The 56,191-nt window shown below is 66.1% G+C and carries 52 protein-coding genes and 1 pseudogene (2 of these 53 running past the window's edge); 18 read left to right on the top strand and 35 right to left on the bottom strand.

Going from position 1 to position 56,191, the window contains the following annotated elements:
* The 8 genes from accD to IP92_RS30465 all read right to left on the bottom strand — a co-directional run.
* Positions 1 to 685 carry the 5' portion of an acetyl-CoA carboxylase, carboxyltransferase subunit beta gene (accD, locus tag IP92_RS13435; RefSeq protein WP_145875612.1) on the bottom strand. Its footprint begins 188 nt before the window's first position, so 685 of the gene's 873 nt are visible here — the first part of the coding sequence; its start codon is at positions 683 to 685; the stop codon falls past the left edge of the window.
* A 242-nt stretch (positions 686 to 927) separates the two neighbouring features.
* A complete protein-coding gene (gene trpA / locus IP92_RS13430) occupies positions 928 to 1,725 on the bottom strand; it encodes a tryptophan synthase subunit alpha (protein WP_145875610.1) in 798 nt (265 codons plus the stop codon).
* Positions 1,726 to 1,841: 116 nt separating this feature from the next.
* Entirely contained in the window at positions 1,842 to 3,083 is a 1,242-nt protein-coding gene (trpB, locus tag IP92_RS13425; RefSeq protein ID WP_145875607.1) for a tryptophan synthase subunit beta, read from the bottom strand.
* Between the two features lie 39 nt (positions 3,084 to 3,122).
* A complete protein-coding gene (locus tag IP92_RS13420) occupies positions 3,123 to 3,797 on the bottom strand; it encodes a phosphoribosylanthranilate isomerase (protein ID WP_145875605.1) in 675 nt (224 codons plus the stop codon).
* A 10-nt stretch (positions 3,798 to 3,807) separates the two neighbouring features.
* Complete coding sequence (gene truA / locus IP92_RS13415) at positions 3,808 to 4,632, bottom strand: tRNA pseudouridine(38-40) synthase TruA (protein WP_145875603.1); 825 nt, start codon at positions 4,630 to 4,632, stop codon at positions 3,808 to 3,810.
* Positions 4,633 to 4,711: 79 nt separating this feature from the next.
* Positions 4,712 to 7,537 carry a motility hub landmark protein FimV gene (locus IP92_RS13410; RefSeq protein WP_229418754.1) on the bottom strand — a complete coding sequence of 942 codons (2,826 nt, stop codon included), beginning with the start codon at positions 7,535 to 7,537 and terminating at the stop codon, positions 4,712 to 4,714.
* Positions 7,538 to 7,697: 160 nt separating this feature from the next.
* On the bottom strand, positions 7,698 to 8,459 hold the full coding sequence (locus tag IP92_RS13405; protein ID WP_158206704.1) for a PEP-CTERM sorting domain-containing protein: 762 nt from the start codon (positions 8,457 to 8,459) through the stop codon (positions 7,698 to 7,700).
* A gap of 127 nt (positions 8,460 to 8,586) precedes the next feature.
* Entirely contained in the window at positions 8,587 to 9,339 is a 753-nt protein-coding gene (locus IP92_RS30465) for a PEP-CTERM sorting domain-containing protein (RefSeq protein WP_229418753.1), read from the bottom strand.
* Positions 9,340 to 9,633: 294 nt separating this feature from the next.
* Between IP92_RS30465 and IP92_RS13395 the strand changes: the two genes are divergently transcribed.
* Positions 9,634 to 10,614 (top strand): IS1595 family transposase, encoded by a 981-nt coding sequence (locus IP92_RS13395; RefSeq protein ID WP_199271920.1) that lies wholly within the window; start codon positions 9,634 to 9,636, stop codon positions 10,612 to 10,614.
* A 139-nt stretch (positions 10,615 to 10,753) separates the two neighbouring features.
* The gene (locus tag IP92_RS29890) at positions 10,754 to 10,906 is read left to right on the top strand and encodes a hypothetical protein (protein WP_158206705.1); all 153 of its coding nucleotides are present in this window, start codon (positions 10,754 to 10,756) and stop codon (positions 10,904 to 10,906) included.
* 49 nt (positions 10,907 to 10,955) lie between these two features.
* Here the strand turns inward: IP92_RS29890 and asd are convergent, their stop codons facing one another.
* The 7 genes from asd to IP92_RS13360 form a co-directional block, all read right to left on the bottom strand.
* The gene (asd, locus tag IP92_RS13390) at positions 10,956 to 12,083 is read right to left on the bottom strand and encodes an aspartate-semialdehyde dehydrogenase (RefSeq protein WP_145875596.1); all 1,128 of its coding nucleotides are present in this window, start codon (positions 12,081 to 12,083) and stop codon (positions 10,956 to 10,958) included.
* A gap of 71 nt (positions 12,084 to 12,154) precedes the next feature.
* On the bottom strand, positions 12,155 to 13,228 hold the full coding sequence (leuB, locus tag IP92_RS13385; RefSeq protein ID WP_145875594.1) for a 3-isopropylmalate dehydrogenase: 1,074 nt from the start codon (positions 13,226 to 13,228) through the stop codon (positions 12,155 to 12,157).
* A gap of 10 nt (positions 13,229 to 13,238) precedes the next feature.
* Positions 13,239 to 13,886, bottom strand: a complete 648-nt coding sequence (leuD, locus tag IP92_RS13380) for a 3-isopropylmalate dehydratase small subunit (protein ID WP_145875592.1) — start codon at positions 13,884 to 13,886, stop codon at positions 13,239 to 13,241.
* A 43-nt stretch (positions 13,887 to 13,929) separates the two neighbouring features.
* Complete coding sequence (locus IP92_RS13375) at positions 13,930 to 14,052, bottom strand: entericidin A/B family lipoprotein (protein ID WP_145875590.1); 123 nt, start codon at positions 14,050 to 14,052, stop codon at positions 13,930 to 13,932.
* 139 nt (positions 14,053 to 14,191) lie between these two features.
* On the bottom strand, positions 14,192 to 15,595 hold the full coding sequence (gene leuC, locus IP92_RS13370; RefSeq protein ID WP_145875588.1) for a 3-isopropylmalate dehydratase large subunit: 1,404 nt from the start codon (positions 15,593 to 15,595) through the stop codon (positions 14,192 to 14,194).
* 278 nt (positions 15,596 to 15,873) lie between these two features.
* On the bottom strand, positions 15,874 to 17,775 hold the full coding sequence (locus tag IP92_RS13365; RefSeq protein ID WP_145875586.1) for a chemotaxis protein CheA: 1,902 nt from the start codon (positions 17,773 to 17,775) through the stop codon (positions 15,874 to 15,876).
* Entirely contained in the window at positions 17,775 to 18,611 is an 837-nt protein-coding gene (locus tag IP92_RS13360; RefSeq protein WP_145875584.1) for a protein phosphatase CheZ, read from the bottom strand. Before IP92_RS13360 ends, IP92_RS13365 begins: the two co-directional genes overlap by 1 nt.
* 449 nt (positions 18,612 to 19,060) lie before the next feature.
* Between IP92_RS13360 and IP92_RS13355 the strand changes: the two genes are divergently transcribed.
* From IP92_RS13355 to IP92_RS13330, 6 genes are all read left to right on the top strand, one after another.
* On the top strand, positions 19,061 to 19,528 hold the full coding sequence (locus IP92_RS13355; RefSeq protein ID WP_145875581.1) for a universal stress protein: 468 nt from the start codon (positions 19,061 to 19,063) through the stop codon (positions 19,526 to 19,528).
* Between the two features lie 94 nt (positions 19,529 to 19,622).
* Positions 19,623 to 20,267, top strand: coding sequence for a response regulator (locus IP92_RS13350; protein ID WP_145875579.1), 645 nt, complete (start codon positions 19,623 to 19,625; stop codon positions 20,265 to 20,267).
* 314 nt (positions 20,268 to 20,581) lie between these two features.
* Complete coding sequence (locus IP92_RS13345; RefSeq protein WP_145875576.1) at positions 20,582 to 21,445, top strand: Crp/Fnr family transcriptional regulator; 864 nt, start codon at positions 20,582 to 20,584, stop codon at positions 21,443 to 21,445.
* 278 nt (positions 21,446 to 21,723) lie between these two features.
* A complete protein-coding gene (gene hemP / locus IP92_RS13340; protein ID WP_229418752.1) occupies positions 21,724 to 21,915 on the top strand; it encodes a hemin uptake protein HemP in 192 nt (63 codons plus the stop codon).
* Positions 21,916 to 21,968: 53 nt separating this feature from the next.
* Entirely contained in the window at positions 21,969 to 22,295 is a 327-nt protein-coding gene (locus IP92_RS13335) for a hypothetical protein (protein WP_145875574.1), read from the top strand.
* A 1-nt stretch (position 22,296) separates the two neighbouring features.
* A complete protein-coding gene (locus IP92_RS13330; RefSeq protein ID WP_145875572.1) occupies positions 22,297 to 23,475 on the top strand; it encodes a DUF2325 domain-containing protein in 1,179 nt (392 codons plus the stop codon).
* A 361-nt stretch (positions 23,476 to 23,836) separates the two neighbouring features.
* On the opposite strand, the gene IP92_RS13325 is transcribed toward IP92_RS13330, so the two are convergent.
* From IP92_RS13325 to IP92_RS13305, 5 genes are read right to left on the bottom strand one after another with little or no spacing between them, the layout of a single operon-like run.
* Positions 23,837 to 25,189, bottom strand: a complete 1,353-nt coding sequence (locus tag IP92_RS13325; protein ID WP_145875570.1) for a sulfite reductase subunit alpha — start codon at positions 25,187 to 25,189, stop codon at positions 23,837 to 23,839.
* Positions 25,186 to 26,190 carry an FAD:protein FMN transferase gene (locus tag IP92_RS13320; protein ID WP_145875568.1) on the bottom strand — a complete coding sequence of 335 codons (1,005 nt, stop codon included), beginning with the start codon at positions 26,188 to 26,190 and terminating at the stop codon, positions 25,186 to 25,188. The genes IP92_RS13325 and IP92_RS13320 overlap by 4 nt, the downstream gene beginning before the upstream one ends.
* A 10-nt stretch (positions 26,191 to 26,200) precedes the next feature.
* Positions 26,201 to 27,022 (bottom strand): DUF4198 domain-containing protein, encoded by an 822-nt coding sequence (locus tag IP92_RS13315; protein ID WP_145875566.1) that lies wholly within the window; start codon positions 27,020 to 27,022, stop codon positions 26,201 to 26,203.
* A gap of 10 nt (positions 27,023 to 27,032) precedes the next feature.
* Entirely contained in the window at positions 27,033 to 27,548 is a 516-nt protein-coding gene (locus tag IP92_RS13310) for a DUF2271 domain-containing protein (RefSeq protein ID WP_145875564.1), read from the bottom strand.
* A 13-nt stretch (positions 27,549 to 27,561) separates the two neighbouring features.
* Entirely contained in the window at positions 27,562 to 28,212 is a 651-nt protein-coding gene (locus IP92_RS13305; protein ID WP_260071074.1) for a PepSY-associated TM helix domain-containing protein, read from the bottom strand.
* 196 nt (positions 28,213 to 28,408) lie between these two features.
* On the opposite strand from IP92_RS13305, the gene IP92_RS13300 reads away from it, so the two are divergent.
* A complete protein-coding gene (locus IP92_RS13300) occupies positions 28,409 to 28,906 on the top strand; it encodes a pyridoxamine 5'-phosphate oxidase family protein (protein WP_145875561.1) in 498 nt (165 codons plus the stop codon).
* A 94-nt stretch (positions 28,907 to 29,000) separates the two neighbouring features.
* Here the strand turns inward: IP92_RS13300 and IP92_RS13295 are convergent, their stop codons facing one another.
* The 10 genes from IP92_RS13295 to IP92_RS13250 form a co-directional block, all read right to left on the bottom strand.
* The gene (locus IP92_RS13295) at positions 29,001 to 29,255 is read right to left on the bottom strand and encodes a hypothetical protein (protein WP_145875559.1); all 255 of its coding nucleotides are present in this window, start codon (positions 29,253 to 29,255) and stop codon (positions 29,001 to 29,003) included.
* A gap of 33 nt (positions 29,256 to 29,288) precedes the next feature.
* Positions 29,289 to 29,603: a KGG domain-containing protein gene (locus IP92_RS13290; RefSeq protein WP_145875557.1), complete on the bottom strand. Its 315-nt coding sequence runs from the start codon at positions 29,601 to 29,603 to the stop codon at positions 29,289 to 29,291.
* 190 nt (positions 29,604 to 29,793) lie between these two features.
* Entirely contained in the window at positions 29,794 to 30,459 is a 666-nt protein-coding gene (gene pdeM / locus IP92_RS13285) for a ligase-associated DNA damage response endonuclease PdeM (protein WP_145875554.1), read from the bottom strand.
* Entirely contained in the window at positions 30,456 to 32,930 is a 2,475-nt protein-coding gene (locus IP92_RS13280) for a ligase-associated DNA damage response DEXH box helicase (protein WP_145875551.1), read from the bottom strand. The genes pdeM and IP92_RS13280 overlap by 4 nt, the downstream gene beginning before the upstream one ends.
* Positions 32,927 to 34,561 carry an ATP-dependent DNA ligase gene (locus tag IP92_RS13275; protein WP_145875549.1) on the bottom strand — a complete coding sequence of 545 codons (1,635 nt, stop codon included), beginning with the start codon at positions 34,559 to 34,561 and terminating at the stop codon, positions 32,927 to 32,929. Before IP92_RS13275 ends, IP92_RS13280 begins: the two co-directional genes overlap by 4 nt.
* Complete coding sequence (locus IP92_RS13270) at positions 34,554 to 35,717, bottom strand: ligase-associated DNA damage response exonuclease (RefSeq protein WP_199271921.1); 1,164 nt, start codon at positions 35,715 to 35,717, stop codon at positions 34,554 to 34,556. Before IP92_RS13270 ends, IP92_RS13275 begins: the two co-directional genes overlap by 8 nt.
* Positions 35,718 to 35,876: 159 nt before the next feature.
* Positions 35,877 to 37,622, bottom strand: a complete 1,746-nt coding sequence (locus IP92_RS13265) for a RecQ family ATP-dependent DNA helicase (protein WP_229418751.1) — start codon at positions 37,620 to 37,622, stop codon at positions 35,877 to 35,879.
* 170 nt (positions 37,623 to 37,792) lie between these two features.
* Positions 37,793 to 41,107, bottom strand: coding sequence for a hybrid sensor histidine kinase/response regulator (locus IP92_RS13260; protein ID WP_229418750.1), 3,315 nt, complete (start codon positions 41,105 to 41,107; stop codon positions 37,793 to 37,795).
* The gene (locus tag IP92_RS13255) at positions 41,104 to 42,222 is read right to left on the bottom strand and encodes a hybrid sensor histidine kinase/response regulator (protein WP_145875547.1); all 1,119 of its coding nucleotides are present in this window, start codon (positions 42,220 to 42,222) and stop codon (positions 41,104 to 41,106) included. Before IP92_RS13255 ends, IP92_RS13260 begins: the two co-directional genes overlap by 4 nt.
* Before the next feature lie 192 nt (positions 42,223 to 42,414).
* On the bottom strand, positions 42,415 to 43,392 hold the full coding sequence (locus IP92_RS13250; protein WP_145875545.1) for an aldo/keto reductase: 978 nt from the start codon (positions 43,390 to 43,392) through the stop codon (positions 42,415 to 42,417).
* Between the two features lie 85 nt (positions 43,393 to 43,477).
* On the opposite strand from IP92_RS13250, the gene IP92_RS13245 reads away from it, so the two are divergent.
* Complete coding sequence (locus tag IP92_RS13245) at positions 43,478 to 44,365, top strand: LysR family transcriptional regulator (RefSeq protein ID WP_145875543.1); 888 nt, start codon at positions 43,478 to 43,480, stop codon at positions 44,363 to 44,365.
* A 31-nt stretch (positions 44,366 to 44,396) separates the two neighbouring features.
* On the top strand, positions 44,397 to 44,903 hold the full coding sequence (msrC, locus tag IP92_RS13240; RefSeq protein ID WP_145875541.1) for a free L-methionine (R)-S-oxide reductase MsrC: 507 nt from the start codon (positions 44,397 to 44,399) through the stop codon (positions 44,901 to 44,903).
* Between the two features lie 9 nt (positions 44,904 to 44,912).
* Here msrC and IP92_RS13235 read toward each other — a convergent pair whose 3' ends face one another.
* Complete coding sequence (locus IP92_RS13235; protein ID WP_145875539.1) at positions 44,913 to 45,749, bottom strand: HDOD domain-containing protein; 837 nt, start codon at positions 45,747 to 45,749, stop codon at positions 44,913 to 44,915.
* A 274-nt stretch (positions 45,750 to 46,023) separates the two neighbouring features.
* Here IP92_RS13235 and IP92_RS13230 point away from each other — a divergent pair, with 274 nt between their 5' ends.
* Complete coding sequence (locus IP92_RS13230) at positions 46,024 to 46,212, top strand: hypothetical protein (RefSeq protein WP_145875537.1); 189 nt, start codon at positions 46,024 to 46,026, stop codon at positions 46,210 to 46,212.
* Positions 46,209 to 46,877 (top strand): hypothetical protein, encoded by a 669-nt coding sequence (locus tag IP92_RS13225; protein ID WP_145875535.1) that lies wholly within the window; start codon positions 46,209 to 46,211, stop codon positions 46,875 to 46,877. Before IP92_RS13230 ends, IP92_RS13225 begins: the two co-directional genes overlap by 4 nt.
* Before the next feature lie 101 nt (positions 46,878 to 46,978).
* Here IP92_RS13225 and IP92_RS13220 read toward each other — a convergent pair whose 3' ends face one another.
* The 3 genes and pseudogenes from IP92_RS13220 to IP92_RS30785 form a co-directional block, all read right to left on the bottom strand.
* Entirely contained in the window at positions 46,979 to 48,187 is a 1,209-nt protein-coding gene (locus IP92_RS13220) for a YecA family protein (RefSeq protein ID WP_158206706.1), read from the bottom strand.
* Positions 48,157 to 49,188 carry a hypothetical protein gene (locus IP92_RS29885; protein WP_158206707.1) on the bottom strand — a complete coding sequence of 344 codons (1,032 nt, stop codon included), beginning with the start codon at positions 49,186 to 49,188 and terminating at the stop codon, positions 48,157 to 48,159. The genes IP92_RS13220 and IP92_RS29885 overlap by 31 nt, the downstream gene beginning before the upstream one ends.
* Before the next feature lie 81 nt (positions 49,189 to 49,269).
* Positions 49,270 to 49,506 (bottom strand): annotated as a pseudogene (locus tag IP92_RS30785) (hypothetical protein); the annotation flags it as partial.
* Positions 49,507 to 49,807: 301 nt separating this feature from the next.
* Between IP92_RS30785 and mutS the strand changes: the two are divergent.
* Together mutS and IP92_RS13205 are read left to right on the top strand one after the other, a co-directional pair.
* Positions 49,808 to 52,495, top strand: a complete 2,688-nt coding sequence (gene mutS, locus IP92_RS13210) for a DNA mismatch repair protein MutS (RefSeq protein ID WP_229418749.1) — start codon at positions 49,808 to 49,810, stop codon at positions 52,493 to 52,495.
* Positions 52,492 to 53,538, top strand: a complete 1,047-nt coding sequence (locus IP92_RS13205) for a hypothetical protein (protein ID WP_199271922.1) — start codon at positions 52,492 to 52,494, stop codon at positions 53,536 to 53,538. The genes mutS and IP92_RS13205 overlap by 4 nt, the downstream gene beginning before the upstream one ends.
* Positions 53,539 to 53,565: 27 nt before the next feature.
* Here the strand turns inward: IP92_RS13205 and IP92_RS13200 are convergent, their stop codons facing one another.
* Positions 53,566 to 54,105 carry an FKBP-type peptidyl-prolyl cis-trans isomerase gene (locus IP92_RS13200; RefSeq protein WP_145875527.1) on the bottom strand — a complete coding sequence of 180 codons (540 nt, stop codon included), beginning with the start codon at positions 54,103 to 54,105 and terminating at the stop codon, positions 53,566 to 53,568.
* Between the two features lie 174 nt (positions 54,106 to 54,279).
* Between IP92_RS13200 and IP92_RS30460 the strand changes: the two genes are divergently transcribed.
* The 3 genes from IP92_RS30460 to IP92_RS13185 form a co-directional block, all read left to right on the top strand.
* Positions 54,280 to 54,936: a PEP-CTERM sorting domain-containing protein gene (locus IP92_RS30460; RefSeq protein ID WP_145875524.1), complete on the top strand. Its 657-nt coding sequence runs from the start codon at positions 54,280 to 54,282 to the stop codon at positions 54,934 to 54,936.
* A 70-nt stretch (positions 54,937 to 55,006) separates the two neighbouring features.
* Positions 55,007 to 56,140 carry a ribosomal protein uL16 3-hydroxylase gene (locus IP92_RS13190; RefSeq protein WP_145875522.1) on the top strand — a complete coding sequence of 378 codons (1,134 nt, stop codon included), beginning with the start codon at positions 55,007 to 55,009 and terminating at the stop codon, positions 56,138 to 56,140.
* 15 nt (positions 56,141 to 56,155) lie between these two features.
* A protein-coding gene (locus IP92_RS13185; protein ID WP_145875519.1) for a DUF7931 domain-containing protein crosses the window boundary here: on the top strand, positions 56,156 to 56,191 show its 5' end (the start). 435 nt of this gene lie beyond the right edge of the window; 36 of the gene's 471 nt are visible here — the first part of the coding sequence; its start codon is at positions 56,156 to 56,158; the stop codon falls past the right edge of the window.

The following is a 56,191-nucleotide window of genomic DNA, read 5'->3' as shown; positions in this document are numbered from 1 at the left end:
TCAGCGCTTTCGGCTCGGCCATCACGACGTCGCCCATGAACGCGAACGACGCGGACACGCCGCCCATCGTCGGGTCGGTCAGCACGCTGATGAACGGCAGCTTCTTCTCGGACAGCTTGGTCAGCATCGACGTCGTCTTCGCCATCTGCATCAGCGACAGCAGGCCTTCCTGCATCCGCGCACCGCCGGTGGCGGTGATGCAGATGAACGGCACCTTCTGCTCGAGCGCCACCTGGGCCGCGCGAGCGAAGCGTTCGCCGACGACGGAACCCATCGAGCCGCCCATGAATTCGAATTCGAAGCACGCGACGACAACGGGCAGGCTCATGATCGAACCACCCATGCAGATCATCGCATCGGTCTCGCCGGTGGCTTCCATCGCCTGCTTCAGGCGGTCGGGGTATTTCTTGCTGTCCTTGAACTTCAGCGAATCGACCGGCAGCGTTTCCTGGCCGATTTCATAGCGGCCGCCGGCGTCGAGCAGCGCATCGAGGCGCTCGCGGGCGCGGATGCGCATGTGGTGGTCGCACTTGGGGCAGACATGCAGGTTCGACTCGAGATCGGTACGGTACAGAACGGCCTCGCAGGACGGGCACTTGACCCACAGCCCTTCCGGCATCGTCTTGCGGGCGGCGGCTTCCGAGCGCTGGATACGCGGGGGAAGCAGTTTTTCCAACCAGCTCATAAATTCTCCTGTTGCTCTGACTTAGGGGCGCAGTGTAGCCGTTTATGCCAGCCGTGTCGAACATTCAGGAATGACAACTTTCCGCACGCACGTGAGATTTCATGCGGCTTCCAGCTATGGCTGAGTTCGTGTCCTGCTGGGGTCAGACCCCGACAGGACACAGGCTCGGCTGTCATACGGATCAGCTCGTGTCTCGTGTCCGGGTCTGACCCCAGGGTGGACACGAACTCATCCGTTAGCGCTTACTCGTCCAGCGCGCTGCGGATGCTTGCGACGAAGCGCTGCACGGCGGCGGGGGCTTCGGCCGGGTCGCTTGCTTCGATTTCCTGGATGATCCGGCTGCCGATGACGACGGCGTCGGCCACGCTGGCCACCGCCTTCGCCGTCGCGCCGTCGCGGATGCCGAAGCCGACGCCGATCGGCAGGCTGACGTGCTGGCGGATCGCGGCGATGCGAGCGGCCACTTCGGTCGTGTCGATGTGGCCCGCCCCCGTCACGCCTTTCAGCGACACGTAGTACGAGAAGCCGCTGCCGACGCGCGCGACCTGCTGCACGCGCTGCTCGGTGGACGTCGGTGCCAGCAGGAAGATCAGGTCGAGGCCCGCCGCACGCATCTTGACGGCGAATTCCTCGCACTCCTCGGGCGGGTAGTCGACGATGATGGCGCCGTCGGCGCCAGCGGCGCGCGACTGTTCGATGAAGGCATCCGCGCCGATCCGCTCGATCGGATTGGCGTAGCCCATCAGCACGACGGGCGTATGCTGGTTGGTCTCGCGGAACTCGCGCACGTACTCGAACACCTGATGGATGCCGACGCCGTTGGCCAGTGCGCGCTCACATGCGCGCTGGATCACGGGCCCTTCGGCCATCGGGTCGGAGAACGGCACGCCGAGCTCCAGCACGTCGGCGCCGCCCGCCACGAGGGCGTGCAGCAGCGGCACCGTCAGTGTGGGCGACGGATCGCCGGCGGTAATGAAGGTCACGAGACCGGTTTTGTTGTGCGCTTTCAGCGCGTCGAAAGTTTGGGCGATACGGGACATTTTGTTCTCTGCTTGAAGAACCCCAACGGCAGAGGCAGGGGTCAGACCCGGCGGGTCTGACCCCAGGTTTTGCATTGGGGTCAGGATTGACGACAACTGCGTTAAGAAAGCGGGCCTCAGCCGAACTTCAGCCCCATCCGCTCCGCAACCGTATGCATGTCCTTGTCGCCCCGCCCGGACAGGTTCGCCAGCACGATCTTGTCCTTCGGCAGCGTGGCCGCCAGCTTTGCGGCGTAGGCCAGCGCGTGCGACGATTCCAGTGCCGGAATGATGCCTTCGATGTGGCAGCAGTCGTGGAAGGCGCGCAGCGCTTCCTCGTCCGTGATCGACACGTACTGCGCGCGGCCGGAATCCTTCAGCCACGCGTGCTCCGGGCCCACGCCCGGGTAGTCCAGGCCGGCGGACACCGAGTGCGTCTCGATAATCTGGCCGTCGTCGCTTTGCAGCAGGTAGGTGCGGTTGCCGTGCAGGACGCCCGGGTAGCCCTTCGTCAGCGATGCCGCGTGCTTGCCCGTGTCGAGGCCCTCGCCGGCCGCCTCGACGCCGATCAGCTGCGTCTCCTTCTGATCGATGTACGGGTAGAAGATGCCCATCGCGTTCGAGCCGCCGCCGATGCAGGCCAGCACGTAGTCCGGCTGGCGCCCCGCCATCTCCGGCATCTGCACGAGACACTCCTCGCCGATCACGGACTGGAAGTCGCGCACCAGCATCGGGTAAGGGTGCGGGCCGGCCACCGTGCCGATGATGTAGAACGTGTTCTCGATGTTCGTGACCCAGTCGCGCATCGCTTCGTTCAGCGCGTCCTTCAACGTCTTCGAGCCGGATTCGACGGGCACGACGGTCGCGCCCAGCAGCTTCATCCGGTAGACGTTCTGCGCCTGGCGCTTGACGTCCTCGGAGCCCATGTAGACGACGCATTCGAGCCCGAAGCGGGCGCAGATCGTCGCCGTGGCGACGCCGTGCTGGCCGGCGCCCGTCTCGGCGATGATGCGCGGCTTGCCCATGCGCTTGGCCAGCAACGCCTGGCCGATCACGTTGTTGATCTTGTGCGCGCCCGTGTGGTTCAGGTCTTCGCGCTTGAAGTAGATCTGCGCGCCGCCGGCGATCTCGGACCAGCGCTTGGCGTGGTAGATCGGCGACGGGCGGCCGACGAAGTGCTTCAGCTCGTAGCGAAACTCTTCGAGGAATTCGGGGTCCTTGCTGTAGCGGGCATAGGCCTCGTTCAGCTCGGCCAATGCGTGCGTCAGCGTCTCGGCAACGAACGAGCCGCCGTATGGCCCGAAATGGCCCGTGCTGTCGGGGAGTTGGTAATCCTGGGCGTGAAACAGCGGAGTGTGGTGAGGCAAATTCTGGGTCATGATGGCGTTCCTTCGATACGGGAACGCCGCAGCGTGATATTACGCGTCGTTCCCGGAAATGGCGTCGCCGGCCCTGACCGCGGCGATGAATTGCGCGATCAGGCTGGCGTCCTTGATCCCTTTCGCGGCCTCGACGCCACTGCTGACGTCAACCGCGTAAGGGCGTACCTGCGCCACCGCGCCAGTCGCATTTTGCACGCTCAAGCCACCACTTAAAACGGCCCGAGGCGCGAGATCTTTTGGAATGAGAGACCAATCGAACACCTTTCCTGCACCGCCATAGGCATCGACAAACGTGTCGAGCAAGAGTCCCGCAAACAGGTGCGAGGACGCGCGGCATTGTGCCTCGTATTCTAGCAGCTCGCTGCCCGCCGTGTCCCCTTTTACCCGGAACACCCGCATGAACGGCCGGTTCGCCGCCGCGGCCGCGCCAGCGCACTGCGCGGCCGTCTCGTCGCCGTGGAACTGCAGCAGCGCGACAGGGGCGACGCGCGCCGTCTCGGCCACCTCGTCGGCCGACGCATTGACGAACAGCCCGACCGGCATCACGAACGGCGGCAGCGTGGCGATCAGTTCGGCCGCGCGCGCCGGCGTCACGTAGCGCGGGCTCTTCGGGTAGAACACGAAGCCGACGGCATCGGCGCCGTCGGCGACAGCGGCCGCGACATCCTCTTCGCGGGTCAGGCCGCAGATCTTGATGCGGGTACGGTGCATGATGATTCCTTCAGAACGCGGGCAGGATGCGCGGCGTTTCCACCGGCAGCGCCCACTTGGCGTCGTATTCGATCTGCGCCAGGTACAGGCCGTCCGGCATGAAGGTGGGCGCGGCGCGGGTGCGGTCGCGGCCATCGAGCAGCTCGCCCAGCCATTGCGTGCCCTCGCGGCCCTGACCCACGTAGATCAGCGCACCGACGATGTTGCGCACCATGTGGTGCAGGAACGCGCTGGCGCGCAGCGTGAACAGGATCATGTCGCCATGCCGTTCGATGTTGATCGCGTACATGTCCTTCACGGGCGTCTTCGCCTGGCAGCCGGCGGCGCGGAACGCGGAGAAATCGTGCTTGCCCAGCAGCGGCTGGACGGCCTTGCGCATCCGCTCGACGTCGAGCGGCCGATGCGTGAAGCCGGCGCGGCCCGCCAGCAGCGGCGCGCGCACGGCGTGGTTGTACAGCAGGTAGTGGTAAGTGCGCGAGCGTGCCGAGAAGCGGGCGTGAAAATCGTGGTCCGCATCGAACCGCGGCTCTCCGTATGGCACCACGTCGTGCAGCTCCTTGGCCCAGCGCACGCCGATCGAATCGGGCAGGAATGCGTTGATGCCACGGACCCACGCATGCATTTCGCGCTGCACATCGGTGTCGAAGTGGACGACCTGGCCCAGCGCATGCACGCCCGCGTCGGTGCGCCCGGCACACGTGGTGCCGATGTGCACGCACGCGAACTGCGCGATCGCCTGCTCCAGCTTGTCCTGCACGGTCAGGCCGTGCGGCTGCACCTGGTATCCCTGCCAGTCGGCGCCGTTGTACTGGACGCCCAATGCGATGCGTTTCAATTCCTGCCCGAGTGTGATTTTGCAAAGCGACGGATTATACGCGCAGCGGCCGTACCGGGCCGGTGCGCGGCCCGCCGCCTCAGCCCAGCAGCGCCAGCAGCGCCAGCATCTGGTTCGCGCGTGCGACCTGGTCGTCGCTGCCGCCGCGGATCACCTCGTCGAGCAGCTCGCGCGCACCTTCCTTGTCGCCGATTTCCTGGTAGGCGATCGCCAGGTCCAGCTTCGTGTCCATCTCCATCTGCTGCGGCGTCAACGCTGCCGGGGCAGCCGGTGTGGCAGCAGATGTGGCGGCAGTTTCGGCCGCAGCCGGTTCAGCCGCAGCAGCTTGCGAGGCTGTCGTTTCGTCCAGGTCCAGGTCGATGCCGGACAGGTCGAATTCCGGCGGCGGCGGTGCGGCCGCCGGCGGTTCGGAAGGCGGCAGGTCCGGCAGCGCGAAGTCCTGCTCGTCCACGGCCAGCGCCGGTTCGGCCGTGGGCTGCGCCGCCGTGCCGCCCGGCGGCACCGAGGCCGGCAGGTCGAAGTCCATCAGGTCCAGCTCGGCCAGCGGGTCGGCCGACGTTTCCTGGGCCGTCGTGCCGGCCTTGTCCACACTGGGCAGGTCGAGGTCGAAGTCCATCGCCGTGTCGGCGCCGGACGTGCTTTGCGCCTTCGTCGGTTCCGGCAGGTCGAAGTCCATGTCGTTCGCCGTGCCGGCCGGCGTGGCCGGCGGCGGCGGTGCGGACGGCTCGAAGCTGAGGCCACCCAGGTCGAAATCGAGGAAGTGATCCGCGTCGCCCGCATCGGCGACCTTAGGCGCGGCGGGCTGCGCCGGCGCTTGCGCTGCCGGCTCCGCAGCCGATTCCGCCACGGGATGCGCCGTCGCTTCCGATGTTTCGTCGCTGAAGTCGAAGTCCGCCAGCGCATCCGCGGGAGCCGGTGCGTGCGGCACGGCCGTCGTATCGCCGAAATCGAAGTCCACCGCGTTGACGGCGGCCGGTGCCGCCGCTTCGCGGTCCAGGTCCAGGTCGAGCCCGTCGTCCTGCGCGCGGGCACGCGACGCATCGTCCAGCGCGGCCGAGAAATCGGTCACGCGGGTCGCTTCTTCGGCGGCATAGGCCGCGGCGCCGGTCGCGGCAGCGGCGGCGGCAAACGTGCCGGCCCCGCCCTGCTCCGCATACAACGGGTTGTTCGGATCGATCGAGCGGCCCAGCGCGGCGGCCTGCGCCCATTCATCACCGTGCCCGCGCGATTGCGCGAACAGCTCGTTCGCCTGCCCTTCGAATGCGCGCAGGTCCTTGCGGTTCGCATAGATCTCGAGCAGCTTCAGGCGCACCGCATGGCGCTCCGGATGCGCGCGCAGCGCTTCCTTCAGGATCTCCTCGGCCTGGGCATCGCGGCCATAGGCGATGTAGACGTCCGCTTCGGCGATCGGGTCGACCTCGTTCGTGTCCAGCTGGCTTGCCGACGGCGCGAAGTTCGAATTGAAGACGCTGTTGCTGGTGTCGACGCTCTGGCCGCCCGCCTCCGCATACAGCGCCTGCGCGCCCGGCTCGGCCGCCGGTACGGTGTCCTCGCGCACGACCAGCGCTTCCTTCGCCTTGCGGCGGCGTGCCAGGATCAGCGCGGCACCGCCCAGCAGCGCGGCCAGCGCGACGCCGACGGCCTGGATGTTCTCCATCAGGAAGTCGCCAATGCCCGGCTCCGGCCGTGCCGGCGCCGCCGGTACTGCCGCGGGCTTGGCCGGCGTCGTAGTGGCGGCGGGTGCGGCGGGCTTCGGCTGCTCGGCCATCGGCTGCGGCGCGGCCGGCTGGCCCTTCGCGTCGAGCTCCGGCACGCGGCTCTGCGCCTCGGCGCCGGCCTGGCTCTTCACTGCCATCAGCTTTTCCAGGTCGCTGACGTTCTTCTCCAGCTCCTTCACGCGCTGGGCCGCATCGGCCACCTGCTGGTCCTTCGCGATCTTGTCCTCGGTGCCGCCCTGCCCCGCCTTGCCGGACGCTTCGCCGGCCTTCGACAGCTTCAGCTGGTCTTTCGCTTCGTTGACGGCGTTCGGGCGTTCCTCGACCTTCGCGGTGATCTTGCCGGCCGCGCTTTGCTGCGGCTCGGTGGCCTTGGCCGGCGTCGACGACTCGACCTGGCCGGCCAGCTTGGCGCGGTAGGCGTTGAAGTCGGCCGCATGGGCGACGACGATGCCGCGCGCCTCGGCGCGGTCGGTGGCGCGCACGGCGTCCGCAGCGGGCACCGACAGGATCCGGCCGGACTTCAGCCGGTTCATGTTCTTGCCGCTGAACGCTTCCGGATTGGCGCGGTACAGCGCGACCAGCATCATGTCCAGCGACACGTCGGCGGGCTTGATGTCGCTGGCGATGCCGGACAACGTATCGCCCCGTTTCACGCGCACCTTGCGGTCGCCCTCGTCGGCGGCCGGGGCCCCGGCGCGGCGCGGCGCTTCGGTCGCGGCCGGGCGCTGCGGCGCCGCGGCCGCCGGCGCTGCGGCACGGCCCACGTCGGCGGGCGCCGCCACCTGCGGTGCCTGCGTGCCGCGCATCTCGGCGGGATCGAGCAGGAAGGTGTACTCGCGCACCAGACGGCCGTTGGCCCAGGTGAGCTCGAGCAGCATGTCGACGAACGGCTCGTTGACAGGCTGTGTGGACGTGACGCGGATGAACTGGCGGCCCGCACGGTTCTCGACGTCGAAGCGCAGGTTCAACAGCGCCGGGTTGAATTCGATGTTCGCGGCGCGGAACGCTTCGGGCGGCGCCAGCTTGGCCGCCAGGTCCGCCGCTTCCTCGGGCGCCACGGCTGTCAGCTCGATCTCGGCGCGCAGCGGCTGCCCCAGGGCGGACAGCACGGTGAGCTTGCCGAGGCCGGCGGCATGGGCCGCCGGGAGAACAGCCGCGCCGATGACGGCGCTGGCCAATGCAGACAACGCGATTGATGCGACCCTGGAGCGTTTTTGTACGGGCATATTCTGTGGTGTTAAGTTGGCAACGGGAGCCCTGGTGGCACTCCCAGACGTCTCAACATAACATCATGCCCGTGAGCATGCAAGCTTTGCCCCGGAGCGGGGCGCCCCTCTATGGAAAGGCTCAGTTTGCCTGTTGCGCGCGGCGGCGGCGTGCCAGCGTGCCGGTCAGCGCGAGGCCGGCGCCCAGCATCAGCCACGTCGACGGTTCCGGCACGGCCGATACGAGGCCTTCGGCATGCGCCGACAGCGTCATGCGGGCGAGCAGCGCGTTGGCGGATGCGTTCGTGAACGTCAGCGTGAAGTCGTCGTTCGCGCCCACCGGCCCGGCCGTATAGGACGTCACTTCGTTCGAATACGTCTCCATCAGGCTGATGCCGCCACCGTCCTGGTCGTCGACAATCTCGATGTAGACCGAGGCACTGCCCACGTTGTTCGGGTTGCCCGCTGCGAAGTCGGTACCGAGGGAAGCGTGACCGGTCAGCACCAGCTGCGTGTTCGCGCCCAGCGTGAAGTTACTGTACAGCCAGCTCTGCGAGATGAAGTCACCGTAGTTGCCGACGCTGCCCATCGCCTGTACCTGGCCCTCGTACAGCGCGGCGACGGAGGCCGTGCCGCCGATGGCGTTATGCGCCGTCACATTGCCGGATCGGAGGAAGTCGGTGACGGTATCCATTCCGCCCGCCGTGCCGACGCCTGCCGAAACGAGGCCACCCGTGGACATGAACGTCAGCGACGGGGCCACGCCATCGTCGGGCGTCAGGTCGATGATGGCGACGTGCAGGCCGGACAGCGTTGCGACGGACGTCGCGGCATGGGCGGCGGGGCTGGCGAAAGCGGCGGTCAGCGCGGCGCCGAGGACGGCAATGGTGGCAAGGCGTTTCATGGGCATCCTTATAATTATCAGTAAGAAAACAGAGATGCCACAATAACATTAAAATTACCATTTTGAAAGCAAAGAAAATGCCGGGCAAACCCGGCATATCGAAGTCTTGTGCTTCAGCGACCCGTCCTCAAGCTGCCGCGGCTCCCCGGGATGCGCGGCGGCGGGCCAGCGTCCTCGTCAGCGCGAGGCCGGCGCCCAGCATCAGCCAGGTGGCCGGTTCCGGGACAGCCGTGACGCTGCCCTCGGTCTCGACCCACACGCTCAAGTGCGAGCTCAGCGCGAGGTCGGAGTCATTGACGAGCTCTACCATCAGCATCTCTTCGAAGCGGGTCGGATCGAGCGTCGAGACTGTGCGGGAATAGAACGGCAGCGCAGGTCCGACGTCCGGATTGGCGAACTGGACTGCCACGGTGGCCGCCGCGAAATAGTCGCCTGCCGGCGGGTTGGAGGCGTTCAACCACGCTTGCGCTTGCCCGGTAAAGACCAGCTTCGTGTTGGCGCTGAGCGTATAGTCCGCCTCCCACAGCCCCTTTGCCCTGACGTAGCCCGAGTTACCGACAAAGGTATCGGAATTCATGTAGTCCGGATGGGAAATCGAGCCCCCATTGGAGTCGCCCGCCCCGCCCGCTATCCCGACGCCTAGTCCGGGCTCGCCGAAATGTACGTACTCGACCGGTTCGGCCCCCAGATAGGGGGCGACCGCCAGCTCCACGCCCAGCCGCTCGTTGCCGAGGGTGATCGACGGCGTGATACCGTCGTTCGGATCGAGGTCGACCAGTTCGTACCGGTAAAAGGTCAGCATGGCGCTGGCGACAGTGTCGGCGCGAACGGGACTGTACAGCACGGCCATTGCCAGGCCTGCGGCGGCGATGAATTTCATGTTTTCCCCTATGTTATCAATAAGAAAACAAAGCCTATCATTCTTCGGCGACAGCACGGGAGCGGGGGCGCCAGGTGGGGCGCCCTGTCTCGTCGCCACGACAGTTGCATTCTGCACGCTGCCCTGTTATCAGCCGAGGTTTCGACGTTTCATATGTCATGAAAACGCGCTGTCACCCAAGCTCGACTGACAGCGCCAATAAAAAGGCGCTGTTCGCGTAAGGTTGGGGAACTTCCAAGCGTCAACGCTGTCTTACCTTCTGTTGAGATAACTCATCGATAACAGGAGGCAAGCATGGGGACCACCGGCTTTCAGCACCTGTTCCGTGCGCTGGCGCAGCTGCCGCTGTCGGCTGACGAGATCGCTTGCCTGCGTGATTGGTTGACCGCGCTGGAGGCGCCCGGGCGCTGCTTGGCACTGATCGAACAGGCGAAGGGGCGGTGTTCCTGCCCGCATTGCGGCAACGCGCGCTGCCACCGCAGCGGCCACGCGAACGGCTTGCAGCGGTATCGCTGCATCGCCTGCCGGCACAGCTTCAATGCGCTGACCGGCACGCCGCTGGCGCACCTACGGCATCGCGACAAATGGCTCCCGTATTTCCAGTGCTTGATCGAGTCGCGCACGGTACGCGCAGCTGCCGAACGCGTCGCGGTCGCGAAGTCGACGAGCTTTCGCTGGCGCCACCGGTTCGTCGCCGCGGTGCGGCGCGAGGAGCCGCCTACATTGAAGGGCATCGTCGAAGCCGACGAAACGTATGTGCTCGAATCGCAGAAGGGCTCGCGTCACCTCGACCGGCCGCCGCGCAAACGCGGTGGCAGGGCGACGTGCCGCGGCATAAGCAAGCAGCACGAGTGCGTGCTTGTCGCGCGCGATCGCGGCAAGACCACGCACGCTTTTCATGCCGGCCAAGGCGAGCCGGACGCCGAGCGCCTGCTGCGCTACTTGAAACCGGTGCTGGCGTGCGACGCCTTGCTGGTCAGCGACGGCGCTGCCGCTTATCCGCGATTTGCGAAGCTGGCCGGGATCAGCCATCGGGCAATCAACGTGCGCGGCGGCGAGCATGCACGCGGCGCCATCCACGTCAACGGCGTCAACGGCTGGCATAGCCGGTTCAAGACGTGGCTGCGCTGTTTTTGCGGTGTCGCGAGCCGCTACCTGGCCAATTACGCCGGCTGGCGAATGGTGCTCGACGCGGCGGCACTGACCATTCCCGAGGAATGGCTGCGGGCGGCGGTTGCACCCCGGCAGCAGGAGCGACCGTCATATCTGCGATAAGTTCCGTTCCGGGGTGAAAGCTCAGCTAACGCGAACAGCGCGAATAAAAAGGCGCTGTTCGCGTAAGGTAGGGGAACTTCCAGGCGCCAACGCTGTCTCACCTTCTGTTGAGATACCTCATCGATAACAGAAGGCATGCATGGGCACGAATGGCTTTCAGCACCTGTTCCGTGCGCTGGCGCAGTTGCCGCTGTCGGCTGACGAGATCGCTTGCTTGCGTGATTGGCTCGCCGCGCTGGCGGCGCCCGGGCGCTGCCTGGCCCTGATCGAACAACGCGAACAGCGCCAATAAAAAAAGCCGGGCACTCGGCCCGGCTTCGCTGCGGCGGTAACGACGCGGCTTACTTGTCCAGCACGATGCGCAGCATGCGGCGCAGCGGCTCGGCGGCGCCCCACAGCAGCTGGTCGCCGACCGTGAACGCGGAGATGTAGTCCGGGCCCATCGACAGCTTGCGCACGCGGCCGACCGGGATCGTCAGGCTGCCCGTGACGGCGGCCGGGGTCAGGTCGCGCACCGATGCTTCACGCGTGTTCGGCACGAACTTCACCCACTGGTTGTCGTTCGCGATGATGTCGTTGATCTCGTCCAGCGGCACGTCCTTCTTCAGCTTGATCGTCAGCGCCTGCGAGTGGCAGCGCATTGCGCCGATGCGCACGCACAGGCCGTCGACCGGAATGGCCTGCGAGCCGAACGCTTCGCCGCGGCCCAGGATCTTGTTGGTCTCGGCGCCGCCCTTCCACTCTTCCTTCGACTGGCCGTTGTTCAGGTCCTTGTCGATCCACGGGATCAGGTTGCCGGCCAGCGGCACGCCGAATTGCTTGGTCTCTTCCGCCGACAGGCCGTGCTGGGTCGCCAGCACCTGACGGTCGATCTCGAGGATCGCCGAGGCCGGGTTGTCCAGCAGCGACTTCACGGACGCGTTGATGGTGCCGAACTGCGTCAGCAGCTCGCGCATGTGCTGCGCGCCGCCGCCCGATGCGGCCTGGTACGTCATCGACGTCATCCACTCGACGAGGTCCTGCTTGAACAGGCCGCCCAGGCCCATCAGCATGCACGACACGGTGCAGTTACCGCCGATGAAGTTCTTGACGCCCTTGACCATCGCGTCCTTGATGACGTTCAGGTTGACGGGGTCCAGCACGATGACGGCATCCTTGTCCATGCGCAGCGTGGAAGCCGCGTCGATCCAGTAGCCGTTCCAGCCGGCCGCGCGCAGCTTCGGGAACACTTCGCTGGTGTAGTCGCCGCCCTGGCACGAGATGATGATCTCGCAGCGTTTCAGTTCGTCGATGTTGGTCGCGTCCTTCAGCGTGGTTTCGTTCTTCGCCATCGCCGGGGCCTTGCCGCCCGTGTTCGACGTCGAGAAGAACACCGGTTCGATGTGGTCGAAGTCGCCCTCTTCCTGCATGCGCTGCATCAGCACGGAGCCGACCATGCCGCGCCAACCTACCAGACCTACGAGTTTCATGTTGATTTACCCTTGAATTTTATGAATGTGTTGTCGTCTAACGCGCGTCTTGCGCATTCGGTGCACAGCCGTTATTTCGCCAGCGCCTTCACGACCGCGTCGCCCATCTGCTCGGTGCCTACCTTCGTGGTGCCCGCCTCGTGGATGTCGCCCGTGCGCAGACCCTGCGCCAGCACGGCCTTGACGGCGTTCTCGATGCGGTCGGCCTGTTCCGGCTTGCCCAGTGAGAAGCGCAGCATCATCGCGGCGGAAAGGATCGTCGCCAGCGGGTTGGCGATGCCCTTGCCGGCGATGTCAGGCGCCGAGCCGTGCGACGGTTCGTACAGGCCCTTGTTGTTGGCGTCCAGCGAAGCGGAAGGCAGCATGCCGATCGAACCGGTCAGCATCGCGGCCGCGTCGGACAGGATGTCGCCGAACATATTGCCGGTCACGATCACGTCGAATTTTTTCGGCGCGCGGACCAGCTGCATCGCGGCGTTGTCGACGTACATGTGATCGAGCGCGACGTCCGGATACTCCTTGTGCACATCGGTGACGATGTCCTTCCAGAACTGGAACGTCTCGAGCACATTGGCCTTGTCGACGGACGTCAGGCGCTTGTCGCGCTTTTGCGCCGCCTGGAACGCCACGTGGGCGATGCGGCGGATCTCGCCTTCCGCATAGCGCATCGTGTCGAAGCCTTCGCGCTGGCCCTTGAACGGACCGTCCGGGCATTCGCGCACGCCGCGCGGCTGGCCGAAATAAATGTCGCCGGTCAGTTCGCGGATGATCAGGATGTCCAGGCCCGACACGACTTCCGGTTTCAGCGTGGAGGCGCCGGCCAGTTCCGGATACAGGATCGCGGGACGCAGGTTGGCGAACAGGCCCAGGTTCTTGCGCAGGCCGAGGATCGCCTGTTCCGGGCGCAGCGGACGATCGAGGGTGTCGTACTTCCAGTCGCCGACGGCGCCGAACAGCACAGCGTCGGCCGCTTTCGCCAGCGCCAGCGTGGCTTCCGGCAGCGGGTGGCCCGACGCTTCGTAGCCGGCGCCGCCGACCGGCGCGGTTTCCAGCTCAAATTTTTCGTCCAGTGCGTTCAGCACCTTGACGGCCTGGGTGACGATTTCGGGGCCGATGCCGTCGCCCGGCAGGATTGCGATTTTCATAGTCTTGTTATCAGATCGAGTTGGCCAACCACGGCTGGCTTGCCAGATGACGCTCTTCGAACGCGCGGATCGTGTCGGCGTGGCGCAGGGTCAGGCCAATGTCGTCGAGGCCGTTCATCAGGCAGTATTTGCGGAAGGCGTCGACCTGGAAGGGGTAGGAGATCTTGCCGTCCTTGGACAGGATGCGCTGCTGTTCAAGGTCCACCACCAGGCGGTAGCCGGGGAAGGCCTTGATTTCGTCGAACAGATGATCGATCTGCGCTTCGGATAACACGACCGGCAGCAGGCCGTTCTTGAAGCAGTTGTTGAAGAAGATGTCGGCGAAGCTCGGCGCCAGGATCGCCCGGAAGCCGTACTGCTCCAGCGCCCACGGCGCATGCTCGCGCGACGAGCCGCAGCCGAAGTTCTTGCGCGTCAGGAGGATCGACGCGCCCTGGTAGCGCGGCTGGTTCAGCACGAAGTCCGGGTTCAGCGGACGACGCTCGTTGTCCATGCCGGGCTCGCCGTGGTCCAGGTAGCGCCATTCGTCGAACAGGTTCGGGCCGAAGCCCGTGCGGCGGATCGACTTCAGGAACTGCTTCGGAATGATGGCGTCGGTGTCGACGTTCGGGCGGTCGAGCGGAGCGACCAGGCCCTCGTAGATCGTAAATTTTTCCATGCTGCTCTCTTGGTGGAGCACGGCGGCGTGGCCATGCTCGGTGTTATTTCTTGCCGGCGCCTTCGACGACCTGGCCAACCTTCTGCACGTCCTTGCCGAAACCGGCGACGGTGTTGCAGCCCGTGAGGACGAGGGTGGCGATGGCGATAGCGAACAGGGTTTTCATGATTCGGACTTCTCTTGAAAGCTTCTTTTGAAAGCGTTGGGAACTCAAGCTTTTACCCCAAGTGCAAACCCTGGGGTCAGACCCGCCGGGTCTGACCCCGGCCTTTGCCGTTGGGGTCAAACACGTCAGCGGCGCGCGATCAGCGCAGCACGCGAACGTCGACAAAATGACCGGCGATACCGGCCGCGGCGGCCATTGCGGGCGAGACGAGGTGGGTACGCCCCCCCTGCCCCTGGCGGCCTTCGAAATTACGGTTCGACGTCGACGCGCAGCGCTCGCCCGGGTCCAGCCGGTCGGCGTTCATCGCCAGGCACATCGAGCAGCCCGGCTCGCGCCATTCGAAGCCGGCGGCCTTGAAGATCGTGTCGAGGCCTTCGCGCTCGGCCTGTTCCTTCACGAGGCCGGAACCCGGCACGACCATCGCCAGCTTCACGTTGGAGGCGCGCTGCTTGCCGCGCACGATGGCGGCGGCGGCGCGCAAGTCCTCGATGCGCGAGTTGGTGCACGAGCCGATGAAGACCTTGTCGATGCGGATGTCCTCGATCGCCGTGTTGGGTTTCAGGCCCATGTAGACGAGCGCCTTTTCCATCGCGTCGCGCTTGACGGCATCCTTTTCCTGGTCGGGATCGGGCACGCGGCCATCGACCGGCACGACCATCTCCGGCGACGTGCCCCAAGTGACCTGCGGGCGGATATCCTGCGCGTTGAGCGTGACGACCATGTCGAACTTCGCGCCCGGGTCGCTATGCAGCGTGCGCCAGTACTCGACGGCGCGGTCCCAGTGCGGACCCACCGGTGCGAACGGGCGGCCCTTGACGTAGTCGATCGTGGTGTCGTCGACGGCCACCATGCCGGCGCGCGCGCCCGCTTCGATCGCCATGTTACAGACCGTCATGCGGCCTTCCATCGACAGCGAACGGATCGTCGAACCGGCGAACTCGATCGCATAGCCGGTACCGCCCGCGGTACCGATCTTGCCGATCACGGCGAGCACGATGTCCTTGGCGGTGACGCCGGCCGGCAGTTCGCCGTCGACCTGCACCAGCATCGCTTTCGATTTCTTGGCCAGCAGCGTCTGCGTGGCCAGCACGTGCTCGACCTCGGACGTGCCGATGCCGTGCGCCAGCGCGCCGAACGCGCCGTGCGTGGACGTGTGCGAGTCGCCGCAGACGACCGTCATGCCCGGCAGGGTCGCGCCCTGCTCAGGGCCGATCACGTGGACGATGCCCTGACGCTTGTCGTTCATGCCGAAGTACGTGACGCCGTACTCCTTGGTGTTGTTGTCGAGCGTTTCGACCTGCAGGCGCGAGACCGGGTCGGCAATGCCGTGCGAGCGGTCGGTGGTGGGCACGTTGTGGTCCGCCACGGCCAGGTTGGCCGACAGGCGCCACGGCTTGCGGCCGGCGGCGCGCAGGCCGTCGAATGCCTGCGGGCTGGTGACTTCGTGGACGAGGTGGCGGTCGATGTACAGGATGGCGGTGCCGTCTTCCTCGGTACGCACCACATGGGATTCCCAGAGTTTGTCGTAAAGCGTCTTCATGATTGCTGCTTACTGCCTGTGTGAGAGGATTCCATTTTGATTATGCCACAGTTTGTGCGCTGCAAAACAAGCCGACTTTCCGCCTTGTGGGCCGCTGTCCCTTGCGTTTTACTGCTGCGCGCCTAGGGCGCCGATGCTGCAAAAATGTTCCCCAAAAACGGGGGCAGACCCCGAATTTGAGCAATATTTCCTGAAAACGGGGTCAGACCCCGAATTTGGGAAATAAAAAAAGCCTGCGATTTGCGTCGCAGGCTTTTGGGGTGACTTGCTTGGCAAACTACTTATGCTGCCATGCGCACGCTGCTCCTGCAACCATCCATCAGGAACGATAGGCCCACGACGAGCACCAGCTCGCCTTCGGCCGAGCGTGCGGTACCGGTCACGCCTTCCACGGTCAGCGCGGTCATCGGCTTGATCACCAGGTCGGCGGTGCCGTCGACGGCGCCCACGGCCAGGATGTACGGCTGCGGCGCGTTGATGACGATGCCGACGCGTTCCGTCGACAGCTCGTAGCCGAGCGCATTGGCCAGCGAACGGACCGGCAGCGGACGGCCCTGGTCCTTCATTACGGGCGCACCGCCCACTTCGTTGAAGGTTTCCGGCAGTTCCACGACGCGCTCGACGACGGCCATCGGCAGCGCCAGCAGCGCGCCCGACGTCGACACCAGCATCGTCGGCACGATCGACAGCTCGATCGGCAGGCGGATGGCGAACTTGGTGCCCTTGCCCAGCGCGGAATCGATGTGGATCGCGCCGCGGTTCTTCTCGACGGCCGTCTTCACCACGTCCATGCCCACGCCGCGGCCGGACACCGACGACGCCACTTCCTTCGTCGAGAAGCCCGGCAGGAACACCAGCTGGTACGATTCCTCGTCCGTCATGTTCGCGGTCGGCGAGATCAGGCCCTTTTCGCCCGCCTTGCGGCGCAGCGCGACCGGGTCCATGCCCTTGCCGTCGTCCTGCAGCACGATCATGACGCTGTTCGCTTCCTGCCATGCTTTCAACAGGATCGTCGCCTTCGGATTCTTGCCCGCGGCAACGCGCGCATCCGGGCCTTCGACGCCGTGGTCCAGCGCGTTGCGCAGCATGTGCACGAGCGGGTCGTACAGGCTGTCGACGACGACGCGGTCCACTTCCGTTTCCGCGCCCTCGATGACCAGTTCGACTTCCTTGCCCAGGTCCTTCGCCAGTTCGCGCACGAGGCGCGGGAACTTCTGGAACAGGCGGCCGACCGGCTGCATGCGGGTCGCCAGCGTGGCACGCTGCAGTTCCGTCGAGTAGCGCGACGCGCGTTCCAGCGTCTCGGTCAAGGCCGACATCAGCGTGGCGGCCTGGCCCTCGAACTTGAACTGCTGCAGGCGTTCCAGCAGCACGGCTGCCTGGTTGGCGGCCTGCACGGACTCGCCGGCCACTTCCAGCAGCGCGTCCAGCTTGACCGCGTCGATACGGATGCTTTCTTCCTTGGCCGGTGCGGCGTGCGCCTTGTTGTCCTCGCGACGCTCGACACCGTCCCACTTCTTGCCTGGCGCAGCTTCGGCTGCGGCAGGCGCGGCGGCGGCGGCGGCGGCAACGGGTGCGGCAGCGGCGACCGGGGCCGGGGCAGCCACGGCGGCGGGAGCGCCGGCCGGGCGGGTGTACGTGCCCGGCGGGACCACCGCTTCATACATCGATTCCCAGTCGAGGCCACCGGCGGACGGTGCGCTTGCAACCGGCGCGGCAGCGGCGGGCGCCGGTGCGGCGGCCACTGGTGCCGCTGCCGGTGCCGGAGCGGCCTTGGCGGCCGGCTTGCCCGACGTTTCCTTGCCGTTGATCGCATCCGTCAGGATCTGCTCGAGGTCGGCCGGCAGCGTCGGCAGGCTTTCCGGCGCAGCGCCGTTGCTCAGCTCGGCGAGCTGGTCGGCCACGAAGCCGGATGCCTGCAGCGCCGCCTCGATCGACAGCGGCGTCACCGGCGCGGCGCCCGTGCGCAGCGCGTCGAACAGGTTTTCCGTCAGGTGGCAGGCGGACACCAGCGCGCCCAGGTTCATAAAGCCCGCACCACCCTTGATGGTGTGGAACGAGCGGAACACGGCGTTCAGCGTTTCCTTGTTGGTCGGGTCACGTTCGAGCTGGAGCAGGTGCTCCTCGACGTTGACCGCCAGGTCCATCGCCTCAACGACGAACTCTTTCAGCATATCGTCCATCAGAACCCCAAGTCCGCAAGCAGATCATCGACACTGTCCTGGCTCAGCGCCACGGACGGAGCCGACGGGCCGGTCATCAGCGACACCTCTTTCTGCGCGATCTTCTCGCGCACCCCGGCCGGCGCGTTGTCCTTCAACAGCTGCGCCAGTTCCTGCTCGACCGTCTTCGTGATCGCCACGACCTTCTTGATCAGCTGGCCGGTGATGTCCTGGAAGTCCTGTGCCATCATGATTTCCAGCAGGCGGGCCTTCTCGGCCTCGGTCGCTTCGGACACTGCCTGCGCGAACGCGCGCGAATCACCCGCGAGCGCCTTGAATTCCTCGATGCTGAGCTTGCCTTCGAACAGCGCGGCCCAGCGATCTTCCATTTCCTTCGACTTTTTCGACAGCACGTCCTGCGCGGGCATGCCGTCGTCCAGCGTGTTCAGCACCTTGTTGGCAGCCTGCTCGGTCAGCGATGCCACGTATTCCAGGCGGTCCTGCGCATCGACGATGGCGCTCGACGCTTCCGTCAGCGCCTTGTCGTAACCCAGTTCGCGCAGCGAGTCGTGCAGCAGGCGAACGATGCCGCCCAGGCGCTCGAACATGCTGCCGTCATTCTGGCCTTCCTCGGCCGCGGGCGCGGCGGCCGGGGCTGCAGGCGCTGCGGGAGCGGGTGCAGCCGCGGCGGGCGCGGGCTCCGTACGCGAGGAGGAGATCTCGTCGAACAGACTTTCCAGGTCGTCTTCCGCGGCGGCGGCCGGCGCGGGAGCCGGTGCCGGAGCGGGGGCCGCAGCCCCGCGCTGAGCGGACACTTCCTCGAATAATGCGTCGAAATCATCAGCGGCGTCGGTCATATCCCTGCTTCTCCATAATCAATAAATTGCTTCCCGTCAACTGCCTGAAGCACTGTCGTGATGACGCTCGGCAATATTAACGCACTTCCGCGAGTGTAGCAGGGCGCCGCCCGTAAGTTCAATGTCGGTCCGTTTAAACTTTGGACCCCGGCTGGAAAAGGCGCTCTTTCTGTTGTATTTGGGTTGCGGTGCAGCGAAGGGTATTTGTCTTGTACAAACATGGCGTTGCCGGCAAGTTTTCCAGCAAGCTCATCCCTCCTTGAGGAAGATCAAGTCTTTACATCCAGACAAGAACTGCAATCGGGACTACAATGTGATCTGGAGCGCGTGCTGCATGGCAGAGCTCATGCCGCCGCTGTGGGCTATGGCTGGCTATGGCGCGCTTGCCGCGGTGCGCCGCGGTGGCGTCCTGCCGATGCTTCGTGCAATACCTCCTCCGAGGAGACCGCATGTACCGGAAAATTCTGATTACCACCGACGGATCGGCCGTCTCGCGGATGACCGCCTGCGCGGGCGTGCAATTCGCCCAGCAACTGGGCGCCGAGGTGCTCGCGCTGTTCGTCGCGCCGGAATATCAATATCCGATCTATGTCGAGATCATCCCGCCCAGTTATCCCAGCGAAGAAGAGTATCGGAGCGCGATGCAGCGTGCCGGCCGCGACCACGTTCAATCGATCGTCGATTCCTGTGCACGCAAGGGCGTGCAGTGCGAAAGCATGACGGCGTTTTCCGAAAGCGCCGCGCTGAAGATCGTCGAGATCGCCACGCAAAAAGGATGTGACCTGATCTTCATGGGATCGCATGGACGCAGCGGCTGGGGCCAGTTATTGCTTGGCAGCGTCACCAATAAAGTGCTGTCCCATTCCAAAATTCCGGTGCTGGTGCACCGCCTGCTGAAGGAACCCCTGCCGGAATAAGCTTGCCGCACCACGGCATGGCGCCGCGCAGTCCGCGTCGATCCGCGGCCACGGCACGCCGCGGTGAATACCGGAGACCTCACCGAACCCACCCATGATCAGAATAGTCATCGCAGACGACCACACCATCATGCGCGAAGGCCTGAAGCGCATCCTCGACGGCGCGCCGGACATCGACATCGTCGGCGAAGCCGTCGACGGCTTCGAAGTCCTGCGGCACGTGCGCCAGGGCGGTTTCGACCTGCTGCTGCTCGACCTGTCGATGCCCGGCCGCAGCGGCGTCGACCTGATACGCCAGATCCGCAGCGAGGCGCCGAAATTGAACGTGCTGATCCTGACCATGCACGAGGAGGAGCAATATGCGGTGCGGGCGATCCGCGCCGGCGCGCAGGGGTATCTGACGAAGGAAAGCGCCGGCACCCAGCTGGTCGGCGCGATCCGCAAGGTGGCATCGGGCCGGCCTTATATCAGCACCGAGGTGGCCGAGCAGCTCGCCCTGAATATCATGGCACCGAATGAAAGTCTGTTGCATAAACAGCTGTCGGATCGCGAATTCGAAGTATTCTCGCTGCTCGTATCGGGAAAATCGATCACAGAGATTGCAAATAGCCTGCACCTGTCGGTAAAAACCGTCAGTACCCACAAGACGCGGATCATGCAGAAAATGGGGATGAGTTCACTCTCCGAAATGGTTCAATACGCCGTCGCACACAAGCTTCTGTCCCCCTTCAAGACCTGACGCGCCGCAGCACGCGGCGCCCCCTTCCTCTCACTCTGATATCGACCCGTAGCCGGGCATTTGCCAGTAGGAGTATTCCTACACCCCTGAGGCAGCTCCTACGGGCATATTCAGCGCATGCCGATATCCTTCCTACCCCCTGGTTGGCATACTGAAACCATTCCAATCAAGTTGCCGCGAATCTACGCAGTATCCACCTGGATTCCTCCAAGAATCGACGACAACGACTTAATAACCGGTAGTCGCAAAACCCAATAAAAACGCTTTTAAATCCGAAGTCCCGAATCCAAATGACCTGAAACCAGGAGATAAGCATGCTCCCTACGCAAATGTCCGAAGCCCGAGCCGCAGCGCCGGCAGCCCAATCGCCCGCACTGGAGGCAGGCCGCCAGCGCCAGGGTCGCCTCTGGTCGAACCTGAAGGAAGTCTGCGACCTCCTGCACATCCCGGCCGCGTTCTCGATGAACGCCGACGAACTGCTGTTCCAGCACGTGCAGTTCAAGACGGGCCAGCGGGTCCACACGATCGGCCAGCCGTTCGACACGCTGTACATCGTCAACTCGGGCTTCCTGAAAACCGTGCTGATCGACGAATTCGGCAACGAGCAGGTGCTCTCCTTCCCCATGAAGGGCGACATGCTGGGCGTGGACGGCATCCACAGCCGCCACTACTCGTCGGAAGCGGTGGCGCTGTCGGACTGCGACCTGATCCTGCTGCCGTTCAAGAAGCTGACGGCGCTGGGCCGCGTGCACGTGGAGCTGGAGCACATGATGTACGGCGTGATGAGCCGCGAACTGGTGCGCGAACAGGCGATGATCGGCATGCTGGGCGCGCTGAGCGCCGAAGCCCGCGTGGCGCGCTTCCTCGTGTCGCTGGCCGACCGCTTCGCGCAGATGGGTTATTCGAGCAAGCTGTTCAACCTGCGCATGACGCGTCACGAGATCGGCAGCTACCTGGGGCTGACGCTCGAGACCGTGAGCCGCACGCTGTCCGCCTTCAACGAGATCGGCCTGATCACGGTGGATCAGCGCACGATCGGCATCAAGGACGCCGAAGCACTGAAGACGCTGCGCCGCCTGCCGCCGTCGCGCTCGCGCAGCAAGTCGCCCGCCAGCCGCAAGGCCGCGGCCGAGGCGCCCGCCGCCGCACCGCCGGTGCAACTGGTGGCCGCCGTCTGAACCCCGCAACGATTTACCTCACCCAGCTTTGGCCCGCCTCGGCGGGCCTTTTTTTGTGTCTTTTTTCCGCACTCTTTTTGCGTCCTCTTGCGCCGCTGCCCGCTCGCCTTCCCTCGCGCCGCGTCTCGTTTGCCGGCCTGCTGCCGCGCTCGCTCTTGCTGTCCTGCTTGCCGCGTCACCCTGCGCGCCCAATGCGTGTGCCTCGTCCGAAAAAACGCTTGCATTTCCGGCAGCACTGCCCAATAATGCAAATGCGAATCATTCTTATTTGAGGCCCAATGACCATGCAGACTCCAGCCAACCAAATCGCCAAGCCGGCTGCCGCCGCCCGCCAGCCACAGCCCACCGCCGTGCGTCGCCTGACGACCGCGGGCCTGATGCAGGATCAGCGTGAAGTCGAGATCGAGCACGCGGGCCGCATCTATCGCCTGCGCATCACGCAGCTGAACAAATTGATCCTCACCGCCTGATCCGTCCCATAGCCAGCCGTCGCCAGCTAATCAAGTTTTCCGAGGAGAGCCCGATGGCTATCGACCACACCGATCCGATCTACCTGGCGCCCGCGCAAGGCGGGCAGCAGCCCGAGCTGATGCTGTCCGCCGTGCTGCACCTGATGTCCCACTATACGGCCGACGGCAAGGGCTGCGTGAAGCTGGCTTCCGTCATCGAACGGCACCTGAAGGCGCTGGCCGCGCTGCCCGGCCTGTCGCCCGTGCTGACGGCCACGTGCCAGCAATTGTCCGAGCAATGGGCCGGCGTCGTGGAGCGCTCGCTGCCGCCGGTGAAGAAGGACGACGGCTTCCTGGCGCGCCTGATGGCGCGCGGCCGTCCCGCGGCGCAGGTGGCGTGAGATGTGCGACAAGCACGCGGCCGCCGTGCCGCAGGAAGCGCAAGCGTCGCGCCGGCGCCGCATCTGGGAACTGGGCCACACCTGTCACTGCCCGCTGGTCGGCGTCGCGCTGCCGCTGCCGGTGCTGCGCAAGCTCGTTGGCAAGATCACCGGCGGCAAGGTGATCGCCGACGATTACGAGATCCACGTGGGCGCCGTCAGCGAATGCGGCGCCCGCAACCGGCTCTCCGAAGCGCTGCAGAAAGAGCTGGAGCGCCGCTACGCAACGGTGGTGCAGCGCTTTCGTGGCGCCCGTACCACTGAACAGGTCGGCGAATTGTGGCGCGCGGCCGTTGCCAGCGGCGACGTCGCCGGCGCGTTCTGGGCCGGCCTGACCCATCCGCGCTGCGAGCCGGAGCTGGAGGAAAGGATGTGCCGCGACCTGCACATGATCCAGCACCAGGCCGGCGCCTGTGCCCGCGCCGACATCAACCGCTTCAACGCCGTCGTCGACGAAAACGCCCAGCTGACGCGGGAAGTGGCGAAGCTGCAACAGCGCAGCGCGGCGATGCAACTGGAGCGCACCGCCGAACAGGATCGCCACGCCAGTGCGCTGATGCAATTGCGCGCGCAGATGGTGGGGCGCGACAGCATGATCGATTCGCTGCGGCAGGAACTGGAGCAGTTGCGCAACACGATCCCCGGCTTGCCGTCACGCGAACGGCTGCTGCAGCGGCTGCACCAGACGGACGAGCGCGAACGTGCGTTGCGCGACCAGATTGCCGAGCTGCGCCGCCAACTGACGCAAACCCAGGCGCAGGCCCAGGCGCAGCTGGCGCCGCCACCCGCTCCCGAGCCGCCCGCGGTGGTGGAGCACGTGATCCGGATGCCGGTCCGGCTGTCGGAGCGCAGCATCCTGTGCGTCGGCGGCCGCAGCGGCAACGTGGCCACGTATCGCGCGCTGATCGAGCGGGCCGGCGGCCAGTTCGCCCACCACGACGGCGGGCTGGAAGACAATGCCGGCAAGCTGGAAGCAAGCCTCGCGGCGGCCGACCTCGTCATCTGCCAGACGGGCTGCATCAGCCACAGCGCCTACTGGCGCGTGAAGGACTTCTGCAAGCGCACCGGCAAGCGGTGCGTCTTCATCGACAACCCCAGCATCTCGAGCCTGCAACGGGGCCTCGAGGAACTGGCGCCCTGAGAACCTCTCTTTCCGCGTCACGCGGAAAACCTCCTTGCCCCGCCCCGTGCGGGGCTTTTTTTGTTTCCAAAAACGAGGGACTGTCCCTCGAAACAGGAAATATTTCCAGAATCGAGGGACAGTCCCTTGTGGTGAGAACGCATCGGTTTGAGCAGAAAAGGGGGGCGTGGACGTCACGGAGGCGCCTTCGTAATCCCCGTGGCCTCACGCCGTCCTGGGAGGCACCCACACCTCCGACGCTGTTCTTCCACGAGCCAACATTTCCGAAATCGAGGGACTGTCCCTCGAAACAGGAAATGTTTCCAGAAACGAGGGACAGTCCCCTGTGGTGAAAAAGCCTCGCGGTTGAGCGGTGCGGAGGTCAGTAGACGTCGCGGCGGTAGCGGCCGGCGGTGGCCAGTGCGGTGACGGTGGCGTCGCCCAGCGCTTGGCGCAGCGCGGTGTCGACGCCGGCGGCCATGCCTTCCAGGCTGCCGCAGACGTAGATGGCGGCGCCGTCGTCGATCCAGGCGCGCAGCGTGGCGGCGGCGCCGGGCAGCAGGTCCTGCACGTAGACGCGGCCGCCCGCGTCGCGCGAGAACGCCAGGTCGAGGCGTTCCAGCATGCCCTGCCGCTGCCATGCTTCGAGCTCGGCGCCGTAGTGCAGGTCGTGGGCGCGCTGGCGTTCGCCGAACAGCAGCCAGTTGCGCCCTACGCCGGCGGCGCTGCGCTCGCGCAGGTGGCCGCGCAGGCCGGCGATGCCCGTGCCGTTGCCGATCAGGATCAGCGGGCGCGTGGCGTTGTCTTCGAGACGGAAGCGGCGGTGCTGGCGCAGCCGCAGCGGCACCAGCGCGCCGATAGGCGCCTGTTCGCACAGCCAGCCGGAGGCGATGCCGCTGTTGCCGTCCGCATGGCGGTGCAGGCGCACCAGCAGGTGCACGCGGCCGTCGGCGGGAATCGACGCGATCGAGTATTCGCGCGGGCTGTCCGGCTGCGCGGGCGGCGCCACCTGCACCAGGTCGCCCGACCGCCATGCCGGCAATGCGCCGTCGACGGGCTCCAGTTCGAGATGCAGCACCGGCGCGCCGGCACTGCCGGGGTTCATCAGGCGCCGCTCGGCCAGGCGCCACGGCGCGAACGCGGGGGCTTCCCAATCCGGTGCGTCGCTGGTGCCGGCCAGGTGGGACAGGTGCTGGCGCCACGGCGCGATGTCTTTCGTGGCGCCACGGTCCACTTCGACGCGGGGGAACAGCGGTTGCGCGCCCTGGGCGCTCAGCCAGCCGTCCAACGCGCGGCCGAAGCCGCAGAAGTGCGCATAGCTGCTGTCGCCCAGCGCCAGCACGCCGTAGTGCAGCTGCGACAGCGGCAGCGCGCGCGTCATCAGCCGGCCGGCGAACGATGCGCCGCCATCCGGCGCGTCGCCTTCGCCATACGTGCTGGCGATGAACAGCGCGCGCCCGGCGCCTTGCAGCGCGGCCGCGTCGAGGTCGGACAGCTCGCACACCCTGACGCCGATGCCGGCCAGGCGCAATGTGGCGGCGGTCTGCTGCGCCAGTTCCTCGCCGTTGCCGGTCTGGCTCGCGTAGGCGACGATCCAGCCGCCCGCGTCAAGGGCACGGGTGGCGGCGCGCCGCTTGCCGCGCCAGCGTAGCCACGGCAGCAGGCAGGTGACGCCATATGCGGCGAAGCAGGCCGCGGTCAGCGCGAGCCGGGTCGTATCGTTCGTCAGGATCATGCGTGGTCGAGCATCGCCCGCATGTGGGAGCTCAGGTGTTCAGTGAGGCCGCCGGCCCGGCGCACCACGAAGCGCGCCGCGATGCCGCGCTGTTCCGCCAGCGCCATGCCGGCATCGACGCCCAGCACGGTCAGCGCGGTGGACCATGCGTCGCACGCCATGCAGCTTGCGTCGATCACGGTCACCGACGCGAGGCCGTTCTCGATCGGCGCGCCGGTGCGCGGATCGATCGTGTGCGGACGGCGCCGGCCGTCGTTGAAAAAATAGCGGCGGTAGTCGCCTGACGTGGCGACCGCCAGGCCGTGCAGCGCGAGGACGATGCTGTCGATGCTGTCGCCCTCCTCCGCTTCGGTCACCTGCTCCAGCGCCACCCACCACGGTTGGCCATCCGGCTTCACGCCGGCGCCGCGCAACTCGCCGCCCACCTCGACGAGGTAGTCGCGGATGCCCTGCTGTTCCAGCCAGCGCGCCAGGCAGTCCACGCTGTAGCCCTTGGCCACCGCGGACAGGTCCAGCTGCACGCCGCCCGGCTGCAGCGCCGTGCGGCTGACGGGATCGAGCCGCACGCGCGCGGCCGGCAGCGCGGCGCGGGCCTGCTCCGGCGTCGGTGCGATGAAGCCCGGTTCGTCGTAACGGTTGACGGGGCCGAAGCCCCACAGGTTCACGAGCGCGCCGGCGCACGGGTCGCACGCGCCGCCGGACTCGCGGCACACGTCCAGCGCATACGCCAGCACCTGGAAGAACGCCGGCGGCAGTACCAGCCACGTGCCGGCCGGCGCGCGGTTGAAGCGGCCCAGGTCCGAGTCCGCCTCCCAGTGGCTCATCTGGGCGACGACGTCGTCCAGATGGCGCTGCAGGCCCGCCAGCAGGTCCGCGGTGTCGTGCTGTACGACGCGTGCCGACCAGCTCGTGCCCATGGTGGTGCCGCCGTAGCCGCGCACGGGGGCATCGGCCGGCGGCGGCTCGGCCGAGATATGGTGCGGCAGCAGGACACGACGCATATCGGGCGGCTTACTCCGGCAGCACTTCGACGGTCGCCGAGTACATCACGCGGCGTGCCGGCATCTCCGGCTGCTTGCCCGGTTCCGGCTTCGCCTGCGCGGGCCAGCTGGCCGTTGCCATGTACATGCCGGCGGCGGGAATCGTGAACGTGATCTCGCCCTTCGCGTCGGTGACGTGGCGGATCTCGTTCAACGTGCCGCGATAGCGCACGCCGCCCGGGATCAGGCTGAACGGCAGGTTGGCCGCCGGCTTGCCGTCCAACAGGAAGCGCCACGTGGCCTTCTCGCCGGCGCGCAGCTCCGTCGGATTCGTCACCGGTACCAGTTCGAGGCCGCTGCCGGTTGGCTTCAATACGCCGTCGCTCGGCGTGTTCGCCGTCACGAACGTCTCGATGCGCGTGTTGGTGCGCGTCACCTTTACGTCCTCGGCATTGGCCGGCACTTCCTTCGCCAGCGCCGCCTCGCTGCCCCGCCAGCGCTTCATCTCGCCGTTCACCTTCCAGCTGGCGAACACGTTCTGGTTCACGAGGGCGATCTTGTACGTGCCGTTCTTCGCCATCTTCACGTCGAACGCGTTGCGCAGCTTGCCGTTCATGACGTTCTCCGGTTGCAGCGTGGCGCCATCCGGGCCGGTGATCGTCAGGCCGTCCAGTTTCAGCGGCACGAAGTCGATGTCGAACAGGCCTTCGGAGATGGCCGCGTCGACGGTTACCCAAGCTTCCTTGTCGTTCTCGACGAACGTCGACGACGGCAGGATCCACTGCTTGTGCGCTTGCGCGCCGAACGCGGCGCAGATTAGCGCCAGCGCGATCAGGGTTTTCTGGATACGCATGCGGTGCTCCTTAAGGTTTGACCTGAACGACGACATTGCCCAACTCTTCCTTGCCCTTCGCGGCGAAGTCCTTCGCGGCCTTCGGCGGCCAGGCGACGGGCACCTTGACGAGCTCACGGCCGCCCGCTTCGCGCGCCGCTTCGACCACCAGCGTGTACTGGCCGGCCGGCAGCTTGTTCAACGCGTCCTTCGCGACCGGGAAGGTCAGCGTGTGCTCGCCCGGCGCGCGGGTGGCGCCGCTGACGCCGTCCAGCGGCATCTCGACGTCGCGGCCCGCCTTGCGCCACCACTGGCGCATGTCCTTCAGCCACTTGGTGCCGGCATTGTCCTTCTTCTTCATGTCGTACAGCACCGCGAGGTTCGTCACCACCTTCTGGTCGGCGTTTTCCAGCCACGCGGCGATATACGGCTTGTGGTACTCGGCCACGTTCAGTTGCGGGATCTCGAGCTTCAGGGCCAGGTCGGCCGCCATCGCCTGCGCACTGACAAGCGGAATGCCGAGCGCGATGGAGTAGCGTAATTTCATGGTGTGCCTTTTTTTAGTGGATGAACAACAGAGCAATGACGATCGGGACCAGCATGCCCAGGCCGACCATCGGCCACGTGAAGGGCCGGTTGGCCGCGTGGAATTTCAGGATCAAGAGGCCCGTGATGCAGAACACGAGACAGGCGGCGGCAAACACGTCGATGAACCAGTTCCAGGCCGTGCCCGTGTTACGGCCCTTGTGCACGTCGTTGAGCCAGGAAATCCAGCCGCGGTCGGTGTTCTCGTATTCGGCCGCGCCGTCTTCCAGGCCGATGCGCACCCACGCGTCGCCGCCCGCCTTCGGCAGCGGCAGGTAGACTTCGTCGGCAGCCCATTCGGCGACCCGGCCGCCGGCCTTGATGGACCAAGTGTCTTCCAGCCAGCGCTCGGCCGCATCGGGCAGCGGCGCCTTGTCGCCATCGTGCTCGCCCGCGAAGGCGCGCAACTGAGCCAGCAACGGCGCCGGCGCGGTGGCTTCCTTGCGCACGACGGTGGGCTTCGCCTCGATCTGCGACGCGTGGTTCAAGGTGATGCCGGTAATGCTGAACAGGAACATGCCAAGCAGGCACAGCGCGGAACTGATCCAGTGCCACTGATGCAGTTGCTTCAGCCACATGGCCCGGCCCGCGTTCTTCGCCGTCGCATCGATGTTCTTGTCGTTCAATTTCGCCTTCTTGCGTGCCTTCAATAATCAACAGATGATAATGATTATCATTTGCGCCGTCAATTGACGCTTCCTCTGCTGTTACAAACGAAACAAATCTCCCCGCACCGGCGCGTGCTGTTCGCTGGCGTACAGAAGGCATACCGTTGCCGGGCTATCCTGAGCGCTTGTTCAGGACAAAGCAAAAGGAGCGATCATGACTATCTTCACCACCGACGAACTGGATGACCTGCGCGGCAAGATCAAGGATGTGAAATTCGGTATGTTCACGACGCAGGACGCGTCGAATATGCTGAGCAGCCGGCCGCTGACGAGCCAGCAGGTCGATGCCGACGGCAATATGTGGTTCTTCGTGTCGGACCAGGAAGCGTTCACGCGCGAGCTGCTGGACAACCCTTCCGTCAACGTGTCGTTCGCCGACGTCGACGATCACCTGTACGTGTCCGTGTCGGGCCGTGCCGAGCTGCTGCGCGACCGCGCCAAGGCGGAAGAACTGTGGAATCCGATGGTCAAGGCGTGGTTCCCGCAAGGGCTGGACGACCCGCACCTGGCGCTGCTGCGGGTGCATATCCAGGCCGCGGAATACTGGGATACGGCCAACAGCAAGATGGTGTCGCTGTTCGCGATGGCGAAGGCCGCGATCACGGGCAAGCCGCCGACCAATGTGGGCGAGCATCGCCAGCTGGGGCATTGATGCCCTCAAGGAGGAATGTCAGGTCGGACCGCGCGGCCCCTCCAACCGCCGCGCCCGCCTGACACAAAAACCCCGGCGTGTGCCGGGGTTTCGTTCACACACCCGAGCTGGCTTCAGGCCCTGGGGCACCGCCTTCGGTGCCCGGTGGTTCGCCACCCTGGCGGGAAGCGTGATCCCCGCTTTGGCGTGAACCCTGGTCCGCGCTCTGGCGGCTGCCGGGTATGGGCTTGTCCAGGCGGCGCACTTCCGTCTCCGGCAGATCAACGTTGCCGATGCCGGGATGTTCGGTGTCCACCAGGACGAAGGTGTCTTCGCTGTTGTTCTTGCGGGACTTGTCAGGTGGAGTCATGCCATCTCTCCTGTGCCTGTTCCTGCACTGAAATCAGCCCTGGCGATTGTCGTTGCGGCTGTTGTCCTGGCCGCCCTGGTTGCCCTGGTCGGCATCGTTGTTCGAGCGAGAGGCGCTCTGGCGGTTGCCGTTCTTGTGGCTCATGGCCCCGGCACGGCGTGCCTCTTCCGACGTGAACTCGTGCGCGGTGCCCTTCGCATGGGCGGCGCGGCCCCCTTCGGATGCGATCTCGCGCTGGCGCTGCGGATCCATCGATGCAAAGCCGCGATTGCGCGTGGTGCTTTGCTTGTTGCCTTGTGCCTCGCCTTGTCGATTACCTCGATTGTTACCCTGATTTGATGCAGCCATGGTGTTTTCTCCTGAAGTGACGCATGGGGATGGGGATGTGGGTGCAGTGAGGAGGGACTCCCGCGGCCCGATCGACTTACCGACCAGCGACGATCATTGTAATAACGATCGGGCAACAGGAGACCTCATGGTAGTGGAACGACTGAACAGCAAATATAGGACGCCTACATGTGTGCCTGTAGGAGTTCACCTACCAGTTTTGCACTGCGAAAACAGAATCCTCGACGGCCAGATACAGGCGTTCGTCCGGCGCCGGCATGACGGGGTGCCCGCCCGTGAAGGAGCCGAACGACGGCAGGATCGCGCGCCGCGCGCCGACGACGAAACAGGGAAGCCGCAGCGACTCGTGGCGCCCCGCCAGCCGGTACACGGGATGCACGTGCCCGGCCAGCACATAACCGTCCGCCGCCAGGTCGGGATGGTGGCAGAACGCGAACGGGCCGGCCGCATGGGGCTCGTCGACGACGTCGATGTCCAGCAGCGCGGACGGATCGCCGGCCCGCTCGTCGTGGTTGCCACGTACCAGCGTCAGCCGCAGTGCCGGCCGGCGCCGGCGCCACGCCAGCATCGTCTGCACCGTGGCGCTCGCATGCGCCGCCTTGGCATGCAGGAAGTCGCCGAGGAACACGATGCGCGCCACGTCGTGCGCGGCCAGCAGTCCATCGAGCGCGGCCAGGTTCTCGCTGGTGGTGCCACGCGGGACGGGCACGCCCAGCGCGCGGAACGACGCGGCCTTGCCGAAGTGGATGTCGGCGACGATCAGCGTTCGCTCGCGCGGCCAGTACAGCGCCTTCTGCGGCAGCAGCAGCACGCGCTCGCCGGCCAGGTCGATCGCCAGCCCTTCCCCGATGCTCATGGTCCGGCCGCCTTCTCCAGTTCGCGCAGCACGCGGGCCACGCGGTCCGACAGCTTTTCGGTGCTGAGCTTTTCGCGGAACCGTTCCACCATCAGCGCGAAGCCGAACGGCGTGGCGCGCCGCACTTCGTGGAAGCTGACCGCTCGTGCCTGCAACTCCTCCAGCGTGGCGCGCAGGCGCTTCAGTTCCAGCTCCTGTTCCAGCACTTCGCGCTGCGCCTGTGTCAGCAGCAGGTTGCCGGCATCGTGCTTGCGGAACACCTCGAAGAACAACGACGACGACGCCTGCAGTTGCCGGTTGCTTTTCGGCTGGCCCGGATAGCCCTGGAAGATCAGCCCGGCGATCCGGGCGATCTCGCGAAAGCGCCGCTGCGACAGCTCCGTGGCGTTCAGGCTCGCCAGCACGTCCTCCAGCAGCCGCTCCGTGGAAAACAACGCGACGTCGCGGCCGTGGCTCGGGGCGAACACGTCCAGCCACGGCACCGCCTCGGGCGCGAGCAGTTCAAAGCCGTAGTCGTTGACGGCGATCGAGAACGTAGCGGGCTGCATGCGGCCCACGCGCCACGACAGCAACGATGCGAGCCCGATGTGCACGGAGCGGCCGGCAAACGGGTACATGAACAGGTGGTACCCTTCGCGGCTGTGCAGGCTTTCGATGACGGTACGCTGCGGCGTCGGCAACGCCGACCAGCGCTCCTGGATCTCCAGCAGCGGGCGCACGGCCGCCATCTCGGGCCCGCGATATATGCCCTCGGTGGCCAGGCGCATCTGCTCCAGCGCGGCATGCGCCAATTCCGACGACAGCGGCATCTTGCCGCCCTGCCAGCGCGGCACGGCCCCCTTCGCGCCGGTGGCGCGGCGCACATAGGCCGTCATCTCGTGCACGCGGATGAATTCGAGGATGCGCCCGCCGAACAGGAAGTGATCGCCCTTGTTCAGCCGCGCGATGAAGCCCTCCTCGACGGTGCCGATGCGGCCGCCGCTCTGGTACTTCACCTGGATCATCGCTTCCGACACGATCGTGCCGATCCCCATCCGGTGGCGCCGCCCGATCGCCGCATCCGGCACGCGGTACACGCCCTCCTCGTCCGGCAGCACGCGCCGGTATTCGGGATACACGGTCAGGCTCTGGCCGCCGCGCGCGACAAAGTCCAGCGCCCACTGCCACTCGTCAGGCGTCAGGTCGCGATACGACCACGCGGTGCGCACTTCGTCGTACAGCGCCTCCGAGCGGAAGCCGCCACCCAGCGCCACCGTCACGAGGTGCTGCACAAGCACGTCGAGCGGCTTGTCCGGCACGGGGCGCGACTCGATGTCGCGGTCGTTCACGGCCTGGATCGCGGCGGCCGCTTCCAGCAGTTCCAGGCTTTGCGTGGGCACCAGGGTCACGCGCGACACGCGCCCCGGCGCGTGGCCGGAGCGCCCCGCCCGTTGCAGCAGCCTGGCGATGCCTTTCGCGCTGCCGATCTGCAGCACCCGTTCCACGGGCAGGAAGTCGACGCCGAGATCGAGGCTGGACGTGCAGACGACCGCCTTCAGCTGCCCCTTCTTCAGCCCCAGCTCCACCCAGTCGCGCACCTCCTTGTCCAGCGAGCCGTGGTGCAGCGCGATCAGGCCCGCCCAGTCGGGCCGCGCATCGAGCATGTTCTGGTACCACAGCTCCGCCTGCGAGCGCGTGTTGCAGAACACGAGCGTCGTCGCATGCCGGTCGATCTCGGCGATCACGGGTTGCAGCATCTGGATGCCCAGGTGGCCGGCCCACGGAAAGCGCGACGGATTTTCCGGGATCAGCGTGTCGACGACGAGCTCCTTGGCGAGCCGCCCCTCGACGATGGTGCCCGAGGGTGTGTCACCTTCGCCTGGCCCCAGCAGCACGTCGCGCGCCCGCTGCAGGTTGCCCAGCGTGGCCGACAGTCCCCACACGACGAGCTTGCCATTCCAGTGCCGCAGCCGGGCCAGCGCCAGCTGCGTCTGCACGCCGCGCTTGTTCCCCATCAGCTCGTGCCATTCGTCGACGATCACCATGTCCAGCTGGGCGAACTGCTCGTGCGCATCGGCCTTCGACAGCATCAGCGACAGCGATTCCGGCGTCGTCACGAGCGTCTCGGGCAGCCGTTTCGCCTGGCGTGCCCGCGCGCTGGACGACGTGTCGCCGGTGCGCGCATCGATGGTCCACTGCGGCAGCAGGTCGGCACCGGATTCCTGCAACGCCCGCAGCGTGTCCGCCGCCAATGCCCGCATCGGCGTGATCCACAGCACCGCGAGGCCGGCCTTGCGCTTCTTCGGCGCCGCCAGCGCGCGCTGCACGGCGGCGAACCACACGGCCAGGGTCTTGCCCGACCCCGTCGTCGCGTGCAGCAGGCCGGATTCACCGGCGCGTGCCGCATTCCACACGGCGCGCTGGAACGGGAAGACGCTCCAGCCGCGCCCTGCGAACCAGCGCTCGACCGCCTCATCGACGTCCACGCTCATGCGCGCGCGGCCTGCGCCAGCAAGCCTTTCAGGGTATCGAGCGTATCGGCTTCCTCCACCGTCTTGTCGTCGCGCCGGCGCAGGATGCGCGGGAAGCGCACGGCGATGCCGGACTTGTGGCGGGGCGATGCGGCGATGCCCTCGAAGCCGATCTCGAACACCATCGTCGGCCGTACGCTGCGCACCGGGCCGAAGCGCTCGATCGTTGTCTTGCGCACGGTGTTGTCGACCTGCGCGATCTCGGCATCCGTCAGCCCCGAATACGCCTTCGCGAACGGCACCAGGTGGCGCCCGCCATCGCCGTCGCTGTCCCACACGGCGAACGTGTAGTCGGTGTACAGCGACGCGCGCCGGCCATGGCCCGCCTGCGCATACACCAGCACCGCGTCGACGCTGTACGGATCGATCTTCCACTTCCACCACGTGCCGACGTCCTTGGTGCGGCCGACGCCATACTGCGCATCCTGCGCCTTCAGCATCATGCCCTCGACGCCGCGCAGGCGCGACTCTTCGCGGATGCGGGCCAGCTCATCCCAGCTGTCCGCGTGCACGACGGGCGAGATGCGCAGCTGCGGCGCGTTCACCTCGTGCACCAGCTGTTCGAGCAGCGTGCGGCGCTCGCATTGCGGCAGCTTGCGCAGGTCGACGCCGTCGCGTTCGAGCAGGTCGTACGCGACCAGCACGGCCGGGTACTCGGCCAGGAACTTCGGCGACAGCGACTTGCGGCCGATGCGCTTCTGCAGGTCGGCGAACGGCGCCGGCGCATTACCCTCCCGCCAGACCAGGATCTCGCCATCGACCACGGTTCCCTCGGGCAGGCGGAGCGCGGCCAGTTCCGGGAAGCGTTCCGTGATCAGGTCCTCGCCGCGCGACCACACGAAACTGCCGCCGCGGTTGACGATCTGCGCACGCATGCCGTCGTACTTCCATTCGACCTGCCAGTCATGCGGCTCGCCCAGCGTGGCGGGTTCGGCGTTCAGCTGATGCGCCAGGAAGAATGGATACGGCTGGCCGCCGCGCTGCGCGTGCTCCTCGTCCGACTGCTGGGCGATCAGTTGCAGGAAGCCTTTCGCGGTGGGCCGCACGCTGCCGTCCGTCCACCCCATCAGCCGCTGCGCGATCAGCTTCGAATCGACGGCGGCGATGCCGGACAGGGCCCGCGTCACCAGCAGCTTCGAGACGCCGACACGAAAGCCGCCGCCGATCAGCTTGATCAGCAGGAAGCGCTCGCGCGTCTCCAGCTCGTCCCAGTAATCGAACAGCGCGGCGCGGATGGTCTCCGGGTCGGCGCCGCGCAATGGCGCGATGCGCTCTTCGATCCACGTGGAGAGGCCAACGTCGCTGCGCCGCTTCGGTTCCGGCAGGATGTGGGCGATGGTCTCGGCCAGGTCGCCGACGGCGTTGTAGCACTCGTCGAACAGCCACTCGTCCAGGCCCGCGTATTCGGTCGCATACTGCCGCAGCAGCTTCACGGGCACGGCTTGGCGCGGCTTGCCGCCGGCGAGGAAGTAGACGGCCCATGCGGCGTTTTCCGGCGCCGCGCTGGCGAAGTACGATTTCAGCGCATCGAGCTTGCGGTTCGTCGCCGTCGTCTCGTCCAGCTCCGCGTACAGCTGCGCGAACTCACGCATCGCGATCCTCCTCCGGCTCCTCCTGCTCCGGCTCCTGGCGCTGGCGGTCCGCGGTGCCGGCGGCCCGCGCGGCCTCGGCGTCTTCCCGCACGGCCCAGCGCTGCGCCACCGGATCCGGCTCGGGCGGCGCGACGCCTTCGGCCGCCGCCCCCGCAGCGGCGGCATCTTCCGCCTCGTCGTCGCCATATTCGGTATCGAAGCCCTTCGCGTCATAGCCGTTCTGGCACAGCCAGCGCACCATGACGGGAATCGAGCCGTGCGTGACGACGACGCGCTCGGCGCCCGTGGCGCGGATCGCCGACATCAGGCCGGGCCAGTCCGCGTGGTCGGACAGCACGAAGCCCCGGTCGACGCCTCGCCGCCGGCGTGCACCGCGCAGCAGCATCCAGCCGCTGGCGAACGCGTCGGAGAAATCGCCGAAGCGCCGCGCCCAAGGCGAGCCGCCAGCCGACGGCGGTGCGATGACGATCGCCCGCTTCAGGTCCGCCTTGTCCACTTCGCTGACCATCCGCGTCGGCGGCAGCGGCACGCCGGCCGTGCGGTAGACGCGATTCAGCGGCTCGACGGCGCCATGGCAGACGATCGGCCCGATCGACGGGTCGAGGCCGGACAGAATGCGTTGCGCCTTGCCGAACGCATAGCACAGCATCAGGCTGGCGCGGCCCTGCTCCGCATTGCGGCGCCACCAGGCATTGATGTCGTCGAAGGTTTGCTGTTGCGGCTCCCACCGGTAGATCGGCAGGCCGAACGTGGATTCGGTGATGAACGTATGGCAGCGCACCGGCTCGAACGGCGCGCACGTGGCGTCGCCCTCCACCTTGTAGTCGCCGGACGCGACCCACACTTCGCCGCCGCATTCGAGCCGCACCTGGCTGGACCCGAGCACGTGCCCGGCCGGATGGAGCGAGATGCGCACGCCGTTGTGCTCGGTCGTCTCCCCGTAGGCAAGACCTTGCACGGAAATGTCGCCCAGGCGCTGGCGCAGGATGCCGATGCCCGGCTCGGCCGCCAGGTAATGGCCGTGGCCGACCCGGGCATGGTCGCCATGCCCGTGCGTGATGACGGCCCGCTCGACGGGCCGCCAGGGATCGATGTAGAACCCGCCGGGCACGCAGTACAGGCCTTCCCTGCGCACCACGACCATGTCGCCGGACATAGATGCTCCTTCACTGTTTGGCCCATTGTAGCCAAACGGGTTGGAGCGCTCTGTGCGGTGGCGGACACTGGGGCGGAGCGGGGAATTCAAGGAGCATCGCTCCTTGCCTGCGCAGCGGTGCTGGCCTGCAGGCCAGCACTCCTTCCAGACCCTCCATATCTACACCGGCTGAACGAACTCCGCCATGAACGTCTTCGTCGTGTTTTCCGGGAATTCGATCGTGATCTGGTCGCCGGCCACGGACAGCACCGTGCCGATGTCGAATTTCGGCACCTTGACCTGGCTGCCGACGGCGATGACGGGGCCGTGCGGTGCTGACGGTTCGGGCGGCGGTTCAAACACCGGCTCCTCGTCGTCGATCGGCTGCACGGCGGGCGGCGAGATGCAGTTGTCGCAGCAGCCGCATTGCCAGCTGGCGCCCGTGCCCCGGGCGCTGGCGCGCTCGGCCGCGCTGTCCACGGAATCGTCGCCGAAATAATCGAGCAGCAGCTTCCAGCGGCAGTAGCCGCTCTGCGCGTATGCCACCATCTGCTCCAGTGCCTGGTGGTCACGCTCCTGCTTCTGCTCGTAGATCGCGGCCAGCTGTTCGAAGTGGACTTGCTGGGCGTCGCGGTTCGTCAGCAGCCAGTCGAGCTTGCGGTTCTGGCGCAGCAGCTTGCCATCCTTCAGCAGCTTCAGGCAAACCTTCAGCTGGGTGTCCGGCATGTCCGGCACCGCGGTGCGGATCACGTCGGACTGGCATGGCACCAGCGCGGCCGCCGCCTCGTACACGGCGCGCAAATCCTGCGCGGACGGGTAGTGCTTGACGAGGAAGAACTGCTGCACCCGCTTGTCGTCCTGGAAGTACAGCAGCGTGCATTCGGCATCCTTGCCGTCGCGGCCGGCGCGGCCCGATTCCTGGTAATACGCTTCCAGGTTGGCCGGCACCTGCAGGTGGATCACGAAGCGCGTGTCGCTCTTGTCGATGCCCATGCCGAACGCGTTGGTGGCCACCATCACGCGCCGCTCGCCGTTCATGAACAGTTCCTGGTTGCGCTGGCGCTCCTTCGCGGGCAGGCGGCCGTGGTACAGCGCCACGCTTTCCCCGTCTTCTTCGAGCCGCTCGTACAGTTCGGTGGCCGCCTTCACGGTGGCCGCGTAGACGATGCCGACGCCTGCCGTCTCGCGCACCAGGCGCAGCGCCTGCGTCAGCTTTTCGGCGGGGTTGGTGACCTGGATCACGCGGTAGTGCAGGTTGGGCCGGTAGACGCCCGTGTTGATGACGTTCATGCGCCGCGCGCCCAGCTGGTGGGCGATGTCCTCGATCACTTCTTCCGTCGCCGTGGCCGTCAGCGCCAGCACGGGCGGCTGGCCCAGCGCGCGCAGCGCCGCGCCGATTTCCAGGTAGGCGGGACGGAAGTCATGGCCCCATTGCGAGATGCAGTGCGCCTCGTCGACGACGAGCAGCGTGATTTCCGTTTCCTTCAGCACCTCCAGGAAGTCCGGCGTGACCAGCCGCTCGGGCGTGCAGAAGATGATGTTGGACAGGTTGTTGCGAATGCTCGCCAGCGCTTCCAGTTCCTCCTCGCGCGACAGGCTGCTGTTCAGCTGGGCGGCACCGATGCCGATTTCCTCCAGCTTTTCCAGCTGGTCCTTCATCAGGGAGATCAGCGGCGATACGACCACCGTCTTGCCCTTGAAGATCGAGGCGGGAATCTGGTAACACAGCGACTTGCCGCTGCCGGTGGGCATGATGGCCAGGGTGTCGCGCCCTTCCAGGACGCTGTCGATGACTTTTTGCTGCCCGGTACGCAGCTTGTCGACGCCGAAGACGTTGTGCAGCAGGCTGCGGATGCGCCGGGTACGCGCCGTGCCGGCCCGCTGCGCGCCACGCAGTTCGCCGGCGCTCATGTTTCTGGTTACCATGGAGTTGGACTCGTGGACTATCGTAGCAACCAAGATAGGCGCCGCGCCCGGCTGGCGCCATAGGACGCAGCCTACTCTACACGTAGGAGTGTGGACAGAGGCGTCTCAGGAATTGCTGAGCAGCGTGCCCGGCACTGGCGGCAGCCCCGCCGACGCCGGCCTGCGCGGCGTCAGGCGCCGGCGCGGTCGGTGCTGCGCACGCTGTCCAGCGCCGCCTGCAGGTCGTCCAGGTCGTACGGTTTGCGCAGGCACGTGGCGGCGAATTCCAGGTGCTCCAGCGCTTCCTTGCCGTAGCCGGTCGAGAAGATCACGCGCACGCTTTTCTCGGCCAGCACGCGGCGAGCCAGCTCGATGCCGGACATACCGGGCAGGCTGACGTCCGTGAACAGCACGTCGAACTCCTGCGCGCGCATCAGCTGCCATGCCTGTTCGCCATCGCCGATGCCGGATACCGTGTGCCCCAGCATGCCCACCAGCTCGCACACCATCTGCAGCGAATCCTGGTTATCCTCCACGACCAGCACGCGCAGCGACGCGTGCTGCGCGATCGGCGGCGGCGGTTCGGCCAGCGTGTGCTGCGCGGCGCGCAAACGCGCGGCCACCTGCTGGCTGCGGTTGTTCAGCACGTGACGCAGCTTGCGCGCCAGCTCCTCGCGCCGGTACGGCTTGGACAGCAGTTCCAGCCCGGCGTCGAGCCGGCCGCCGTGCACGATCGCATCCTGCGGATAGCCGGACGTGAACAGCACGGCGAGATCCGGCAGCACCTGCTGCGCGATGCGCGCCAGTTCCGGGCTGCGCAGCGGACCGGGCATCACGACGTCCGTGAACAGCAGGTCCACGTGTTCGCCCGATTCGACGATGCGCAGCGCCTGCTCGCCGTTCTCCGCGGCCAGCACCCGGTAGCCCAGCGCCGCCAGCATGTCCAGCACGACGGCGCGCACGCCTTCGTCGTCCTCGACGACGAGGATGGTCTCGGTGCCACCCGTGACGGGGCCCTTGCCGGTGCCCGCGTCGATGCTCTCGGCCAGCATCGTGCGCGGCAGATAGATCTTCACGCTGGTGCCCTGCCCCGGTTCGCTGTGGATCTTGATGTGGCCGCGGCTCTGCTTGACGAAGCCATACGCCATCGACAATCCCAGGCCCGTGCCCTCGCCTTCCCGCTTGGTCGTGAAGAACGGCTCGAACGCGCGCTGCAGCACCTCCGGCGTCATGCCGCAACCCGTATCGGTCACGGACAGCATCACATACTGGCCGGCCGGCACGTCGATCAGGTTGTTGACGTAGTACTCGTCCAGGATCGCGTTGCCCAATTCGATCGTCAGCCGCCCCTCGCCCTGCATCGCGTCGCGCGCGTTGATGGCCAGGTTCAGGATCACGTTCTCGATCTGGCCCGGGTCGACCAGCGTGTTCCACAGGCCGCTGCCGACGACGACGACCAGCTCCACCGCCTCGCCCAGCGCGCGGCGCAGCAGCTCGTCCATCTCGGAGACGAGGCGCCCCAGGTCCGTCACGGCGGGCTGCAGCGGCTGGCGCCGCGCGAATGCCAGCAGTTGCGACGACAGCTTCGCGCCCCGTTCGACGGCGGCGATCGCCATATCGAGGCGGCGGCGCGCCGCGTCGTCGCCGGAGAGATGCTGGGCCAGCAGGTGCAGGTTGCCGGAGATGATCTGCAAGACGTTGTTGAAGTCGTGCGCGACACCGCCCGTCAACTGGCCCACCGCCTCCATCTTCTGCGCCTGGCGCAGCGCTTCTTCGGCCTTGTCGCGCTCGGCGATCTCGCGCGACACGCGCTGCTCCAGCGTGTCGTTCAGGTCGCGCAGCGCCACCTCGATGCGGCGCCGCTCCGTGATGTCCGTCTTCACGGCGATCAGCGCCACCGGCTGGCCGCTCTCGTCGTCCAGCCGGCTCATGCTGCTGGAGATCCACACCCATTCGCCGTCCGGCCGGTGATAGCGCTTCTCCAGCGTGAACGGCTGGCCCGTCGCCCGCAGCCGCGCGACCTGGACGCGGTTCTCGGCCATGTCCTCGGGATGGATCAGGTCTTCCACGTGCAGGCCGAGCAGCTGCTCCTCGCTGCGCCCCAGCATCTTGCACAGCGCGCCGTTGACGCGGGTGTAGCGCCCGTCCAGCGACAGCTCGGACAGGCCGACGGACGCCTGGCCGAAGATCGCCGCCAACCGGTCCTGGCTGGTGCGCAGCTCCTGCTCGATCTGCTTGCGCTGCGTGACGTCGAACGCGACGCCGACATAGCGGCGCTGCGCCGGCGTGGGGCCGGCGATCACTTCACCCTGGCGTGCCAGCCAGCGCACCTCGCCCGTATCGGGCCGGCGCACCCGGTACTCGGAATAGGACAGCGGATTGGCGTCGTGCAGCCGCTCGGTGCCGACCCGGTCGCGGTCGCGCGGATCGACCAGCGATACCAGCAGGTCCTGCGTGACCTCGACGTCGTCCGGCAGCCCCCACACGCGGCGGAACTGCTGCGACACGGCGAGCTTGCCGGTGCCGGGGAACCACTCGAAGCTGCCGACGCCGCCGGCCTGCTGCGCCATCCGCAGCCGTTCCTCGGTCAGGATGTGCTCCGTCACGTCGACGCCCTCGACGAACACGCCGGTGACGCCGCCGCCGGCGCCGCGCAGCGGCTGGTACACGAAGTCCAGGTAGCGCGGTTCCAGCGTGCCGGCATCGGTCAGCAGGTCCACCTTCAGCTGCCTGCCCACATACGGCTTGCCGGTGGCGTACACCTGGTCCAGCAGCTCGATGATGCCCTGGTCGCGCACCTCGGGCAGCGCGTCGGCGACGGGGCGGCCGATCACGTCGCGCCCGCCCACCAGGCGCAGGTAAGGATTGTTGGCCAGCTCGAACACGTGGTGCGGCCCGCGCAGCACGGCCATGAAGCTGGGCGCCTGCGCGAACAGTTCGCGCAGCAGCGCGGTTTCCTCGCGCAGGCGGCGGTTCTGGCGGTCCAGCGCCGCGCGATCGCGTTCCGCACGCTGCTCTTCGCGCATCCGCGCCGTCACTTCCGTCACCGTACACAGCACGCCGCCGACGGCGCCGCAGCTGTCGTACACGGGCGTATAGAACAGGTCGAACCACACGTCCTCCGGCACGCCGTTGCGCAGCACCGTGAAGCCGGTACCCAGGTGCTGCCGCGTTTCGCCGGCGAAGCCTGCCTCGAGGATCGCGCGGTTCCAGTCCCAGATCTCCGGCCACGTGTCCGGCACCGTGCCGCCCAGCGCCATCGGGTGGCGCGCACCGGCGATTTCCGCATACGCGTCGTTGTAGATCATCACGTGGTCGGGGCCCCACATCAGCACCATCGCGATCGGCGAATTGAGCACGATGTCGACGGTGGTGCGCAGCGCTGGCGTCCATGTGGCGGGCGCGCCCAGCTCCGTTGCCGACCAGTCGAACGCGCGCACCAGCTCGCCACAGGCGCCGCCGCCGCGCGGGCGGTAGCCCTCTCCCATCATGCCGCCGGCATTCATGCTGCGGCCCGGCCCGCGGCGCCGCGGCGCGGCAGTGTCACGGTGAAGACGGTCGTGCCCAGCGCCTCGTCGGAGCCGACGTCGATGTCGCCGCCGTGGGCGCGCACGAAGGTGTTCGCCGTGTACAGGCCGAGGCCGAGGCCCTGGCCGGACTTGCGCGCCTCGCTGCGGTGCTGGAACGGTTCGAAGATGCCGGCCAGCTGCGCGGCCGGGATCACGCCGCGGTTGCTGACGGCGATCAGCAGCCGGCCCGGATCACGCCCGTCGACGTGCACCATCACCGCGTGGTCCGGCGCGCCATGCTGCAGCGCGTTGCCCACCAGGTTCGAGATCACCTGCGCGAAGATGCCGGAATCGACCAGCGCGACCGGGTCGCCGCTCGCCTCGACCAGCACGCGCGACGGCTTGTCCGGCGCCTGGAATTCGTCGGCGATCGCGCGGCACAACTCGGCCACGTCGCGGGTTGCCGTCGCCAGCTGCATCTCGCCGGAGCGGATGCGCGCCAGGTCCAGCAACTGGTCCACCATCTGCGTCATCCGCTTCGCGCTGCTGCCGATGCGCTGCGCCGTGACGGCCACCTTCGGATGGTCCGTCATCATCGGCAGCAGCATCGCGCCGTTCATCACGACCGACAGCGGGGTACGCAGGTCGTGCCCCAGCACCGCCATGAACATCTCGTTCATGTGCAGCGCGCGGCGCAGTTCCTCGAGTTGCTGCGACAACTGTTTCTTCTGCTGGTACAGCTCGACGAACACGTTGACCTTGCTGACCAGGACCTGCGGGTCGAGCGGCTTGTACAGGAAGTCGACGGCGCCCGCTTCATAGCCGCGGAAGCTGTAGCTCGTCTCGCGCGCCGCGGCCGTCAGGAAGATCAGCGGGATCGCGCGGGTGCGCTCGCTGCCGCGCATCAGTTCCGCCAGCTCGAAGCCGTCCATCTCCGGCATCTGCACGTCGACCAGCGCCAGTGCCACCTCGTGCACCAGCAGCAGCTCGAGGGCCTGCGCGCCGGACGACGCCTTCAACAATGCAAGCCCGGGCCGCGCCAGCAATGCTTCGATGGCGGTCAGGTTCTGCGGTATGTCGTCGACGACGAGGATGTTGATCGGTGCACTCACGGGTTTCAAGCTCGATGGATACGGCAAACGGGTTAAACCAGGACGCAAAAAACCGGCGGCCGGTCCAGGCAACGGACAGGACGACGGTTTTCATTGCGGCGCCATGGTACAACGTTTGACAAAATGACAGCGCATCGTTGAAACCGGAAGGTACCCGCGTTCGGGGCATGTCGGGTGGGTATTGGGCGCCGATCAGGCCCGCAGCCCCTGCATGCCGGCCTGCGTATAGCGTTCCCCGGCCGCCAGCCCGGGCGGCAGCGCGGCGCCGATCGCGTCCAATTCGTCCTCTTTGAATACCACGTCCAGCGCGCCCAGGTTGTCCCGTAGGTTGCGGATGCGGCGCGTGCCGGGGATCGGCACCACGCGCTCGTCCTGCCGCAACAGCCACGCCAGCGCCAGCTGGGCCGGCGTGCAGCCCTTGTCCGCCGCCAGCGCCTTCACCGTGTCGGCGATGCGCTGGTTGGCCGCCAGGTTGTCGCCCGTGAAGCGGGGATTGAAGCCGCGGAAGTCGCCGGGGGCCAGGGCACGCGGGTCGAACGCGCCCGTCAGGAAGCCCCGCCCCAGCGGGCTGTAGGCGCAAAAGCCGGCGCCCGTGTCGCGACAGGCTTGCAACACGCCATCCTCCGGGTCGCGCGTCCACAGCGAATATTCGCTCTGCACGGCGGCCACCGGATGCAGCGCGGCGGCGCGGCGCAGCGTTTCAGGCGCCACCTCGCACAGGCCGATCGCGCGGATCTTTCCCGCCTCGACGAGCCGCGCCAATGCTCCGATCGTGTCGTCCAGGCTGGCCGACGCATCGATCCGGTGCACGTAATACAGGTCGATCGTGTCCACGCCCAGGCGCCGCAGCGATGCTTCGCAGGCTGCCCGGATGTAGGCCGGCGAGTTGTCGATGCGGCGCTCGTACTTGCCCGGTTCGCGCACGATGCCGACTTTAGTGGCGATCGTCACGCGCTCGCGCCGGCCGCGCAGGAAGCGGCCCAGCAGCTCCTCGTTGTGACCGGCGCCATAAGCGTCGGCCGTGTCGTACAACGTGATGCCGGCATCGAATGCCGCCGCCAGCGTCTCGATCGACTCGGCATCGTTTGCCGGCCCATAGAACTCGGACATGCCCATGCAGCCCAGGCCCAGCGCGGAGACTTCCAGCATACCCAGTGTGCGCGTTTTCATCGTGTGCTCCTTTGCTTGAATGAGCCCCCAGTGTGCGGCGCGCCGGCCGGCACGGGAATGACCGCTTTCGTGATACCTTTCGGGTATGAGGAAGCTCGATACCCGCGCGCTGGAACTGTTCGCCGCCGTCGCCACCTGCCTGAACTTTCGCCAGGCGGCGGAACAGCTGCACATGACGCAGCCGCCGCTGTCGCGGGCGATCCGGCTGCTGGAGGAGCGGCTCGGCACGCGGCTCTTCGAGCGGGATACGCAAGGCGTGGCGCTAACCGCGGCCGGTGCCCGGCTGCTGCCCCATGCGCAGCGCATCCTGGCGCAGCTGGACGCGGCCGAGGACGCGCTGGCCGGTCACACGAGCGGTGCCCCGGTGCGGCTCGGCCTGACGAACGCCGTCGAACCGGGCTCGCTGCGGCCGTTCACGGATGCGCTGGCGGCCGCCCTGCCGCAGGCGCCCACGCTGCACGTGGACGCTTCGCCACGGCTGGTGGCGGCCCTGCGCGCCGGGCGCCTGGATGCCGCCGTGATCGCGCTGCCCACCAACACCTATGAACTGGCCGTGCTGCCGCTGGGTTCCCAGCCGCTGCTGGCCGCGCTGCCGTCGTCGCACCCGCTGGCACGGCGCCGGCGCGTGCGCCTGGCGGACCTGCAGGGCGAGCCGCTGTTCTGGTTCGAGCGGGCCCGCCAGAACGCCTACTTCGACCACTGCCACGCCGTGTTCCGCCGCCACGGCTTCGCGCCGCGCTTCCTGCGCGAGCCGCGCGATCATCACGTGCTGCTCGGCGACATCGCGGCCGGCATCGGCATCGCGCTGCTGCCCGCGTCGTTCGCGGCGCTGCGCCGCCAGGGCGTGCGCTACCTGCCGCTGGCCGAGGGCGCGGAACTGGCGGTGGGCCTGGGATTGGCGACGGCGGGCGAGCATCTGGCGCTGAAGGCGCTGCGTGAAGTGGCACGGGCGCGGCTCGCCGAACAGCGGTAAAATGCGCATCCTTTGCATACCGGACCGCACCATGACTTTCCACCTTGCCGACACGGCCTACCGCTACGACACCCCTGAAGCCAAAGAAACGATGTATGCCGACCTGCGCTCGCAGCTCGAGGGCCTGGTCCATGGCGAAACGGACTGGATCGCCAACACGGCGAATTTCAGCTCGCTCGTCTTCAACACGATGCCGGACCTGAACTGGGCGGGCTTCTACTTCCTGCACACCCCGGAAGAGCTGGTACTGGGACCATTCCAGGGCAAGCCCGCGTGCATCCGCATCAAGCGCGGCCGCGGCGTGTGCGGCAGCACGGTGGACAAGGGTGAAGCGATCGTCGTGCCGGACGTGCACGCGTTCCCCGGCCACATCGCCTGCGACGTCAACTCGCGTTCGGAACTGGTGGTGCCGGTATTCGTGAACGGTGCGATCGCCGGCGTGTTCGACCTGGACAGCCCTCTGCCGAACCGCTTCGACGATGTCGACGCGCGCGGCATCGAATCGCTGGTGCGGATCCTGGAACGGACCCGCGCCTAAGCGTCGAACTTACACCAGCAGCGCGGCACTCATCGACTTGGCCTGCTCGAAGGCCTCGTCCAGCACCAGCGCCACATCGGGGTGCCGCTCCAGGTAGCCCGCCAGCGCGGCCGTGCGCGACAGCGCATGGTCGTGATCCTGCGGCAGCGGCGACTCGACCGGGCACAGGTAGCGCGCGACCAGCAACGTGTCGCGCAAGCCTTCCGGCGGAATGCCGACGGCGGCGCCGCGCAGCGACACGATCGCCAGCGCGACCGGCTCGGGCACCTGCAGCTTCTTCATGATTTCGCGCGCGATGATTTCCTGCGCCGCACCCATCCACTCTTCCGGATCGTCCAGCAGGCCAGGGATCGCATCGGCGCGGCCCAGCAGATAGAAGCCGCCCACCTCGTGCATGATGCCGGCGAACAGCGCCGTATCGGGCTCCACGTGCGTGATGCGGTCAGCGATCACATAGGACAACGCCGCGACATGGGCCGTGTACTTCCACAGCTGCTCGGCCTGCAGGCGCAGCTGCGGGTCGCGGATCTTCGCGCCGAACTGGCGCACGACCATCGCCGCGGCCAGCGTGTACAGGTTGCGGTAACCCAGGCGCATCACCGCGGTGCGCACGCTGGTCGCCAGCGCCGCGCCATTCGACCGGAACACGGCCGAATTGGCCAGCGCCACGGCGCGCGCGGCAAGGATCGGCTCGGCCAGCAGCTTGCGGATGACGTCTTCGTCATGGCAATCCGGATCGGCCAACGTCAGCTGCAACGTCAGCGCGGCATTGACGCTGGTGGGGAACACCAGCTCGCCCCGCTGGGCTTCCGTGACGATCTGGGCGAAGTCTTTGAGTTTCTCCATGGCTGAACTATACCCGTTCCGGCCTTGACAGGCGAGTTTCGCCGGCGCGGCGCGCTAAGGCTCACTCCGTGTCCACCCTAGGGTCAACCCTGCTTCCTGACGCGGGCTCAGCTATGAGCACGTTGAGCCCGTGTCGGATTTCGGCGTTGACTTCAAATTTGGACACGAGCTCGAGTACAGTTACCCGGCAGCGCCGTCGCGTGCCATGACCGCAATCCCACCCGCCTAACCGGGTAAAATGCACTCCCATGCATCCCGACTCTCAGCCATACACATGACCGAAATCAATGCCGCTGCCGTGATTAACGGCTCCGCCGAAAAAGTCAGGTACATGATGCAGCACGTTCGTGCGTTTTTTCCTGCGCTGCTTAGCCCGGCGGCGCGTGTTGAAGAGCTTAATTTTTTCTTTCAGTGCTCTTTAATCGCTACTGGTTTTGAGCCGCGGTTCAAAGGAATCACATGAACGCAATGCAGCAACATACCGAGCTAGTGCAAGCCTCGCTGCTGCGGTTGGATGGTGATCGGCAAACTATGCTCTCCTCTTGGAAGGCCGTGATCGGTGGCAACGGTGCGCCGATGTTTCCACTAGATTTGCTTGCTAGCGGGGCAGTCAAACGCGCCCTTAGCGCGTCTGCCGCAATGAAGCTTCTCATCGAATCTTGGAATATGGTCAGTGCGCGATCCTTGCTGCGGACGCACCTTGACACGTCGCTACGATTTTCGGCCGCGTGGCTCGTGAAGAATCCTCACGAGTTCGCGACGCTTGCCATCTCGGGCAAACCGATCAACAAGCTTAAAGATCGCGAAGGAGAGCGATTGACGGATGCGCGCTTGGTGCAGATTCGATCGAAGGATTACACTTGGCTACCCGCTGTCTACGACAACCTATGCGGCTACGTCCACTTCTCCTCCTCGCACCTTTACGATGCCGTGGAGTCGCTCTACGAAGACGGGACCATAAATCTATTGATATCCGAAACGGACCTAAACTTCCCCGAATCCAGTTGGCTTGAAGTGATCGAATGTTTTCGAGAGGGCAGCGCAATGCTAGTGAAGTTTTTGAACGGCTACGCCATCACCAAACGGCTGACACGCGAGCAACTTGAGGAAGGTCGTCGACACATTTAATGCAGACCGCCGCCTTAAGCACGGTGCCGTAACCGCGCCTTGGAATGATTTGTAGACATAACGGCCCCGTCATCTAACTTTATATCACGCCATCGCAACCGCTAAGGATGGCAGCAACGCTTGCTCTTCTTTCCGCTCCCGCACGGGCATGGCGCGTTGCGCCCCACTTTGGCGACATCGCGTGGCCTCGTGAATTGACGCAACTGAGCGCTGGACACATTCGAGCGTCGTGACATGTGCGCGGTCGCGATGTCGAGCTGTGCATCGCGCTCCCATGGAGAGGCCAGCATCACGCCGCATCGCATTTGTCCAGTGGTGGGATGAAGCAACACACCAAACCAGCGGGATGCCTGCTGCACGTATTTTCGGCGCACACAATGATCCATAAGACCGTCTCGCGCCCGCTGCTCAGGCAAGGCCGAGCTGTGGAATGTCAAGCCGACGCCATCTTTGAGCTGGACTGTGAAGTCATGGCGGCCATTATCAATTTGAGACAAACGCATGATTGCTGACAGCGCCGCGTTGGCTTGATTGAGTGCGTTTTCGCTCATCGCCAAAATTGCGAAGCCCAGCTCCACCATACCAGGCTCCGGCCTATATTCAATCTGCCTCAACAGCGCTCCCAGCGTCGTGCCATCAAGGATCGTTAGAATTCCCCTGGGTGTTCGTGGCGCTTCGAGCCCCTCCCTACGCGCTAACATCGCCAGTTCCAAGTCGATTCCGAAGTCGTCGCCCAGATGAAACAGGGACGCGTCTTCCTGCATGTGGAGATTTTGGACGAGATGAAATCCTAAGATGTTCAGCTCGTGGTTCGACATCACCTGGTCGGCGTATCCGCTGCGACGTTCCAGATAGTTCAGAAAGTGCAGTGGCGTGTCGAGCATCTCAGCCAAAGCGTCAAGCAGGAAAACGTCCATCACTAACGGCGAGGCCACACGATCGACAGTATCGAATCGCAGAAATTGTCGGGCCTGCGCGGCCAACGCTGGATAGTGGTCAGCGACTAGGCAAACGACAAAAACCCTCTCCACTGCCGCAGGGGCGACCGCACTGCCATGCGAGTCGACCCATTTGATCGCGGGATCGAAAAGCATCTTCGCGCAGTCCATGCCTTGATCGCAGGCAGACTGAACCGCGCCCGCGAAGTCCTTTTGTATTTGCTTCTCATCGCCTTGGCGCGCCACAGCCGTCAACTGCTTGGACTTCGCCTGTACGATAATTGCAAACTTCGAAAAGGTAACGAGGACATCAACTTCTCCAGCGACGTCCTTCGAGCGCATCAGCCCCACGTTTGCGAGCGTCTTGTCCACCCCGAATACCGAGGCCAAACGCTGTCGCGCAAACTCCTCGGTGAATTGGCCCCGATGGGCCGCCGCGAGCTTGTAAGACTTGTCCTGCAACATCCAGAAATATGGTGCTGGTAGAGGGACTCGTAGAGGTCCACAACATTAAACACGACGTAGCGCTCATCGCGACGCACTACCGGGAGGATGGCGGCCATGTTGCGGGCGTCGACTTTCGTGAACTGGGCGTTTTTCTCCCCCGCAGGGTAGGCGAAAGCCGCAAGCACTCGTTCACAAGTTTCCTCAGGCAAGCGGGCCGCAACGCTGATGTCTCGCACCGAAAAAGTGTATAGGTCCAAGGGGTCCTCGATTTTTGCGAGATTCCCGCGCGAACGCGAGAGCACTTGACCGGCGCGCACGTCGAGCGTTTTAGACACCGCGCGAGCCACCGCGGAAGCTTCCTTTATCGAAAAGCCCTTGCGCGCTCGAATCCATGGCTCGTCAGCCGCATATCTCACCGGCGCAAAATCACGATACTGGAAGGCAAAGGCGCTCTCTCCCCCGTAGAAAATGGCTTCCCGCATCGCAGCGCCACTCGCTGTCGGATTCGAGCTTGCCTGCGCTTTGCCCTCAAACAGGGCTCGCATCGCGACCATAGTCGGCTCGTTCATTGCCCAGTGAATTTCCTCACATAGGCGCTTAGTTCGCGCGATGAGTTGGTCTTCATTGCACGGATCCAGAGACGTGAAGTCTCGAGCGCCCTTCGCCCACAAACCAATGCACACGTTCATTTCATTGCGAGCCAATCGAGCGGGGTCGTAGAGTCTTAACATGTCGCGTGCAGTCGCCTCGCCGACGTAGCTAATCATGTTGTCGAGCAGGCACATGCGTGCGATCACACGCGCGTAGCCTGGCGACTGGCATAACATCTCCAATTCGGCGAAGACTTCCGCTTCGTTGCGCACTGGGAGAACCCCAACCGTGCTGCTTTTTGCTCCATAAGGCGCTCGCGCGCTGCGAGATTTCATACCCATTGCTTTCTCTCTCATAAATACCGGATCAACACTGAATCGCCCTAGTTTCGAGGTGACCTAACTGCGCAGTGGCGCCTAGCAGTTTGCCTCAGCTTTGGCTGGCGGTATATAGCCAAGCGGGTCCAACAAGCGGCGGTGGTTGAACCAAGATGCCAGTCCAGCGAGGTTCGAGATATGGATGAAATCACTGCCCCACTGGTGGTTCGTCCGCTGGGCTTTAAATTGGCGATGGCCCTGATCGGGTGGGCATCGTGCCTTGGCATCAACAACCTTTGTACGTACAGCCTTGGCCTGTGTGACGTCCCGACGGCCAAGGTCAGTCCGATCCACCAAGATGGGACCGGTCGATGGACTCGCCCTTAATGCCGTCGATGTAAGGATAGACGTCGATGTACCAGATGCTTCTTCAGCTGCACACCAAAGGCGGCTGACCTATTCTCGCCCCGCCCCAAGCTTGCATAGTTGCCGACGGTCGTGGAAGCAATATCGAGAGCACGCCTTCCTGCATCAGCGCCGTGCCCCGCATGAGCCTGACCGCGTGCCAAAACCGCAATCCCACCCGCCAAACCGGGTAAAATGCACGCCCGACGCATCTCGACTCTCAGCCGTACACATGAACGTTCCCGCCGAAATCAATGCCGCCGCCGTGAAGAACGGCCCCGCCGAAAAAGTCACGCCGATGATGCAGCAATATCTGCGCATCAAGGCCGAGCATCCGACGATGCTGGTGTTCTACCGGATGGGCGATTTCTATGAGCTGTTCTACGACGACGCCGAGAAGGCATCGCGCATCCTCGGCATCACGCTGACGGCGCGCGGTCATGCCAATGGCGTGCCGATCAAGATGGCCGGCGTGCCGTTCCATTCGCTGGACGGCTACCTGGCCAAGCTCGTCAAGCTGGGCGAGTCGTGCGCGATCTGCGAGCAGATCGGCGATCCGGCCACCAGCAAGGGCCCCGTCGAGCGCAAGGTCGTGCGCATCGTCACGCCCGGCACGCTGACCGATTCGGACCTGCTGCCCGAGAAGTCGGAGCGCCCGCTGCTCGCCCTGGCGATGCTGAACCAGCGCAAGCAGGTCACGTGCGGGCTGGCGTGGCTGTCGCTCGCGTCGGGCAACCTGCGGCTGATGGAGTTCTCGGGCGACCAGCGCGCCGTCAACGCGCGCCTGCAGCAGGAGCTCGAGCGCATCGTGCCCGCCGAGATCCTGCGGGCCGACGGCGGCGACCTGTTCGACGAGATCACGCTGTGCCACGTGAACCAGGTGCCGGAATGGCACTTCGACGTGGTGCACGGCCACAAGGCGCTGCTGGACCAGCTGGGCGTCGCCACCTTGACGGGCTTCGGCGCCGATGGCATGGGCCCGGCCTTCGGCGCGGCCGGCGCGCTGCTGCGCTACGCCCAGTCGACGCAAGGGCGCGGCCTGCAGCACGTGAAGAACCTGGCCTGCGAGACGGAGTCCGAATTCATCGGCCTCGATGCCGCCACGCGTCGCAACCTGGAACTGACGGAGACGATCCGCGGCCAGGAATCGCCCACGCTGTTCTCGCTGCTGGACCACTGCCGCACGGCGATGGGCTCGCGCCTGTTGCGCCACTGGCTGCACCATGCGCGCCGCGACCAGGGCGTCGCCCGTGCACGGCACGATGCGATCGCCGCGCTGATGCAGGACGATGCCACCGGCTCGCTGGGCTTCCACCTGCAGCATGTGCCGGACATCGAACGCATCACCACGCGCGTCGCGCTGCTGACGGCCCGCCCGCGCGACCTGGCCGCGCTGCGCGACGGCCTGCAGCAGCTGCCGAAGCTGCAGCATTCGCTGCAGCGCGTGCTGGAGCTGGACAACGCCGACAGCCTGCTGCGCCGCATCCACGACCAGCTGCAAACGCCCGACGCGTGCGTGGACTTGCTGGTGCGCGCCGTGATGCCGGAACCGGCCACGATGGTGCGCGACGGCGGCGTCATCGCCCGCGGCTTCGATGCCGAACTCGATGAGCTGCGCGGCCTGTCCGAGAATGCCGGCCAGTTCCTCGTCGACCTGGAAGTGCGCGAGCGCGCCCGTACCGGCATCGCCAACCTGCGCGTCGAGTACAACAAGGTGCACGGCTTCTACATCGAGGTGACGAACGGCCAGGCCGACAAGGTGCCGGACGACTACCGCCGCCGGCAGACGCTGAAGAACTGCGAACGCTACATCACGCCGGAACTGAAGGCGTTCGAGGACAAGGCGCTGTCCGCACAGGACCGCGCGCTGGCCCGCGAGAAGGTGCTGTACGACCAGCTGCTGGCCGACCTGGCGCCGCACATCGCCACCTTGCAGACGATCGCGCAAGGCATCGCGCAGCTCGATACGCTGACGTCGCTGACGGAGCACGCGCTGCGCAACAACTGGTGCGCGCCGAAGCTCGTCGCCGAGGCGTGCATCGACATCCGCGAAGGCCGCCACCCGGTCGTCGAGAACCAGATCGAGCGCTTCATCGCCAACGACTGCCGCCTGCTGGCGGACCGCCGCCTGCTGCTGATCACGGGCCCGAACATGGGCGGCAAATCGACGTTCATGCGCCAGGTCGCACTCATCACGCTGCTGGCCTACATCGGCAGCTACGTGCCGGCCGCCAGCGCGACGATCGGCCCGATCGACCGCGTCTTCACGCGCATCGGCGCGACCGACGACCTGGCCGGCGGCCGCTCGACGTTCATGGTGGAGATGACGGAAGCGGCAACGATCCTGAATGGCGCCACGGAGCACTCGCTGGTGCTGATGGACGAGATCGGCCGCGGCACGTCGACGTTCGACGGCCTCGCGCTGGCCTGGGCCATCGCGCGCCACCTGATCGACACGAGCCGCAGCTTCACGCTGTTCGCCACCCACTATTTCGAGCTGACGCGGCTGCCCGACAGCCATCCGACGGCGGCCAACGTGCACCTCTCCGCCGTCGAGCACAAGGACAGCATCGTGTTCCTGCACGCGGTACAGGAAGGCCCCGCGTCGCAAAGCTACGGCTTGCAGGTGGCGCAGCTGGCCGGCGTGCCGCAACCCGTCATCAAGGCGGCGCGCAAGCACCTGGCCCGGCTGGAAGCGCAGGCGCTCGACGCGACGCCGCAGCTGGACCTGTTCGCCGCGCCCAGCGCCGATGCGAACGACGAGCCGGCAGCCGCGCCTTCCAGCGCCGCCGCGGCGCCGGCCCAGGACCCGCGCCTGGCGGAACTGCTCGAAGCGCTGGACGAACTCGATCCGGACGCGCTGTCGCCCCGCGAGGCCCTGGACCGGCTGTACCAGATCAAGCGCCTGCTGCCCGCATGAAGCGCGCCGCCGGCCTGGCCTGCCTGCTGCTGTGCGCCGTTGCCGGCGCCGTGGCGGCGGCCGCGCCGGCGCAGGCCAGGAGCGGCAACGACAGGAAGCCCGGCGAGAAGGACTTCACGTTCGCCGTCATCGCCCACACGTTTCCCGGCGAGTCGGGCGACGAGGACCTGAAGCGCACGATCGAACGGGCCGACAAGGAAAAGCCCGCGTTCGTCGTCGCTGCCGGCATCAAGTCGGCCGGCGAGCCGTGCAGCGACAAGCTGTACCTGCAACGGCGCGCGCTGCTGAACAAATCCGATCAGCCGCTGATCCTCGTGCTGACGGGCGCCGACTGGACGCAGTGCCGCAACTCGGCCGGCCGCTCGAACGCGATCGAGCGCCTGAACCGCATCCGCGAGATCTACTTCGACGGTCACGACACGCTGGGTGCGCGCAAGTTCGACCTGAACCGGCAATCGGCGATCCCGAAGTTCCGCAGCTATGCGGAGAACGGCTACTGGGAAATGAAGGGCGTGCTGTTCGCCACGGTGAACCTCCCCGCCCGCAACAACCACTACCTGATCGAGGCGGGCCGCAACAGCGAGTACGAAGACCGGCTCGTGGCGAACCGCGCCTGGCTGCAACGGCTGTTCAGCCTTGCCAAGCGGCGCAAGCTGGCGGGCCTGGTGCTGTTCTCCGATGGTGACGTGCGGGCGCACGTCGAACAGGGCTTCTCGTTGCTGGAAGGGTTCTCGACGAAGCATGACGGCTTTGCTGAGCCGCGCCGGCTGATCCGTACGCTGGCGGAAAAATACCCGGGCAAGGTGCTGCTGGTCGATGCGAACCGCGAGCCTGCCGCGAAGGGCGAGGCACCTGCGGGCACGGTGACGTGGCGCGGCAATGTCGGCCATGTGACGTTGGCCGGCGAATGGAACGAGATACGGGTGATGCCGGACGGCGAACCGCTGTTCACCTTGAATGCCGACGAGAAGGAAGCGCACGGGCAGCCCAGGCCACCCGTGGAAAACGGGAGGACGAAGCCTCCCGCCGTGCAGGGCAAGTAGCGGTCAGTGCACCGCTCAGTGCACTGCTCAGTGCACCGGATGGCTGCGGAACTCGTCGCCCGCCTCGCCTTCGTCGTCTTCGTCGTGGTGGTGGCCGTGGGCGCCATGCACGTGCTCGTGGGCGATCTCTTCCTCGGTGGCGGCACGCACGTCCAGCACCTTCAGTTCAAAGCGCAGCGCCATGCCGGCCAGCGGATGGTTACCGTCCAGCACGACCTTGTCTTCGGCGATGTCGGTCACCGTGAAGATCATCGCTTCGCCGTCGTCGGCGCCATCGGGCATGCCTTCGAACTGCATGCCCACTTCCAGCGGCTCCGGCAGGCGCGAGCGCGGCTCGACCTTCACCAGTTCCGGGTCGTAATCGCCGAACGCGTCATCCGGCTCGATCTGGATCGTGTTCGCGTAGCCGACGTCCTTGCCGTCGAGCTCTTCCTCGATCTTCGGCAGCGTGTTCTCGTACCCGCCATGCAGGTACACCATCGGCTCGCGGCCATCCTCGATCAGATTGTTCTGAGCGTCGGACAGTTTGTATTGCACGGTCACGACGGTGTTCTTGGCGATCTTCATTTGACTTCCTTTCAGGTTCAGTGGCGCGATTATACCCCCACCATGCGAGGCCCACCGCCGTGGTGCGCTCACCACGAAACGGGGCCGGAATCGGATGGACAAACCGGTCGGGATACGTGACAATTTATTAGCAAATAAACATTTCATAACGCTATCCACTCGCTGGGGGACACCATGAAGAAAACCGTGCTTTCGTTTGCAGCAGCAGCCCTTCTTGCCGCCGGCAGTGCCCGGGCGGACATCGTGACGGTCGACTATTCGCTGTGGGTCACCGGCATCGCCGAGGAATACCTGGACCCTTACACGTACCAGGACGTGGACCACACGTTCGCTCCCGGCTTCGAGACGTACATCGGCGACCCGATCACCGGCCGCTTCACCTATGACGACGCCGCCACGCCGCAGGTCGGCGGCGCCGCACTGCTGTCGCACACGCTGACGTTCTCCCTGAGCGGCACGACGATCAACTTCGGCTCGTCGCTGGCCACATACCGCAACGCGTCGGCGGACGGGCTCACGGTGTCCGGCGGCGGCTTCATGGACAACACGACCGATCCGTACTTCGTCGTCGATTTCGGCTTCGTTGCGCCGGCGGGCACGCACGGGCCCACCACGCTGCCGGCGGCGGCCGAGTGGCAAGCCTACACGTCCGACCCGGCCAACCGGCTGCGGATGTCGATCCATGCGAACGGCTTCAATGTCTACCTGACGGGCAGCGACATGTCAGTGCAGGTGTCGGCCGTGCCGGAGCCCGCCACGTACGGCATGCTGGCCGCGGGCCTGGGGCTGCTCGGCATCGCCGCACGGCGCGCGAAGTCCCGCAGCGCCTGATACCGGCTCCGGCTCCCACGGCGGCGCCTTTCGCGGCGCCGCCATGACCTTATCCACTATAATCCGGGGCATGAAAAAACCCGCCCCGCTCCGCCTCCTCGGCGACATCACGCCGGCGCAATTTTTGCGCGACTACTGGCACAAGAAACCCCTGCTGATCCGGCAGGCCATCCCGAACTTCAAGCCGCTGCTGCCGTTCGCGCAGCTGGCCGAGCTGGCGACGAAGGACTACGTCGAGTCGCGCCTCGTGGTCGCGACGGACGGGCAATGGGACATGCAGCACGGCCCGCTGCACGAGCTGCCGCCGCGCAGCCAGCGCGAGTGGACGATGCTGGTGCAGGGCATCAACCTGCATGACGACGCCGGCGACGAGCTGCTGCGCCAGTTCCGCTTCGTGCCGGACGCGCGCCTGGACGACCTGATGGTCAGCTTCGCCACCGACGGCGGCGGCGTCGGACCGCACTTCGATTCGTACGACGTGTTCCTGCTGCAGGCCGAGGGGCAGCGCCGCTGGCGCATCGGCCCGCAGAAGGACCTGTCGCTGATCGAGGGCCTCCCGCTGAAAATCCTGGCGAACTTCAAGCCGGACGAGGAGTTCGTGCTGGAGCCGGGCGACATGCTGTACCTTCCGCCGCACTACGCGCACGACGGCATCGCGATCGGCGACTGCCAGACGTATTCGATCGGCTTCCGTGCACCGTCCTACCAGGAATTGGGCGAGGCGTTCCTGCAGTTCATGGCCGACTCGATCGACCTGCCCGGCCGCTATGCGGACCCGGAACTGGAACTGACGAACAAGCCGGCCGAGATCCCGAAAAGCATGGTGGGCCGCATCGCCGATGAGCTGAACAAGATGCAGTTCACGGAAGACGACTTCGCGATCTTCCTGGGCGAATACCTGTCCGAGCCGAAGCACAACGTGTTCTTCACGGGCCCGGAAAAGCCGCTGCCGGCCGGCCGCTTCGCGCAGACGGCAGGAAAAAAAGGCGTCAAGCTGTCGCGCAAGACGCAGATGCTGTACCGCGGCAAGCACCTGTTCATCAACGGCGAATCGTTCGCGATCGGCCGGGCGGACAAGGCGGCGCTGGAAGCACTGGCCAACCACCGCGTGCTCGAAGGCGCTGAAGTGGCTTCCGCTTCCGAAGACGTGATGGAAGCGCTGTACGCGTGGTACACGGACGGCTGGCTCGAGCTGCGCACATAAGATAAAGGGGGCAGGATGGACAGGCAGACGTTCGATACCCGCGCCGGGTTC

The organism is Pseudoduganella flava (genome assembly GCF_007830495.1).
In the GTDB taxonomy this organism is placed as follows: Bacteria; Pseudomonadota; Gammaproteobacteria; order Burkholderiales; family Burkholderiaceae_D; genus Rugamonas; species Rugamonas flava.
Note: the sequence above shows the minus strand (reverse complement) of the source record. Positions and strands in the feature narration are given on the sequence as shown.

What these genes read in the sequence shown, in the direction of transcription:
- trpA (WP_145875610.1), bottom strand. Translation starts at nt 1,725, where the DNA reads ATGTCCCGTATCGCCCAAACTTTCGACGCGCTGAAAGCGCACAACAAA.
- trpB (WP_145875607.1), bottom strand. Translation starts at nt 3,083, where the DNA reads ATGACCCAGAATTTGCCTCACCACACTCCGCTGTTTCACGCCCAGGAT.
- IP92_RS13420 (WP_145875605.1), bottom strand. Translation starts at nt 3,797, where the DNA reads ATGCACCGTACCCGCATCAAGATCTGCGGCCTGACCCGCGAAGAGGAT.
- IP92_RS13405 (WP_158206704.1), bottom strand. Translation starts at nt 8,459, where the DNA reads ATGAAACGCCTTGCCACCATTGCCGTCCTCGGCGCCGCGCTGACCGCC.
- IP92_RS30465 (WP_229418753.1), bottom strand. Translation starts at nt 9,339, where the DNA reads ATGAAATTCATCGCCGCCGCAGGCCTGGCAATGGCCGTGCTGTACAGT.
- IP92_RS13395 (WP_199271920.1), top strand. Translation starts at nt 9,634, where the DNA reads ATGGGGACCACCGGCTTTCAGCACCTGTTCCGTGCGCTGGCGCAGCTG.
- IP92_RS29890 (WP_158206705.1), top strand. Translation starts at nt 10,754, where the DNA reads ATGGGCACGAATGGCTTTCAGCACCTGTTCCGTGCGCTGGCGCAGTTG.
- asd (WP_145875596.1), bottom strand. Translation starts at nt 12,083, where the DNA reads ATGAAACTCGTAGGTCTGGTAGGTTGGCGCGGCATGGTCGGCTCCGTG.
- leuB (WP_145875594.1), bottom strand. Translation starts at nt 13,228, where the DNA reads ATGAAAATCGCAATCCTGCCGGGCGACGGCATCGGCCCCGAAATCGTC.
- leuD (WP_145875592.1), bottom strand. Translation starts at nt 13,886, where the DNA reads ATGGAAAAATTTACGATCTACGAGGGCCTGGTCGCTCCGCTCGACCGC.
- IP92_RS13375 (WP_145875590.1), bottom strand. Translation starts at nt 14,052, where the DNA reads ATGAAAACCCTGTTCGCTATCGCCATCGCCACCCTCGTCCTCACGGGC.
- IP92_RS13365 (WP_145875586.1), bottom strand. Translation starts at nt 17,775, where the DNA reads ATGGACGATATGCTGAAAGAGTTCGTCGTTGAGGCGATGGACCTGGCG.
- IP92_RS13360 (WP_145875584.1), bottom strand. Translation starts at nt 18,611, where the DNA reads ATGACCGACGCCGCTGATGATTTCGACGCATTATTCGAGGAAGTGTCC.
- IP92_RS13355 (WP_145875581.1), top strand. Translation starts at nt 19,061, where the DNA reads ATGTACCGGAAAATTCTGATTACCACCGACGGATCGGCCGTCTCGCGG.
- IP92_RS13350 (WP_145875579.1), top strand. Translation starts at nt 19,623, where the DNA reads ATGATCAGAATAGTCATCGCAGACGACCACACCATCATGCGCGAAGGC.
- IP92_RS13345 (WP_145875576.1), top strand. Translation starts at nt 20,582, where the DNA reads ATGCTCCCTACGCAAATGTCCGAAGCCCGAGCCGCAGCGCCGGCAGCC.
- hemP (WP_229418752.1), top strand. Translation starts at nt 21,724, where the DNA reads ATGACCATGCAGACTCCAGCCAACCAAATCGCCAAGCCGGCTGCCGCC.
- IP92_RS13335 (WP_145875574.1), top strand. Translation starts at nt 21,969, where the DNA reads ATGGCTATCGACCACACCGATCCGATCTACCTGGCGCCCGCGCAAGGC.
- IP92_RS13330 (WP_145875572.1), top strand. Translation starts at nt 22,297, where the DNA reads ATGTGCGACAAGCACGCGGCCGCCGTGCCGCAGGAAGCGCAAGCGTCG.
- IP92_RS13325 (WP_145875570.1), bottom strand. Translation starts at nt 25,189, where the DNA reads ATGATCCTGACGAACGATACGACCCGGCTCGCGCTGACCGCGGCCTGC.
- IP92_RS13320 (WP_145875568.1), bottom strand. Translation starts at nt 26,190, where the DNA reads ATGCGTCGTGTCCTGCTGCCGCACCATATCTCGGCCGAGCCGCCGCCG.
- IP92_RS13315 (WP_145875566.1), bottom strand. Translation starts at nt 27,022, where the DNA reads ATGCGTATCCAGAAAACCCTGATCGCGCTGGCGCTAATCTGCGCCGCG.
- IP92_RS13310 (WP_145875564.1), bottom strand. Translation starts at nt 27,548, where the DNA reads ATGAAATTACGCTACTCCATCGCGCTCGGCATTCCGCTTGTCAGTGCG.
- IP92_RS13300 (WP_145875561.1), top strand. Translation starts at nt 28,409, where the DNA reads ATGACTATCTTCACCACCGACGAACTGGATGACCTGCGCGGCAAGATC.
- IP92_RS13295 (WP_145875559.1), bottom strand. Translation starts at nt 29,255, where the DNA reads ATGACTCCACCTGACAAGTCCCGCAAGAACAACAGCGAAGACACCTTC.
- IP92_RS13290 (WP_145875557.1), bottom strand. Translation starts at nt 29,603, where the DNA reads ATGGCTGCATCAAATCAGGGTAACAATCGAGGTAATCGACAAGGCGAG.
- pdeM (WP_145875554.1), bottom strand. Translation starts at nt 30,459, where the DNA reads ATGAGCATCGGGGAAGGGCTGGCGATCGACCTGGCCGGCGAGCGCGTG.
- IP92_RS13280 (WP_145875551.1), bottom strand. Translation starts at nt 32,930, where the DNA reads ATGAGCGTGGACGTCGATGAGGCGGTCGAGCGCTGGTTCGCAGGGCGC.
- IP92_RS13275 (WP_145875549.1), bottom strand. Translation starts at nt 34,561, where the DNA reads ATGCGTGAGTTCGCGCAGCTGTACGCGGAGCTGGACGAGACGACGGCG.
- IP92_RS13270 (WP_199271921.1), bottom strand. Translation starts at nt 35,717, where the DNA reads ATGTCCGGCGACATGGTCGTGGTGCGCAGGGAAGGCCTGTACTGCGTG.
- IP92_RS13265 (WP_229418751.1), bottom strand. Translation starts at nt 37,622, where the DNA reads ATGGTAACCAGAAACATGAGCGCCGGCGAACTGCGTGGCGCGCAGCGG.
- IP92_RS13260 (WP_229418750.1), bottom strand. Translation starts at nt 41,107, where the DNA reads ATGAATGCCGGCGGCATGATGGGAGAGGGCTACCGCCCGCGCGGCGGC.
- IP92_RS13250 (WP_145875545.1), bottom strand. Translation starts at nt 43,392, where the DNA reads ATGAAAACGCGCACACTGGGTATGCTGGAAGTCTCCGCGCTGGGCCTG.
- IP92_RS13245 (WP_145875543.1), top strand. Translation starts at nt 43,478, where the DNA reads ATGAGGAAGCTCGATACCCGCGCGCTGGAACTGTTCGCCGCCGTCGCC.
- msrC (WP_145875541.1), top strand. Translation starts at nt 44,397, where the DNA reads ATGACTTTCCACCTTGCCGACACGGCCTACCGCTACGACACCCCTGAA.
- IP92_RS13235 (WP_145875539.1), bottom strand. Translation starts at nt 45,749, where the DNA reads ATGGAGAAACTCAAAGACTTCGCCCAGATCGTCACGGAAGCCCAGCGG.
- IP92_RS13230 (WP_145875537.1), top strand. Translation starts at nt 46,024, where the DNA reads ATGACCGAAATCAATGCCGCTGCCGTGATTAACGGCTCCGCCGAAAAA.
- IP92_RS13225 (WP_145875535.1), top strand. Translation starts at nt 46,209, where the DNA reads ATGAACGCAATGCAGCAACATACCGAGCTAGTGCAAGCCTCGCTGCTG.
- IP92_RS29885 (WP_158206707.1), bottom strand. Translation starts at nt 49,188, where the DNA reads ATGAAATCTCGCAGCGCGCGAGCGCCTTATGGAGCAAAAAGCAGCACG.
- mutS (WP_229418749.1), top strand. Translation starts at nt 49,808, where the DNA reads ATGAACGTTCCCGCCGAAATCAATGCCGCCGCCGTGAAGAACGGCCCC.
- IP92_RS13205 (WP_199271922.1), top strand. Translation starts at nt 52,492, where the DNA reads ATGAAGCGCGCCGCCGGCCTGGCCTGCCTGCTGCTGTGCGCCGTTGCC.
- IP92_RS13200 (WP_145875527.1), bottom strand. Translation starts at nt 54,105, where the DNA reads ATGAAGATCGCCAAGAACACCGTCGTGACCGTGCAATACAAACTGTCC.
- IP92_RS30460 (WP_145875524.1), top strand. Translation starts at nt 54,280, where the DNA reads ATGAAGAAAACCGTGCTTTCGTTTGCAGCAGCAGCCCTTCTTGCCGCC.
- IP92_RS13190 (WP_145875522.1), top strand. Translation starts at nt 55,007, where the DNA reads ATGAAAAAACCCGCCCCGCTCCGCCTCCTCGGCGACATCACGCCGGCG.